This window comes from Actinomadura gamaensis (genome assembly GCF_042652125.1).
GTDB lineage: Bacteria > Actinomycetota > Actinomycetes > Streptosporangiales > Streptosporangiaceae > Spirillospora > Spirillospora gamaensis.
The window spans coordinates 113,867-166,366 of the sequence record NZ_JBHSIT010000016.1; the positions used below are offsets into that span (position 1 = coordinate 113,867).

The following is a 52,500-nucleotide window of genomic DNA, read 5'->3' on the forward strand; positions in this document are numbered from 1 at the left end:
CGCGCGCGTTCGGACTCGTCAGCGACGACCGGCTCGTCGTGGACGAGCTGCTCGCCATGGCCCGCCTCGTCCGCCGCGACGGCGAGATCCGGGAGACCGAGATCCAGGTCGGGCCGTCCCGGTCGCGCTCGCGCGCCGAGGGCCGCTGGTTCGCCGTCCGGGTCGCGCCGCTCGGCTCGCACGGCCTCGTCCTCGTCCTCGCCGAGGACCTCACCGAGATGCGCCGCGTCGAGGCCATCCGCCGCGACTTCGTCGCCAACGTGAGCCACGAGCTGAAGACCCCGGTCGGCGCGCTGTCGCTGCTCGCCGAGACCGTGGAGGGCGCCGCCGACGACCCCGAGGCCGTCCGCCGGTTCGCCGGGCGGATGCAGCACGAGTCGGTCCGGCTCACCAACCTCGTCCAGGATCTGATGACCCTGTCCCGCATCCAGGGCGAGGAGCCCCTGCCCGACCTGCACCCGGTCGAGCTCGACGAGGTGATCGACGAGTCGCTCGACCGCTCGCAGATCCGGGCGGGCTCCAAGAACATCGAGCTGATCGCGGGCGGACGGCACCGATTCCGCGTCCGCGGCGACGAGGAACTGCTGGTCACCGCGCTGCGGAACCTGATCGACAACGCCGTCGCCTACAGCCCCGACAACACCCGCGTGGTCGTCGCGACCCGGCAGGCCGACGACCAGCACGTCGAGATCACCGTCACCGACCAGGGCATCGGCATCCCCGAGGGCGACCTGGAACGGATCTTCGAGCGCTTCTACCGGGTGGACCCGGCGCGGTCCCGGCAGACCGGCGGCACCGGCCTCGGCCTGGCGATCGTCAAGCACGTCACCAGCAAGCACGGCGGAGAGGTCACCGTCTGGAGCAAGGAGGGTTCCGGCTCGACCTTCACCCTGCGGCTGCCGCTGCTGAACCCCGCCGCCACGCCGGCCGACGCCGGCGAACAGACCCCCGGTGACGTCCCCGGCGAACCCGGCGACGCGAACGGCGGGACGGGCGCGTCCCGCCCGTCCGCGCTGTCGGCCGCCCCAGGCCTCACACCATCCCACCCGACCCCCGAGGACCGGACGCGATGAGATCCGCGCGCCGGCCCAGAACCGCCCGGGAGGCAACACCGTGACCCGAGTGCTCGTCGTGGAAGACGAGGAGTCCTTCAGCGACGCGCTGTCGTACACCTTGCGCAAGGAGGGCTTCGAGGTCGCCGTCGCGGCCACCGGCCCGGACGCGCTGGACATCTTCGAGCGCAACGGCGCCGACCTCGTCCTGCTCGACCTGATGCTGCCGGGCCTGCCCGGCACCGAGGTGTGCCGCGAACTGCGCGCCAAGTCCAACGTCCCGGTCATCATGCTCACCGCCAAGGACAGCGAGGTCGACAAGGTCGTCGGCCTGGAACTGGGCGCGGACGACTACGTCACCAAGCCGTTCTCGACCCGCGAGCTGATCGCCCGGATGCGCGCCGTCCTGCGCCGCCAGGGCGACGCGGGCGAGGAGCTCGCCCCGGCCGTCCTGGAGGCGGGCCCGGTCCGGATGGACGTCGAGCGCCACGTCGTGAGCGTCAACAGCGACTCGGTGCAGCTTCCCCTCAAGGAGTTCGAGCTCCTGGAGGTCCTGCTCCGCAACGCCGGCCGCGTCCTCACCCGCATGCAACTTATCGACCGCGTGTGGGGCGCCGACTACGTGGGCGACACCAAGACCCTCGACGTCCACATCAAGCGCCTGCGCGCCAAGATCGAGGACGCCCCGTCCACGCCCCGGCACATCGTCACCGTGCGAGGCCTCGGCTACAAGTTCGAGCCGTAACCCGCCGCCTGCCCGAGGGAAACGGCCGCCGGCACCTGCCCGCGGCCGTTTCCGCATACCCGCATGTGGCGCGCTCGACCAGCTCCTCACTCCAGCGGCGAGGCGCGCTACCGGGCGCGAACGCTGCGGGGCGCCGGACACGCCGAGCGCGTCGGGTGTGGCGGACGCGCCGGACGCGCCGGACGCGCCGGACGCGCCGGACGCGCCGGACGCGCCGGACGCGCCGGACGCGTTGGGTGTGGCGGAAGCGCTGGGCTTGTGGATCGGGGACGGGCGGGTGGCGTAGTGGGCGGGATGGGGAAAGGCCCGCGCCGTCCTTGAGGACGGCGCGGGCCTTTTCGGTCGTGCGGTGGGGTCAGGCGGCGGGGGTCTGGGTTCCCTCGGGCTCGCCGGACCTGCCGGGGGTGGCGCTGCCGCTCGGCGTCGCCGGGCTGGTCGGCGTGGTCGAGCCGGTCGGCTCGCCGCTGCCGGACGGGCCGGTCGACGGCGTCGGGTTGAACGGCGTGCTCTGCGAGACCGCGACGTAGGTGCTGAACTCGTTCTGCTGCGGGATGACCGGAACGGTGAGCGTCACCGTGCCCGCCTTCTCGAACTGGAGCGTCACCTGGATCGCCTCGCCGCCGAGCAGCTGCTTGTTCGCCTGGGTCAGCACGACCAGCGGGGACTTGCCGCCGGGAGCCGGGGTCGCCTCGCCGGAGGTGGGCGCGGACGGCGACTCGCCGGCCGGAGTGGTCGGCGCGCCGGACGCCGGGGCGGTCGGCGAACCCGAGGCCGGAGCGGTCGGCGAGCCCGACGCCGGAGCGGTCGGGTTGCCGGAGGCGGGCGTGGTCGGGGCGCCGGTGGACGGCTTGGTGCCCGGCTTGCTCGGCTTCGTCCCGGTCGGCTTGCCGGACGGCGTGCCCGACGGGGTCACGTGGCCGGGCGTGGTGGGGTGGCCGGCCGCGCCCGTCCCGAGCAGGGAGACCGCGGAGCCCATGCCGCGCTCCTTCGCCGGAGGCAGCACCACGCCGTCGGAGGCGAGCTTGGCCTGGCCGAACTCGGGGGCGCTGACCGAGACGAGCCGGTCGGCGCGTCCGGGCACCTCGTTGATCAGCGTCCCGTACAGCGGGACCGACGATCCGGCGGGGAGCGCCTTGTCGGGCTCGGGGCCGAGCAGGAACATGTTGCGGATGCTGACCTGCGGCCTGGCCGGCTCGTTCTTGGGCACCCAGGCGTTGACGCCCTCGGTCAGCTGCGTCGGCGCCGCCGTCTGAGGCTCCTCGCCGGCTCCACAGCCGGAGAGCACCGGCGCCATGGCGACGGCGCCCGCGAAGGCGAGCGCGACCACTCGACGGCTGTTACGGATCACGGCGACGATCTCCTCGCGAAAGGGTTGCAAGCGGTTGAGGCTTCGGCGTGACGAACGCCGAAGGGCAGCCTAGCGAGAAGGTGGCCCCCGTTCGGATCCGGGGGGCGGGTTCGCCTCCGGCGTTTCGGACGTCCGATGCTCGGGAGGGCCCGGTTCGGCTCATCTGGGCGCGGCGGCCTTGAGCAGGTCCGTCAGTTCCGGTCCCGGGCGCGCCGAGGTGCGGATGTCGGAGACCACGCCGTCGTTCCCCACGAACACCGCGGTCAGGCCGGTGGCGGGGCGCCCGTTCGCGTCGTTGGCGTACGTCCGGGCGAGGATGCCGGACGCGTCGTCCAGGACGATGGGGTCGCCGTCGTGCGCGCTTCCGGCGAGGGCGCGCAGCGACTTGAGCGTCTCGGCGGCGGACTCGGTGGCGCCGCGCCGGTCGGCCGCGAGCCACAGGCTGAAGCGGAGTTCCTGCGTGCGCTTGGCGAGGTCGGCGACGACCGCCGAGCAGTCGCAGCGGGGCGAGGCGATCGCGATCACGCCGGGCCGCAGGTCGCTCAGGTGACGGACCTTCGCGGACGGCGGTGCGGTGACGTCCCCGGCCGGGAGGAATCCGCCTTTCTGTCCCGGGGGCGCGGTCGGGTGCGGGGCGAGCGCGGCGCGGGCCGGACGGGGTTCGGGGCGGGTGCCGAGCGCGGTCATCAGCACGCCGCTGACCAGCGCGATCAGCAGCGCCCCGGTGATGATCGGGATGGCGACGCCGAACCGCGCGAACGGCCCCGTGAGCCGTTCCATGCGGGCGCGCCGCCGCAGCCGGCGCAGCTCGCGGCGGTAGGCGATGACGTCGCGGTCCAGGTCGCGGGCGTCGTCGGGGACCACGACGTCGACGTGAGGGAGCCCGTAGTCGTCGTGCTCGGAGTCGCCGTCTGGCCTCACGCCGCACCTCTCCTGTCACCCGTGTCCCGCCGAGACGCTTCCGCCCGCTGCGCCCCTTTCGCTCTTTTTCGGACGCTTTGTACCCGCACCGCCCGGCATGTTCACCTCCCAGTATGGGTCGCGGTCGGCCATCTGACAGGGGGGAGCGGCAGAACGGCGCGAAGGGGACGCAAGAAAGGCCCCGCGGTCGCCCCGAGATCCTTTCGTGATCATGCTCGGACGTGCGGTGACAAGGGGTGATGCGGCCTGCGGCCGGGGCGCGGCGGAGTGCTCGACAGGGCCGGTAAACGTGCCCCCGATGCACTATCAAGGTGCTTTGTCAAGGTCCCAATTAGGGGGTTGACCTGCGGATTTGTCGCGAAGGCCGGTGCGGTCACCCCGAGGTCCGTGCTATCCTCGTTCTAGCGGAAGGGGTACTTGTCACATGACTTTCCAGGTCGGCGACACCGTCGTCTACCCCCACCATGGGGCTGCTCGGATCGAGGCCATCGAGACTCGCACCATCAAGGGTGAGGAAAGGACCTACCTGGTCCTGAAGGTCGACAAGGGCGACCTGACAGTTCAGGTTCCGGTCGAGAACGTCGAGGACGTGGGTGTCCGTGACGTCGTCGGCCAGGAGGGTCTGGAGAAGGTGTTCGAGGTGCTGCGCGCACCTTACACCGAGGAGCCCACCAACTGGTCGCGCCGCTACAAGGCCAACCTTGAGAAGCTCGCCTCCGGTGACGTGAACAAGGTCGCCGAGGTCGTCCGGGACCTGTGGCGCCGGGACAAGGAGCGCGGCCTGTCGGCCGGCGAGAAGCGCATGCTGGCCAAGGCGCGCCAGATCCTGGTCAGCGAGCTCGCGCTCGCCGAGAAGACCAACGAGGACAAGGCGGAGGCCCTCCTCGACGAGGTGCTGGCCAGCTGATCAGGTGAGTCGTCAGCTTCCACGGGTGGGCGTCGGTACCGACGTCCACCCGTTCGCTTCCCATGACCGTCCCCTCTGGGTGGCGGGCCTCGAATGGCCCGGCGAGGGCACCGGCCTCGACGGGCACTCCGACGGCGACGTCGCGGCGCACGCCATCTGCGACGCGCTGCTGTCGGCCTGCTCGCTGGGCGATCTCGGCAAGGTCTTCGGCACGTCCGACCCGCGGTGGTCGGGCGCGTCCGGGGTGACCCTGCTGCGCGAGACCGCCCGCCTGGTGGACGAGGCGGGCTGGCTGATCGGGAACGTCGCCGTCCAGGTGATCGGCAACCGCCCGAAGATCGGCAAGCGCCGCGACGAGGCCGCCAAGACCCTTTCGGAGGCCCTGAACGGCGCCTCCGTCAGCGTCTCGGCGACCACCACCGATGGCCTGGGCCTCACCGGACGGGGCGAAGGGCTGGCCGCGCTGGCCAACGCCCTGGTCTTCCCCAAGTCCTGACGCCTTTCCGGCGAGCGTGTCCGGCGGGTTCAGCGGTTCCGTCGTCGCGTCCGGGGCGGGGTTATCCACAACTCGTGGGTAACGATGCGGGGGCCCGTCCGGTCCCGCAGGCTCGAAGGCATGAGACCTTCAGCAGTGCGCCGGACGGATCGTGCCGGTCACCTCGCCCAGATCGATCGTCGCTCCGTTCGCTCCCGGCGCGGACGCCCGGATGGTGACGGTGTCACCGTCCTCCAGGAACGTGCGCTTCGTGCCGTCCGGGAGTTCGAGCGGCTCGGCGCCGTTCCACGTCAGCTCCAGCAGGCAGCCGCGCTCCTCGCGCGTGGGTCCCGAGACGGTCCCGGACGCGAACAGGTCGCCGGTGCGCAGCGACGCGCCGTTCACCGTCGCGTGCGCGAGCTGCTGCGGCGGCGTCCAGTACATGCCGTCGAACCCGGGCCGCGAGACGGGTTGCCCGTTGATCAGGATCTCCAGCCGCAGGTCCAGCCCCCACGGCTCGTCGGTGCGCAGGTAGGGCAGCGGCGCCGGGTCCTGGGCGGGCGAGGGCACCCGCGCGGCTTCGAGCGCCTCGATGGGCACCACCCACGGCGAGATCGACGTCGCGAACGACTTGCTGAGGAACGGCCCGAGCGGCTGCGCCTCCCACGCCTGGAGGTCCCGCGCGCTCCAGTCGTTGACCAGCACGAACCCGAACACGTGATCGCGGAACGCGCGCGGCGGCACGGGCCGCGCCGGCGACGAGGGCACCCCCGCGACGAACCCGACCTCGGCCTCGATGTCGAGCTTCAGGCACGGCCCGTACGACGGCGCGGCGTCGGACGGCGCGACCTTCCGCTGCCCGCACGGCCGCACGACCGGCGTCCCGGAGACCTGCACCGTCCCCGCCCGCCCGTGGTACCCGACGGGCAGGTGCTTCCAGTTCGGCATCAGCGGCTCGCCCTGCGGCCGGAAGATCCGTCCGACGTTCGTCGCGTGGTGCTCGGAGGAGTAGAAGTCCACGTAGTCGGCGACCTCGAAGGGGCGCAGCAGCTCGACGTCCGCGACCGGAACCAGGTGCGGCGCCACCGCGTCCCGGTGCCGCGCGTCCGTCAGCAGCTCCCGGATCCGCGCACGGTTGGCCTGCCAGGCCGTCCGCCCGGCCGCCATGAACCCGTTCAGCGCGTCCGCGGCGAACCATCCGCGATCCTCGACCAGCCCCGCCTCGCCGAGCCCGGCCAGGTCGAGCACCCGGTCCCCGATCGCGACCCCGACCCGCGCCGCCGCCCCGTCCCGCCGGAACACCCCGTACGGCAGGTTCTCGATGCCAAAGCCGCTGTCCTCGTCGACCTCAAGCCATGTCATGAGCCCCATCCTTCCCCGGCGATCCCGCTCGACCAACCCCCGATTTCTTCCGGCCCTCCCGGCTTCGGAAGGTCTAGTGGCCGGATAACGACGCGTCCTGGCGCGTCGGGAGCTGCGGTCGGATTCCGCGGTGTCGTCGGCGCGCGCGGGCGGCACGGCCGGAACACTTGGGCGTCTCTGTGGCCCAGGCAGGCCCGGTCGCCCTGCGGCACCACCTCAGAGCAGGTCGAGATCGGCCAGGTCCGAGCGAGGAGAGTCGATGTCGCAGGAGCCGAACGCGGTGAACAGGCGCCGGGCCGTCCGGCGCTCGTCCTCGGTCAGGGCGCGCACTTGTGCGGCGACCGCGACCGGATCGATCATCACGAGATCCTCGATGCTTCCACCGTGAGCCGCGGCCAGCAGGATGTTCACGAACCCGTGGTGGACGAACCCCGTCTCCGGATCCGTATGCCGCACCGCATGATGCAGGCCCGCCGTGCACTTGAACGGCACGTGCCGCTCCGCGCAGGCGGCCACGAACTCCGCGACCTCCTCCGGCGACGGAAACGCGTCGGCGGTGACCCCGCCCGTCCGCAGCTTGGCCCCGACCTGCGCCCCGGCCTCCCGGGCGGCGGCGATCCCGTCGACCACCATGTGCCAGCCGACCGCCCGCCGCACCTCCAGGAACGCGGTGACCTCCGTGGGCAGCGACGCGATGGTGACCGTCGCGGCCCGTGCCTGGTCCGCGTCCTCGGGCAGGGCGATCTCGATCCCGCGCAGCCGCACCCGGGGCTCGGACGCCACGTCCTCCAGCGCCTTCGGCAACCCGTCCACGCCGGTGTCGGCGATGACCACGAGATCGAGGAGGTCCTCGGCCAGCAGCTGGGTCCGCAGCTCGGCGACCCGCGAGGCGGGGCACAGGAACCGGCCGATCACCGCATCATCGACCGCGGCCCGATACGCGGGCAGCGCGGTCTCCAGCGACTCCCGCGCGGGCGGGAACAGCGCCGCGTCGTCCACGAGCCCAGCGAACAGTTGACCCATGCCGGAAGTCGTACCCGCGCGCCGCCGCCCCCATCCGACCACTTCCGGACCACCCGAGCCGCACCGACCACACCGGACCCGTCCCGAACGCCACCCTCATCCGAGGCAGCGAGGAGGTGTCAGTCAGCAGGGGGCGTGGGCGAGCTGCGGAGCGTGCTGGACGGAGGACTCCAGTCCCAGGAGAGCGACTCGTCCTGCTTGACGTCGTCCGGCACCGGGGCGGAGAGCGGCGTGTCCCTGGGCGGCAACGGCTTCGGAACGGCCGGAGCAGCGGACCGCCGGTAGGCGTGCCGTCCCCGGCTGGGCCTGGGGTCGTCGTCCCCGGCATCGGGGTCTTCCGCACGATCCACGACGGGCGGGTCGGTGTTGTCGTCCTCCGCCGCGTCCGGCAGAGCTGCGGAAGTTCCCGCCCAAGGCATGCCCGAACGCCCGGTCGCCTGCGGATGGGTCACGCCACCCGTCCGCGCCCGCTCGCGCCGCGCGGTCGCGCCCGAAGCAGTCGTCTCCGCCGTCTCAAGCGAAGCACTCTCAACGCGGTGCGCCCCTTCCGTCGCCAGCACCTCGACGACAGGCTCCTCCGCCGCGGCTTCGTCCGCAACGCCCCCGCCCGCAGCGGAAACGCGCGCACCAACGAGTCCATCCGCGCTCAGCTCGTCTGCGCTCGCCTCGTCCGTGCCCGCCTCCTCCGTGCGTGGGGCGTTCGTGCGCGCCTCGTGCGTGTGAGGCTCGTGCGTGTGAGGCTCGTGCGTGTGAGCGTCGTGCGTGTGCAGGACGTTCGTGCGTGGGTCGTCTGTGCGTGGGGCGTCCATATGTAGGGCGTCCGCGCCCGCGTCGTGCGCGCCCAGGTCGTTCGTGCGGGGGCCGACGGGGAGGGGCTCGAGCGGGCTTGGCTTGATCGTGCTGGGCTCGCTCGCCTGGAGTTCGACCGTGGCCAGGGGCACTTCGAGGGTCTTGGGAGTGCTCGGCCCGTCCCCAGGGTGCTCGTCTGCGTGCGGGGCGTTGACGGACGGCTCGTCGCTCGGGGGCTCGTCCACGACTGAGGGGCTCGTGCTCAGCGCGGGCATGGTCTTCAAAGATGAGGGTGCTGCGTCGAATGCCGAGGCTTCGGACGCCGAGGAGCTGAGCACCGGGGTTCCCAGGCGTGGAGTGTCCGCGTCATCGGAGTCGAAGACGGCCGCTGGCTCCGAGACGTCGGGGTCGGTGGCCTGCGGGGTGGGGTGGTCGGCGTCCGAAGGTGCTTCGTCGGTGGACGAGTCGGAGGCATCCCGGTGCGCTGCCGGTTCGTGTTCGTCGGGGGCGTCGGCCGGGTGCTCCTCGTCGGGGAAGAAGACGCGGAGAGGAGATTCGTGAAGAGCCTGTGCCGCCTCGGGGGCCGGCTCGGGCGTCGGCTCGGGATGAGGCGGCGGTTCGGGCTGCTCGGTTTCCGGGTGGTTCTCGGATTCGTGGTGGTCCGGGGGTTCCGGGCTTTCTGGGGCGGGGGCATGGCGTTGCCGTGCCTTCGTCGCCGACCGGCGGAGTATGCGGAGGGTGGTCAGCCACAGCCAGACGCCGATGAAGAGCATGACGTGCGGGGCTACGGCGACGGTGCCGCGCAAAGGCTTGGCGGGCAGGGATTCGTATCCCCAGACGGCGTGCTGGAAGGAGGCCCAGGAGAGGCCCGCCAGGAGGAGCAGCAGGAGGAGCCAGCGGAGGCCGCGCGTCCACCAGCGGGCGTGGCGGGCCGCCAGCAGCGACAGCAGCGTCAGGACGAGAAGGGAGTCGGCGGCGGCCGGGTAGACGGCCGACCAGCGGTGGTCGATCTTGCCGGCCTCGGCCAGGGCGCGCAGGACGTCCCAGGTCAGGGCGCATGCGGCCGCTGTCAGCAGGGTCACCAGGACGGCGGCGGAGAAGGTGAGGAGGCGGCGCGGCAGGGACGGGGGCGCTTCGGGCGACATCGCGGCTCGTGGTTCGAGGAGGGGGATCGGCGGCACCCACATTAACCAGGAGGGACACCGGGCGTGGGGATCCCGCGTGCTGCGGCCCGAACGTGTCGGGACGTACGGTGTTGATGACGATGGCGTCCCCTACTGGAGGCAGCGATGCCGTACTACCGGGTCGTGGGCGAGGTCCCACGCAAGCGTCACGTGCAGTTCCGCCGTCCGGACGGCGGTCTCTACGCCGAGGAGTTGATGGGCGAGGAGGGATTCTCGTCCGACTCCAGCCTGCTGTACCACCGGTACGCGCCCACGGCGATCATCAAGAGCGAGGGGCTGGACGAAGGGGCCGCGGCCGAGTCCCTCGTCCCCAACCATCCGCTCCAGCCGCGCGGATACCGCACCCAGGACCTCCCGGTCGGCGGTGACATGGTGCTCGGGCGGCAGATCCTGTTCGGCAACCAGGACGTCCGGATGTCGTTCGTGGCCGCGTCCGGCCCCAGCGAGCTGTACCGGAACTCGGTCGGCGCGGAGGTCGTCTACGTCCAGACGGGACGGGCGACGTTCGAGTCCACCTACGGCGCGCTGGAAGTCGGCGAGGGTGACTACGTGGTGATCCCGACCGGGACGATCCACCGGTGGGTGCCGCAGGACGGCGAGACCCTGCGCGCGCTCGTCATCGAGGCCAGCGGTCACGTGCGTCCGCCCAAGCGGTACCTCTCGCAGTTCGGGCAGTTCCTTGAGCACGCGCCGTACAGCGAGCGGGATCTGCGCGCGCCCACCGAGCCCTTGCAGGTGGACGGAGGCGAGGTCCCGGTCATCGTGCGCACGCGCGGCGGGCTGTCCAGGCTGACCTACCTGCACCACCCGTTCGACGTCGTCGGCTGGGACGGCTACCTGTACCCGTACGTGTTCAACATCCACGACTTCGAGCCCATCGTGAAGCGGACGCACGCGCCGCCGCCCGTCCACCAGACGTTCGAGGGCCCGAACTTCGTGATCTGCTCCTTCTGCCCGCGTCCGCTCGACTTCCACGAGGAGGCCGTGCCGATCCCGTACAACCACCACAATGTGGACTCCGACGAGATGATGTTCTACGTCGGCGGCGACTACACCGCCCGCAAGGGCTCGGGCATCAGCATCGGATCGATCTCCCTGCACCCGGCCGGCTTCACGCACGGACCACAGCCCGGCGCCGTGGAGGCCGTGATCGACGCCGTCAAGCAGGGCCACGACCGCGCGACCGAACTCGCCGTCATGATCGACACCTTCCGTCCCCTCGACCTGGGCCCCGCCGCCCGCCGCTGCGAGGACCCCGAATACGCCTGGACCTGGTCCCGCACCGCGACCTGACCCTCCCGTGGTGCGCGCCACCCCCACCGGCGCGCACCACCCACCCCACCTCGCCGCCGCTGGCATTCAGCCCCCAGGCGTCGGTCAGGCTGCGGTGCTTGCACGGCCGGGCTTGGTGAGGTTAGGGGGGTATGGCGGGGGGTGGGGAATTTCTTCCGGGGGCTCGGGGTAGGCGGTAGTTTGTGCCTTTTCCTCGTCCGGTGTTGGAGCGGGCTGCCGCACATGGGCTCGGCGTGCCGGTCCGGGTCTTCGACGGGCGGTCGGGGCGGCGGCGGGCGATCGGGTGGGTCGTGTTGCTCGTGCTCGCCGTCCTGGTGCTGGCGCCGGCGGCGGGGTTGTATCTCGCGGCGGGGCGGTTCTGGATCGGGGTGCTGGCTGCGGTCGTCGCCGTTCTCTATACGGCGGTCGCGGGGCGGATCGTGCTGCGGGCGGGGTTTCGGGAGCAGCGGCCCGTGGTTTATCTGTTCGACGGCGGGCTGGTTTATGCGGGGACGGGACGGACCGTCGCTTATCACTGGGATGACCTGTCCGCCGTGACCGTCGCGGGGGTCCGGGACGGGACGCGGGGCAGGACGCGGTGGCGCTTCGTCGTCACCGCCGAGGGTGGGCGTGACCTGCCCCTGGACGATCGGCTTCCGGACGTCCGGAGGCTGGGTGAGGTCGTGGTCGCGGAGGTGACGGCGCGGGTCGTGCCGCGGCTGGCGGCGATCGTTCGCGGGGGCGGAACGGTCCGGTTCGGGGCGTTCTCGGTTGATATGGAAGGGGTCGGCAAGGACGGTCAGGTGGTCCCGTGGGCCGCCGTCCGCGACGTGGGGCTGGTGAACGGGCTCGTGCGCGTGAGCACGGCCGGCGGGAGTCCCGAGCTGACCGCGCTCGCGGCGCACACGCCCAACGCGGTGGCGCTCGTCGAGCTCTGCGCGTGGACGCCGGCGGCGCGGGACCGGCGCGTCCGCTAGACCCCGCGCCGCGCAGGACTGACGCGTCCGCTAACGCCGCGCCGCGGGGGACCGGCGTCCGCTAACGCCGCGCCGCGCGGGACCGGCGCGTCCGCTAACGCCGCGCCGCGGGGATCGGCGCGTCCGCTGGCCTCGGCGCCGTGCGGGCATGCGAGGATGCCGGGAGTAGTTGATCTTCTGGAGGGGCGGTATGGCCGAGAAGGCGCTCAACGACAAGGCGCGCGAGCTGTTCGACGGCACGAACTTCGTCACCGCGGTGACGCTCAACCCGGACGGGTCGCCGCAGGCCAGCCCGGTCTGGGCGAGGGTGGACGGCGACCAGATCGTGTTCTCCACGACCAAGGGCCGCCGCAAGTACGCCAACCTCGTCCGCGACCCGCGCGTCAACCTGTCCACCTACGACCTGGCCAACCCCTACGACTACGCCGAGGTCCGCGGCACGGCCGCCATCGAGGACGACCCGGACGGCGCCCTCATCCAGGAGCTGGCCCACAAGTACACCGGCGGTCCGTGGAAGGAGTCCGGCCCGGTCGAGCGGGTGATCGTCCGGGTGACGCCGTCCTACGTCGTCGCCTGAACGGCCCGGGGAGGGACGCGCGGACCGGCTCCGGCGGCGGGAAAGGGCGTTTGAGGCCACCCGAGCCGGGGGCGATCCAATAACCTTGGGGCGTGAGCCTGCGCCTTTACGACACCAGCACCCGTACCGTCCGCGCGTTCGAGCCGCTCCGAGAGGGCCGCGTGGGGATGTACGTGTGTGGGGCGACGCCGCAGGCCGCGCCGCACATTGGGCACCTGCGCTCGGGCGTGATCTACGACGTGCTGCTGCGCTGGCTGCGGGCGTCGGGGTACGAGGTGACCTTCGTCCGGAACGTCACCGACATCGACGACAAGATCCTCAAGGTCGCCGCGGACACCGGGACGCCGTGGTTCGCGGTCGCGGAGGGCAACCAGCGGATCTTCGGACGCGGTTACGAGCAGCTCGGCTGCCTGCCGCCCACGATCGAGCCGCGCGCCACCGGGCACGTCCCGGAGATGATCAAGCTGATCCGGCGGCTGATCGAGAACGGGCACGCGTACGCGTCCGGAGGGGACGTGTACTTCGACGTGAACTCCTGGGCCGACCGGTACGGCGAGCTGTCCAACCAGCGGCTGGAGAACATGCGCTCGCCCGGGGACACCCCGAACGAGGACGCCAAGCGCGACCCGCGCGACTTCGCGCTCTGGAAGGGCGCGAAGCCGGGCGAGCCCGCCTGGGAGACGCCGTGGGGCGACGGCCGTCCGGGCTGGCACCTGGAGTGCTCGGCGATGGCGACGATGTACCTCGGCGAGACGTTCGACATCCACGGCGGCGGCGTCGACCTGATCTTCCCGCACCACGAGAACGAGATCGCGCAGTCCAAGGCGGCCGGTGACGGGTTCGCCCGCTACTGGATGCACAACGGGCTGCTCACCGTGGACGGCGAGAAGATGAGCAAGTCCGTCGGCAACGTCGTGCTGCTGCCCGACCTGCTCGAACGGGCCCGTCCGGTCGAGGTGCGGTACTTCCTGGCGTCCGCGCACTACCGGTCGCTGATGGACTACAGCAACACGGCGCTCGCCGAGGCGGTCGCGGCGTACCAGCGCATCGAGGGCTTCGTGAAGCGCGCCGCCGAGGTCGTCGGCGCCGGCGAACCGGGGCCGCTTCCGGACGCGTTCGTCCAGGCCATGGACGACGACCTGGGCGTTCCGCAGGCGCTCGCGGCGGTGCACGAGGCCGTCCGCGAGGGCAACAACGCGCTCGCCGCCGAGGACAAGGACGCCGTCCGGCGGCACCTGGCGTCCGTCCGGGCGATGACGGCCGTGCTCGGCCTCGACCCGCTGTCGGACGAGTGGGACGCCGCGGCCGGCGACGACCTCACCCCGGTGGTGGAGGCCCTGGTCAAGGTGGCGTTGGAGCAGCGGCAGGAGGCGCGCAAGCGCAAGGACTACGCCGCCGCTGACGCGATCCGCGACGGGCTCGCCGACGCCGGCGTCCTGGTCGAGGACACCCCGCACGGCCCCCGCTGGGACCTCAAGCGCGGCTGACCGCACCACCAATACTGTCCGGTTCCGTCCGTCCCGGAAGGTTCGGGACGGACGGGAGTCGGCGTACCTTCGAAAGGGTCCCCCCGGCATCCCGCCCGAGAGGTGGTCCCGTTGTTCGAACGGTTCTCCGACGACGCGCGGCAGGTGATCGTCCTCTCGCAGGACGAGGCCCGGCGGCTGCGGCACTCCGCGATCGGCACCGAGCACCTGCTGCTGGGGCTCGCCCGGGTGGACGAGCCGGGCGTCGGCTCGGTGCTGGCGCGGGCCGGGCTCGACCTGGACCGGCTGCGCGCCGAGATCGTCAAGCTGCGCCCGGCGGACGAGGGGGACCCGCCGGACCCCGTGCCGTTCACGCCCCGCGCCAAGAAGGTGATGGAGCTCGGGCTGCGGGAGGCGAACCGGCTCGGCTCGCAGGTGATCGTGCCCGGTCACCTGCTGCTCGGCGTGATCCGTGAGGGCGGCGGCCTGGCGGCCCGCGTGCTCGCCGACGCGACCGGCGACCTGAAGGTCGTCCGGCTGGAGCTCGAACGGTCGCTGCGGGGCCGCGCGCCGCGCCTGTCGCCGCTGACGTCCGTCCATCCCGGCCGCGTCGCGCTCGACGAGGACCGGCTCGACCGCCTCGAGGCCCGTCTCGCCGCGATCGAGGCGCACCTGGCCCGGCTCACCACCGACGAGGCGCATCTCGCCCGGCTCGCCGCGAACGAGACGTACCTGGCCCGCCTCACGGCGATCGAGGCGCACCTCGCGCGCCTCACGGGACGCCGCGACGACAAGGACGACCGTCCCGGCTCCTGACCATCCCGGCTCCTAGAGCCCGCCCGTAAAACCCGCTGGTCGAACGCGCCGGGCGGGCGCGCCGGTCGAGCCCGTCGGGCGGGCGCGCCGGTCGAGCCCGCCGGTCGGGGGCGCCCGGTTGAACCCGCTGGTCGGGGCGGCCGGAACTGCCTGCTGCGTCTGCGTCCGGGAGGGGGATGGTTCGGGCAGGTCGTGGAGGCGCCTAAAATTCGAGGTTTGAGGGTGTGCGAAGTCTTCGCGCCCGAGAATCCGAGCCGCCCGACGCCACGAGGGCGTGCACTCCGCAAGCCGCAAACGTCGCGAAGGGCGTAACGATCATGCCGAAGCGCAAGGGCAAGGGCCCGACCCCGAAGGCCGAGGACCGGCACTGGCACGGCAAGCGCCAGAAGGCGCGGGCCGTCAAGAACTCCCGCCGCACCGGGACCGACACGCTCGGCCCGGGCGCCGCCCGTGCCGCGCGCAAGGCCGCGGCCGACGCGGCCAAGGGGGCGGCCGGACGCCCGGCCGGGGCGCGCCGCGCCAACGGCGAGACGCCGGAGCTGGTCACCGGCCGCAACCCGGTCGTCGAGGCGCTGCGCGCCAAGGTCCCCGGCTCGGCGCTGTACGTGACCGACGCGCGGGACGAGCGGATCCGCGAGGCGATCCAGATCGCCGCGGACCGGGGCATCCCGCTGCTGGAGGCCGGGCGCACCGAGCTCGACCGGCTCACCGACGGGGCCGTCCACCAGGGCATCGCGCTCCAGGTCAAGCCGTACCGGTACGCCCACCCGGACGACCTGCTCCGCGGCACCCGCCCGCTGATCGTCGCGCTGGACGGGATCACCGACCCGCGCAACCTCGGCGCGATCGTGCGCAGCGCCGCCGCGTTCGGCGCGTCCGGCGTGGTGGTGCCGGAGCGGCGCGCGGCCGGGGTCACGGCGGGCGCGTGGAAGACCTCCGCCGGGACGCTCGCGACCGTCCCCGTGGCGCAGACCACCAACCTCGCCCGGCAGCTCAAGGCGTACCAGAAGGCGGGCTGCTTCGTCGCCGGGCTGGACGCCGAGGGCGGCACGGCGGTCGGTGACCTGGAGATCGCGGACGGCCCGTTCGTGCTGGTCGTGGGCTCGGAGGGCAAGGGCATCGGACGCCTGGTCGCGGAGACCTGCGACCTGCTCGTGACGATCCCGATGCCCGGCCGGGCCGAGTCGCTGAACGCGGGGGTCGCGGCCGGTGTCGCCCTGTACGAGGTGTCGCGGCGCCGTTCGTCCTGAGTAACGTCGGGTCCGGCACAACGTACGGATCCGGAGGATTCTTAATGGAAAAGCGCGATATCGGGGGGCTGTCGGTCGGCGCGGTCGGCCTCGGCTGCATGGGGATGACCCACGCCTACACCGTGGGCGAGCGCGACGAGTCGGAGTCGGCCCGGGTGATCCACCGGGCGATCGACCTCGGCGCGACGCTGATCGACACCTCCGACGTGTACGGGCCGTTCACCAACGAGGAACTCGTCGGCAGGGCGCTGAAGGGCCGCCGGGACGAGGTCGTCCTCGCCACCAAGGTGGGCCTGCGCATCCCGCCGGGCGAGGACCACCGCGCGATGTACCGGGACGGCCGTCCCGAGCACGTCCGGGCCGCCGTCCGGGAGTCGCTGCGCCGCCTCGACACCGACCGCATCGACCTCTACTACCTGCACCGCGTGGACGAGAACGTCCCGCTGGAGGAGACGTGGGGCGCGCTCGCCGAACTGGTCGAGCAGGGCCTGGTGCGGAAACTCGGAATCTCGGACGTCCGGCCCGAGCAGATCGCGAAGGCGCACGCGATCCACCCGGTGGCGGCCGTCCAGAACGAGCTGTCGCTGTGGACGCGGGACGACGAGACGGTCGCCTGGACCGCCGAGCACGGCATCGGGTTCGTCCCCTATTCGCCGCTCGGCCGCGGCTTCCTGACCGGTCAGTACACCTCGGCGGCGGATTTCGGCGCGGACGACTTCCGCTCCCGGCTGCCCCGGTTCAAGGACGAGGCGCTCCAGGCGAACCTCGCGATCGTGGACCGGGTCCGCGCCGTCGCCGACCGCCACGGCGCGACGCCCGGCCAGGTCGCCCTCGCCTGGACGCTGGCCCAGGGCGGCCACGTCGTGCCGATCCCCGGCACCAAGCGGATCTCCCGCCTGGAGGAGAACTGCGCCGCCGCCGATCTCGTCCTCACAGGCGCTGACCTGGCGGAACTCGCCGAGGTCCCGCCGCCGGTCGGCACCCGCTACTGACCGCCCGCCGTCCTCCGGCCGCGCTTTTCGGGCCGCGACCGGAGGACGCGCGGACCCGTCCGTTCGACTACGATGCGGACGTACTCGCCAGCGTGGCTCAATTGGCAGAGCATCGGTCTTGTAAACCGAGGGTTAGGGGTTCAAGTCCCCTCGCTGGCTCCCCATGGACAGGGCGTTCCCGGCAGCCGAGAACGCCCTGTTCCGCGTTCTGGTCCCTTTACGGTCCGCCTCTCGGGCACTCCCTCGGCACTTCCCTCGGGCACTTCCGCCGCGCGGCGCCGGAACGCGCGGGACGGCCGCGGCATCGAAGGCAATGACGGCCCGAGGCGAGCGACGGAATGAGGGAACCGACGGTGCGTGCCTGGCAGCCACTTCCCCAGTCCCTGCCGCCGGAGGTCCGGCACCTGACCGTCCGGCTCCGCGAGACCAAGGACGTCTCCGGGCTCAGCCTGGACGTCCTGGCGCGCAGGACCCCGGCCAGCAGATCGGCCTGGGGCCGCTACCTCAACGGCCAGGCGCTCCCGCCCCGCGAGGTCGTCGCGGCGTTCGCCGCCCTCGCGCGCGCCGACCACCACGCCCTGCTGGCCCTCTGGGACCTGGCCGACCACGCGCACCGCCACCGCGCCCTCTCATCGTCCGCCGCCAGAGCCGATCGCAACTCAACCCCCGCCGACCCAGGCCGCACCGCACAAGCCTTCACCGAAGACACGCCCACCGGCCGCAAGCCCGGCAAAGACACGCCCGGCGGGAACGCGACTAGCGAAGACGCGTTCATCAAGGACGCGCCTGACGAAGAGGCGTTCATCGAGGACGCGCCTGACGAGGACGCGTCCAGTGGGGACGCGCCTAATGGAGATGCGCGCGGCGGGGGCGCGTCTTACGGCGATGCGTCCGGCGGCGATGCGTCCGGGAGTGGCGCATTCCGCGGAGGGACGGGGCGCGGGGGATATCAGGGGGCCGAGGAGGTGCCGCGGGCGGCGTGGCGGCGCGTCCGGACGGTGCTGGTCGTCGGGGCGGGGGCGGTTGCGGTCGGAATGGGCATGGGCTTGTGGTGGGGGACGTCTCCGTCCAGATCGGACGCCTCGGCGCCGTCCGCGCGCGGTCCGGCGCACGTCGGATCGCCCTCGCCGAGCCGACGCCCTCCCGCGGTGTCCGCGGCCGCGGCCGACTGCCGGGACGCGGGCTGCGACCAGCAGTCGGCCGCCGCGCGGGGTTGCGAGCGCGACGCGGTCACCGCGACCACCGTCCGCGTCGATCACGCCTTGATGCGGCTGCGGTTCAGCCCGTCCTGCCGCGCGCTCTGGGGCGAGCTGGAACAGGGCCGCCGCTATGACCGGATCGAGGTGGACGCGGGCGGGCACAGCGCGAAGGCCAAGGTCCGTTCGTCGGCCGGAACCGCCACCACGCCGATGCTGGCGGCTTCCACGCCCGCTTCGGGAACGGTGTGCGCCAGCCTTGCCACCGGTGCCCGCGAGTGCGGGTCGGCTCGCCCGTGATCCGCCTGCCGGCCGCACGCCGACGAAACTGGGTCAGGGGCGCGGCCAGGGACGGCCGGAGAGCCGTTCGATGTCGGTGTTGAAGCGCTTGAGGAAGGCCGCGAAGGCGGCGACGTCCTCGGCGGACCAGTCGGCCATGACTTTGTCGAGGCCGCGGATGATCTCGTCGCGGCACTCGTCGAGCCGCCGCTCGCCCTCGGCGGTGAGGCGGAATTTGCGGGCGATGCCGCCGCCCGGGTCGGGATGCGGTCGAGCAGCCCGGCGCGGACGAGCGCGGAGGTCTGCCGGTTCAGGTGCGTGGTCCCGCTGGTCGCGGGGTCGGTGGTGTGCGCGCTGTCGTCCTCGGTCGTCCCGATGATCGTCGGACGCGGGGTCCAGGGCGTCGGCATGGGCCTGATCCCGCTCGGCATCAGCGCGCTGCGCGACGTGCTGCCACCGGAGAGGCTCGGCGGGTCGATCGCGCTGATCAGCTCGTCCATGGGGATCGGCGGCGCGGCCGGGCTCGGCTACGGCGTCTCGCTCGCGCTGCTCGGCTCGACCTGGGGCGTCCTCGTTGTCGCGCTGGTCATCAACGGCGGCGTCGGCCTGGCGTACGGCGCGATGCCAGCGCTGATCATGGGCGCGGTGCCGCGGTCCGAGACCGGCGCGGCGAACAGCTTCGACACGTTGATGCGCTCGCTCGGGACGTCCACCGGCGCGGCCCTGGTCGGGGTGATCCTCTCCCAGCTGACGGTCTCGGTCGCCGGGCACATCCTGCCGTCCGAGGACGGCTTCCACACCGCGATGCTGCTCGGTTGCGGCGTCGCCGTCGTCGCCGCGCTGGTCACGCTCACCCTGCCGAAGCGCAGCGCTCCGGCCACCGCGATGGACGCCGCGTCCGCCGAGCCCGCCGCACCGGCGCGTTCCTGAACCGGCCCGGACGTTTACACCGGGGTGTCTCGTCCAGAATCTGAGGGTGGACATCGACGAGCTGCTGAAGCGCTACCCCTACCCGGACCGGACGCCCTGGCTGCGGGCGAACATGATCGCGACACTGGACGGCGGCATCCAGTACAAGGGCGACACCGGCGCCATCGGCTACGCCGGGGACCACGCGCTCATGGCGGCCCTGCGCTCGCTGGCCGACATCGTGGTCATGGGCGCGGCGACCGTCCGGGAGTACGACTCCTGGCCGGACGAGGCGCCCCCGCTCGCCGTCGTCTCGCGCAGCCTCGACCTGGACTTCGACGGCGGCGTGTTCGACGGCGGCCGGACGATCGTGGTCACCTGCGCCGCCGCGCCCGAGGACCGGCTGAAGCGCGCGGCCGAGCGCGCGGACGTGCTGCTCACCGGCGAGACGTTCGCCGACATCGGCCCCGCGCTGGACGAGCTCGCCGGACGCGGCCACCAGCGCATGCTGTGCGAGGGCGGCCCGAGGCTGCTCGCGCAGGTCGCCGCCGCCGGATGGCTGCACGAGCTGTGCCTCACGCTCAGCCCGATGGTCACGGCCGGGGACGCCACGCGTGTCATGAACGGCCCCGTCCTGGAGACGCCGCAGCGGATGCGCCTGGTCCACGCGATCCCGGACGGCGACTACCTCTTCACCCGCTACGTCGTGGAGCCGTAGTCACTCGACGTTGCGTCGTGGAGCCGTAGTCACTCGACGTTGCGTCGTGGAGCCGTGGTCACTCGACGTTGTGCCTGGTGTAGGCCGGTGCGCGCCAGCCGAGGACGGCCTCGGTCATCCGCACGGCGTCCACGGCCTGGCGCACCTCGTGCACCCGGACGATCCGCGCGCCGAGCAGGATCGACGCGACGGTGACCGCGATCGTGCCCTCGACCCGCTCGCGCTGCGGCCGGTCCAGGGTCTCGCCGATGAAGTCCTTGTTGGAGATCGCGGCGAGCAGCGGGTAGCCGAGGTCGGCGATCTCCGGCAGCCGCCGGGTCAGCTCCAGCGAGTGCAGGGTGTTCTTGTTCAGGTCGTGGCCCGGGTCGATGATGATCCGGTCCGGCGCGACGCCGCGCTCCAGGGCGAGCTTGACCCGGTCGCGCAGAAAGTCGCCGACCTCCGCCGCGACGTCGGCGTAGACCGGCCGCGGGTAGCGGGTGCGGGGCTCGGCCAGGCTGTGCGTGATGATCAGGCTGGAGCCGGTCTCGGCGACCACGTCGGCGAGCCGCAGGTCGTGCAGGCCGGTGACGTTGTTCAGCACGTCGGCGCCGCCGGCGAACGCGGCGCGCGCGACCTCCGGATGGTAGGTCTCCACTGAGATCACCGCGTCGGTGCGGGCGCGGGCCGCCTCGATCACCGGCAGGACGCGGTCGATCTCCTCCTGCGGCGAGACCTCCGGGCCGGGCGCGAACGGGACGCCGCCGACGTCCAGCCAGTCCGCGCCCTCGTCCAGCGCCCTCTCGACCGCCGCGACGGCCTTGTCCAGGGCGAACGTGCTGCCCTTGTCGTGGAAGGAGTCCGGCGTCCGGTTGATGATCGCCATCACCGCGACCTGCCGGTCGAAGTCGAAGGAGCGGCGTCCGATCGTCCGCCGGGGGCTGACGAGCTGCGGCGCGTAGACCCGGTGCGGGACGGCTCCTGCCACGTGGACCTGCCTTCTGCGGTGCTGGCTGGACGGGCCGGCGGTGCGGCCCCGGTTCTGGTCGGCTCAGCCTATCCGCGCCGTCCGCGCGCGTTTCCCGGCCCGACGCCGCCACGACCGCGGCCGGGCCGGGAGGCCTGGCCCGGAACCCGGGCCCGGAGGCCTGGCCCGTAGCCCGGGCCCGTAGCCCGGGCCCCGGAGGTCGGGCCCGGAGGCCGAGTCCGGAGGCCGAGCGCTGGGCCGGACCCGGTCGGAGACACGCCGAACGTGAGCGTCCGTGCACGTTCGGATGCACACGCGTGCTCTGAATGCTTATGCGAGGTGCCGCATGAATGCATGAGAATTCCCGAGCGTCCGGCTTTGGTGGAGCGTGGCCGGACGACGACCGAGAATGCGGAGCAATTCCGTCAGACGGGCCTTGGAGAGCATCGAACGGGCCGTTACCCAGCGGAGACGGGGCTCTTCCGGATGCGCCAGCGGAATGTGCCGCCTCTTGGGACCTCTGGGGAAATAGGGGAAAGGGATGACGGGTGGGACTTGCTCTTGACCGCCCGCTGGCGCTTCTTCCAAGCATTCTCCGGAAATGGCTCGTGCGTCCCATGATTGTTTGATCTCATAGTGAAGTCACATCACTACATAGGGTCATGGTGAGTCAGGGGAGGGCCAGATGGTCTGGGACTCGGGACCGCCGGAGCGCAGGGGGAACGGCCGGGGGAGAGGGCAACCGGTCGTGCGCTACGCGGTCATGGCGCGTGACGAGAGGTTCCGCCTGCTGAGAAGGAGGTTCGCCCGGCTCGCGCTGGCGATCGCGGGCTCCTTCCTCGGCTGGTACTTCCTCTACGTCGCGCTCTCGGCGTTCGCGCGCGACTTCATGGCGCGCACGGTCGTCGGCAACGTCAACGTCGCCCTGGTCCTCGGGGTGCTGCAGTTCGCGTCCACCTTCGCGCTGGCCTGGTGCTACGCGCGGTACGCGAGCGAGTCGCTCGACCCGCTCGCGTCCGCCCTGCGCGACGAGGCGGACGCTCCGGCCGCGATCCGGGCGGGGCGGCAGCGTGCCGCCCTGCATCCGGGATTCGCGATGGACGATCCGGTGCCGGCCGCGCCGGCGAGGAACGCTCCGGCGTCCCCGCCGCCGTCCCCGCCGCCGTCCACGCCGATCCCGTCGCAGGTGGAGTACGGCGGGATTCCGGGCGGCCCGGAAAAGACGATCGACGCGATGCTGACCCAGCCGCTGTGGCCGGTGCTGCCGGCGGTGCCGCCGGTGCCGCCGCAGTCGGCCGGTCCGCCGCCGAGCCCGCTGCCCGCGGCGGCGCTGGACGACGAGGAGGAGCCCGAACGTCCGCAGCCGGAGCCAGGGGTGGGGCCGCTGCCGGGACGGCAGGACCGTCGAGCACACGTGCCGGGACCGCCGGGTCCCGCCGACGACCGGCCCGGGCAGGTCCCCGGCCGGACGCCGCACGAGGACGGCTCGGACGCCTGGTCCGGGACGGGAGTACGACCGGATCCGGGGTGGTTGAGTTGATCGGTCAAGTCCTCACCGCGGCGACGACGACGGCGGTGACGACGGCGACGACAGCGGTGACGACGGCGGCGGCAGCGGTGAAGACGGCGGCGGCAGCGGTGAAGACGGCGGCGGTGACGACGGCTGCGACCGTGGCGGCGGCCCCGGCGGACATCCCCGGCGTCGCCAGCGGCAACGGACGGGCCGTGACCTTCGGGCTGTTCGTGTTCCTCATCGTGGTCACGCTCGGGATCACGGTGTGGGCCCGGCTCAACACCAAGGGGGCGGTCGACTACTACGCGGGCGGGCACGCGTTCTCCGGACCGCAGAACGGGATCGCGCTCGCGGGCGACTACATGTCGGCGGCGTCCTTCCTCGGCATCGCCGGGATCATCGCGCTGTCCGGCTACGACGGGTTCCTGTACTCGATCGGGTTCCTCGTCGCGTGGCTGCTGACGCTGCTGCTCGTCGAGCTGATGCGCAACGCGGGCCGGTTCACGATGGCCGACGTCCTGACCTACCGGGTGCGCAACCAGCCGCCGGTGCGCACCGCGGCGGCCGTCTCGACCGTGACCGTGTCGGTGTTCTACCTGCTGGCGCAGATGGTCGGCGCGGGCGCGCTGGTGGCGCTGCTGCTCGGCGTCCACCCGGGCGAGACGTTCATGGGCATGTCGGCGGAGGCCGCCAAGACCTGGACGATCGTGGTGGTCGGCGCGCTGATGATCTTCTACGTGATGTTCGGCGGGATGAAGGCCACCACGTGGGTCCAGATCATCAAGGCCGTGCTGCTGATCGGCGGCGCGACCGTGCTGACCGTCCTGGTGCTGGCCCGGTTCGGGTTCAACCTGTCCGGTCTGCTGGGGTCGGCGGCCGAGTCGTCCGGCAAGGGGTCGGCGTTCCTGCAACCCGGCCTGAAGTACGGCAAGGACGTGCCGGGGGACGGCGTCAAGACGCTGCTGAACAAGATCGACTTCATCAGCCTGGCGCTCGCCCTCGTGCTCGGCACCGCGGGCCTGCCGCACATCGTCACCCGGTTCTTCACCGTCCCGGACGGCCGTGCCGCGCGCACCTCGGTGAACTGGGCGATCGGACTGGTCGGCGCGTTCTACCTGATGACGCTCGCGCTCGGGTTCGGCGCCGCGGCCCTGGTCGGACGCAAGGCCATCATCGCCCAGGACCCGGCGGGCAACACCGCCGCGCCGCAGCTCGCCAAGGCCGTCGGCGACCAGATCGGCGGCCCGGTCGGCGGGGACCTGATGCTGGCGTTCATCGGCGCGGTCGCGTTCGCCACCATTCTCGCCGTCGTGTCGGGGCTCGTGCTGGCGTCCTCGACGTCGCTCGCGCACGACTACTTCGGGCACGTGCTGATGTTCGGGCGTCCGCGCGAATCGCAGGAGGTCGGCGTCGCGCGGTTCGCGGCGTGCCTGATCGGGGTGCTCGCGATCGTGCTCGCGGTGATCGCGAAGAACATGAACGTGGCCTTCCTGGTCGCGCTCGCGTTCGCGATGGCGGCGGCGGCGAACCTGCCCGCGATCACGCTGTCGCTGTTCTGGAAGCGGTTCAACTCGGCCGGGGTCGTCGCGGGGATCTACGGCGGCCTGGTCAGCTCGCTGGTGCTGGTGTTCTTCTCCCCGGTCGTGTCCGGCAAGGTCGATCCCCTCACCGGCGAGAGCCTCTCGCTGTTCCCCAAGAACGTGGACTTCCACTTCTTCCCCCTGGAGAACCCCGGCATCGTCTCCATCCCGCTCGGCTTCCTGTGCGCGGTGGCCGGGACGTACCTGGGCCGGGGCGAGGCCGACACCCGCCGCTACGACGAGCTCTCGTTCCGCTCGCTGACGGGCGCCGGCTCGGCCTGACCCGATCACCCCCTGGACGGGCGGGACGTGCTCCGGCGCGTCCCGCCTGTCCGGGCGTCCGGCCTCCTTCGCGCCCGGGCTGTCCGCGTCGCGCCCATTTCGCGTCCGGTCTGTCCCGCGTCGCGCCCGTTTCGCGTCCGGCCTGTCCCGCGTCGCGCCCGTTTCGCGTCCGGCCTGTCCCGCGTCGCGCCCGTTTCGCGTCCGGCCTGTCCCGCGTCGCGCCCGTTTTCCGTCCGGGCCGTTTCGCGGCGCGCTCGTCCGGCGTCCGGGCCGTTTCGGGGCGTGCCCGTCTCGGGCCGCGGTCTGCGCGCCCGGCCGGCTCCGGCAGTGATCACTTTCGTGAGGGGACTAACACCGCCGGACGGCCTGGGGTTACCTGCCGGTACGGCAGGCTGGTGCGCATGAAGCCGAAGTCCACGCTCGCCCTCGCCTGCTCGACCGGAGGCACCGTGCTCGCCACGGCGCTCGCCACGGCCGGCGTGGCGGCGCTGCTCGCGGGCTGCGGCGGCGACGGCGGCGCGGCGACCGCGAAGTCCGCCCCCAGCGCTCGTGCCTACTCCGACACCGCCGAGCTCGGACGCGTCCTGCGCGCGGACGGCGCGACCGGGTGCAGCTCGGACGCCACCCGCGTCGAGTGCCGCTACCAGGGCCGCTACGTCGCCGCCACCGTCCTGTCGCCCGGCCTCGGGCTCACGATGGACACCGCGCTGCGCAGCTGGCGCAGCGGCGTCGGGCAGAGCGCGATCGGCGAGAACGGCGCGTTCGCGATCCTCCAGGGCCCGAACTGGCTGCTCACCGGCCCCGGCGAGCTGGTCGACAAGGCGCGCGCCGACCTGGGCGGACACGCCCACCACTGCGACCACCCCTTCGGCACCTGCTCCTGAACCCGTCCTCCGCGGGGCCGTTCGGCGGCGCCGCTGTCGTGAAGATGGGTTTCTGAGACGCCTGTCGCCGCGCGTGTCCCGAAGTGCCGGAGTGCCGGGGTCGCCTCGGAGCGTCATGGCAGAATGAGGGCGCCCGACCGGTCGGCCGCCCGCCGTCCGGGCGGATCGGAACCCGGGAACGCGGCCGACGGCCGGGAGGAGGTGCGGTGCCGTGCGCTCTGACGGCCACCGCTCCGCTCGCGTCCAGCTCCCCGCTCGCGTCCAGCGCTTTGCTCGCGTCCAGCGCTTTGCTCGCGGTGCCGGCCCGCGCCGCGGGACGTCCCGCCCGCCCGTCCGCACCGCCGCCGCGCTCACCGCGCTGACGCTCGCCTCGGCCGTCGCCGTCCCGATCGCGTTCGCGCCGCCCTCGGCGTTGAACCTGCGCGGCGCGAAGTCCAGCGCGGCCACCTCGAAGACCTCGCGCGCCGCGGCGTCCGGTGGCCGCGCGGCCGCGGGACGCAACGCCGCCGCGCCGCTGCCCTTCCCCGAGGCGCCGAACGGGCCGGTCGACATGATCCGGTCGCGGGAGTGGCACCTGTCGGCGCTGCGCGTGCCGAAGGCGTGGAAGCAGTCGCGCGGCGCGGGCGTCGTCGTCGCCGTCCTCGACACCGGCGTGGACAAGCACCACCCGGACCTGACCGGACGCGTCATCACCGGCCCCGACCTCACCGGCGGGACGCGGCGCCCGGGCAGCAAGTACTGGGGCCTGCACGGCACGTCGATGGCCAGCATCATCGCCGGGCACGGGCACGGACCCGGCGGCGCGCAGGGCGTGATGGGCGTCGCGCCCGCCAGCCGCGTGCTGTCGCTCCGCGTGACGTGGGAGAACGACGACCCCATGCGCAAGGACGACGCGCAGGTCAGCCACGCGCGCGACGCCATCGCCGAGGGCATCCGGTACGCGGTCGACCACGGCGCGACCGTCATCAACATGTCGCTCGGCGGCGGCAAGCAGTACTACGACGGCGACTCCTCCGAGGAGGACGCCATCAAGTACGCGCAGAGCAAGGGCGTCGTGCTCATCGCGTCCGCCGGGAACGACGGCGCCGGCGCGAACCGCAAGAACTTCCCGGCCGCCTACCCCGGCGTGATCGCCGTCGGGGCGCTCGACCACGACATGCGCGAGTGGAAGGACAGCAACCGCCACCCGTACGTCGCGGTCTGCGCGCCGGGCGTGGACATCGTCAGCGCGGACGCCGACGACGGCTACGTCGTCGGCACCGGCACCAGCCCGTCCTCGGCGATCGTCGCCGGGATCGTCGCGCTGCTGCGCTCGCGCTACCCGTCCCTGAACCCCGACCAGGTGCGCCAGGCGCTGGTCGAGGGATCCAGGGGCAAGGGGTCGAGCCCGTCCGGCAACTGTCCGGGCGCGCTGGACGCGGCGCGCGCGATGTCCGCCGCCGCCCGCATCAGCAAGGAGCCGCCGAAGCCGTCCGCCCCCGCCGCCCGGACGCAGGACGCGCCCGCCGCGAGCGCCGGGAGCGGCGACTCCGACCGGCTCTACCTGGCGATTCTCGGAGGCGGCGGCGCCCTGCTGCTCGTCGGCCTCTTCCTGGGCTGGCGCCAGCGCCGCCGTCCCGGCGACGAGGACGATCACGACCCGGCTCCGGTCCCGATGCCTCCGCCGCGCGCGGCCGGGCCGGCCGCCGAGGCCCCGCCCGTGGTCTCCTTCCAGCCCGCCCCGCCACGTCCCGCGCCGCCGCCTCCCGCGCCGCCGCCCTCGGCCGCCCAACGCCTGCCTGCCGAACACTTTCCTGCTGAACCTCTGCCCGCTGAGCCCCTGCGTGCTGAACCTCTGCCCGCCGAGCCTCTGGCGGCGCCGACCTTCTCGGGCGAGCCGTCCGACTGGAACCCCGGACGCCGTTCCGAGCCCCCGCAGTTCCCCTCCTCGCCACCGCCTCGTCCCGAGCCGTGGACGACAACGGAACACGCGCAGGCCCCTGACCCGGCGCACGCGCAGGGCGCTGACGCGGCGCGCGCGCAGGCCGCCGACCCGGCGCACGCGCAGGCCGCCGACCCGGCGCACGCGCAGGCTGCCGACCCGGCGCACGCGCAGGGCGCCGACCCGGCGCGCGCGCAGGCTGCTGACGCGGCGCGCGCGCAGGGCGCCGACGCGGCGTACGCGCAGGGCGCTGACGCGGCGCGCGCGGAAGACGGCGGGGCGGATGTGCGATCGACGTTCGATCCGCTGGGGGACCCGTTGCAGGGGCCGGGGTCGGTGCAGGGAGCCGGGCCGCTCAGCGAGCAGGAGCCGCGTCCCGTCGAGGACGAGCCCGGCCTCAGCGACGAGGAGTGGGAACGGTTCCGGCGCGGGGTGCTCGGCGAGCCCGAGCGGCCCGTCCCGCCGCCGATGCCGCCGCTGGAGGACCTCCAGACCGGCGCCGTGCCGGACGCGCCGCCGCCCGGCCTCGCGGACGCCAACGGGCACGGGCCGATGCCCACGACGCCGGACGACGCGGCCGGGCACCGTCCGCGCCGCCGCCGTCGTCCCGTGGTCGCGGACGACGACGACTACCGTCCGCCCTGGTGGTGACCGCGGTACCCCGCCGGGCGTAGCGGCGAAGCCGCCGCTCGTACGACGACACGGCCCGGACCGTCCACGGAGCATCGGATCATCCGAACCGGAGGAGGAGTCCGATGCACTCGCTGATGATCACCGCCGCGCACCCCGGCTGGCACGACCACTCGGGTCCCGGCTGGTGGGTGATCTTCCCGATCACCTTCGGGCTGCTGTGGCTGACCGCGCTCGGCTTCGTCGGCTTCCAGCTGGCCAAGCGCCGGCGGCGGGGCGGATGGCGGTTCCCGCAGGCCGCGAACCCGCAGCCGGGGGCGGGCAAGCAGCGTCCCGAAGACCTCCTCGCCGAGCGGTTCGCGCGCGGCGAGGTGGACGAGGACGAGTTCCACTCCCGGATGTCCGCGCTCCGCGCCGAGCGCGAGTGATCCCGCGCTCCGCGCCGAAGCGCGAGTGATCGCTCCGCGCTCCGGGCCGGGCGTGAGTGATCTCGCGCTTCGCGCTCCGGGCCGGGCGTGAGTGATCTCGCGCTCCGCGCTCCGGGCCGGGCGTGAGTGATCTCGCGCTTCGCGCTCCGGGCCGAGCGCGGGTGATCTCGCGCTTCGCGCTTTGGGCCGGGGGTGAGTGATCTTGCGCTTCGGGCCGGGCGCGGGTGATGCTGCGTCCGTTCGGTCGGGTGTCAGTCGGCTCCGGCCTCGCGGAAGATGCGCTCGACGCCTTCGGGGTCCATCATCGCGGGCGACTGGGCGGCGGCCTCGGCGAAGCGGGTGAGCAGGCGGGCGAAGTCGGCCTTCTCGCGGTCGGTCCAGCCGCTCATCAGCTCGTCGAAGTAGGCGCGCCGGAACCGCTCGGCGACCTGCCGGACCCGGTCGCCCGCGTCGGTGAGGCCGAGGTTGGCGCGGCGCGCGTCCACCGGGGACGGGCGCCGCGACACCAGGCCGGCGTCGATGGCGTGCCCGACCAGGCGGCTCGCGGTGGACGGGTCGATCTCCAGCCGCTCGGCGACCGCGCCGACCGTGACCTCCGGGCCGTCCTCGCAGGCGGCGAGGGCGGCGACGGCGTGCACGACCATCAGGTTCGACAGCTGGATCGGCCGCCCGCCCGGCCCGGACGACGTCTGCGCCCGGATCTTCTTCATCAGGTCCGGACGCGCCCAGACGCGGCGCAGGTGGAACAGCGCCAGCGCGATGTCGGAGAGTGGCGCGTCCGGCTCGGGGACCGGGGCGGAGGGCTTCTCCGTCGGCATGCTCGTCCTCCGTTCGCGTGGTGGCGCGGCGTCCGGCCCGGCGGCACGGATGCACAATGCATATATTAACGCCCGCAACCTGCGAGTTTCCCGAACGCGGGGTGGGATTCCGCCGAATCCGTCCCTCCCGTCGCGCGGTCAAGGGGGCGCGGCGGGGCGGGCGGCCGTTCCGCGCGAACGGCCGGAGAATGTCCGCCGGGACGCGTAGAGTGGCCTCGGCCGAACCCGGACGACCCGGGATCAGTGACCACCAAAGGGGGACTCCATGCCGGCGGCGAACGGCCCCGGCGACGGTCCCCAACAGGACGGCAGCATGAACGATGGCTCACCCCTGCCCCCGATGAACCCGGGCCGGGAAGACGACGACGCAGCCTTCCCGGCCGACCTCCTGTCCGAGCGCGACCGCCAGATCCTCGCCTTCGAGCGGCAGTGGTGGAAGTACGCCGGCGCCAAGGAGCAGGCCATCCGCGAGACGTTCGACATGTCCGCGACGCGGTACTACCAGCTCCTGAACATCCTGATCGACCGACCCGAAGCGCTGGTGCACGACCCGATGCTGGTCAAGCGCCTGCGCCGGATGCGCACGCAGCGGCAACGGCAACGCGCCGCGCGGCGGCTCGGCATCCGCCCCTGACGTGGCCGACACTGGTCACGTGCAGCCTTCCTCCCGTATCACCCCGGAGGGCGAGGACGCCCTCGCCGCTCTCCGCTCGCATCCCGGCGGGGCCGTCCTCGGCTTCGACTTCGACGGCACGCTGGCGCCGATCGTGGACGATCCGGCGGCGGCCCGGGCGCATCCCGGCGCCGCCGCCGCGCTCGCCGCCCTCGCCCCGCGCGTCCGGGCGCTGGTCGTGGTGACCGGCCGCCCGGCGAAGGTCGCCGTCGAGTACGGCGGCTTCGAGGGCATCGACGGGCTGGTCGTGCTCGGGCAGTACGGCGCGGAGCGCTGGGAGTCCGGCACGCTCTCCGCGCCCGAGCCGCCGCCCGGCGTCGCCGAGGTGCGCGCCAAGCTGCCGCGCGTGCTGGAGGCGTCCGGCGCGCCCCCCGAGACCTACGTCGAGGACAAGGGACGCGCCCTCGTCGTCCACACCCGGCGCTGCGCGGAACCGCAGGTCGCGCTCGACCGTCTGCGCAGCGTCATGGACGCGCTCGCCGAGCGGCACGGCCTGGTCGTCGAGCCGGGACGGTTCGTCCTGGAGCTCCGCCCGCCCGGCATGGACAAGGGCGTCGCGCTGCGCGCCTTCCTCGACGAGACCGGACGTCCGTCCGCGCTGGTGTTCGCCGGTGACGACCTCGGCGACCTCGCCGCCTTCGACGCCGTGGACGCGCTGCGCGAGGACGGCGTCCCCGGCCTGAAGCTGTGCAGCGGCTCGGCCGAGGTCACCGAGGTCGCCGAACACGCCGACCTGGTCGTGGACGGCCCGGACGGCGTCGTCGCCTTCCTCGAGACCCTGCTGCCGCCGGCGTCCTGACCGACTCCCGACCGGTCTGACCGAGTTCTGACCGGTCCGGCGGCCGGTTCCGGACGGTCCGGCGCGCGCCGCCGGGGCCCGTTGGTCAAGGATGCCGCTGGCCTGCGCATTCGTCGGACCGGGACGCCCGCTACCGCCGATGATGGTGGGGCAGGTGTGAGCCAGGCGAACAATTACGCAAAAATAAGGTAATTTCGCTGCGCCCGGCGGACGCGGCGGGCCTCGGCCGGACGAGACAAGGTGGGGAGTGCTGACGTGGACACAGAACCCGGATTCCCGCGGCGGTCCGGCGGACCGCGCGACACGTCCCGCGACCCGCTGCAAGCCCCGGTCGCCGGCGTCCCGCTCCAGCAGCCGCCGGGGTCGTCGTCGCCGACGTCGTCCGGGGGTTATCCGACGGAGCCGTTCACGTCCGGCGGCTACCCGACGGTCGGCTCGCCGACCAGCACCGGAGGGCATCCCTTCGTGCCGGAAGCCCCCGTCCAGCAGGGCTACCCGCAACAGCCCCCGCTAGCGCAGCAACCACTCGTCCAACCGCCGCCGACTCGGCAACCGACCGTCCAGGCACCGCCGGCTCAGCCGCCGCTGATGCAGCAGCCCCCGGTTCAGCCGGCGCCTGCGCAGCAAGCCGTCCAGCCGCCGGTCGCGCAGCAGACGCCGGTCCAGCCGTCGGTTCAGCCGCTGGTCGCGCAGCAGGCGCCGGTGCAGCCGCCGTTGGCGCAGCAGCCGGAGGCGTTCGCGCCGGAGCCGTCCTTCCCGGCTCGCGGGTCGGACGAGCTGGGCGTGCGGGAGACCAGCGGCGTCGATGTGCGGATCGCGTCGTCGCGAAGCGAGCGGCACCGGATCCGGCGCGAGCAGCGCGGACGTTCGGGACGCCGCAAAGGGCTCCTCATCGGCGCAGGCGCGCTCGTCGCGGCCGCGGCCGCGGCAGGCGCGCTCCTGCTGATCCCCGGCTCGGACGGCAAGGAGGGCGGCGCCGACATCTCGTCCGCCGGCGGCGACCAGGCGCCCTCGGCGCAGTCGGGCACGATGCCCAGGACCGGGACGCCCGTGACGGTCGGCACGACGGACGGCTCCAAGTACCAGCTCGCCGCCGTGGACTCGGGCGCGGGCGACGGCGCGTCCACGCAGCAGACGACCGCGCCGTCCGGATACGGGTTCGGCTACATCGAGTACGTCCTGTCGAACCCGACCGACAAGAAGGTGCTGCTCGACTTCCCCGGCGACGTGTTCGTCAAGCGCGCTCTCGTGGAGAGCTCGGCGCGCGGACGCTGCATGCCGCAGGCCGGGACGCCCGAGGACATGTGCACGCCCCCGACGCACAGCGACGTCGTGCGGTCCCTGCGGGGCGGCCGGCTCGTCGCGGGCGACGGCGACGACAAGTACATGCCGCCCGGTTCGGCGTACCTCGTGCGCGCGACGGTGGACGTCCCGATCCAGAAGGAGCTGAAGGCGGGCGACCTGCGCCTGTTCATCTGGAAGCAGCTCTACATGAACGACCAGACCGCCAAGGAAGCCCCCCTCCCGCGCTGACCGGCGTCCCGCGCCGACCCGCCTTCCGCGCTGATCGAAGTCCCGGGCTGGCCCGGCTTCCGCGCTGATCGAAGTCCCGGGCTGGCCCGGCTTCCGCGCTGATCGGACCCCGGCCTGGTCCGGCTTCCGCGCTGATCGGACCCCGGGCTGGGTCCGGCTTCCCGCGCTGACCGCCTTCCGCGCTGGTCTGACTTCTGCGCCGGTCCGGCTTCCGCGCTGCTCGGTGCCCCGCGCTGATCCGCATTCCGTGCCGGTGGCGGCTTCCGCGGTGACCGGCGTCCCGCGCTGGGCTGGCTTTCGTGCAGGCAGGCGAAGGGCCGCCGCTGACCGGGGAACGGTCGCGACGGCCCTTCGTCTTTTCGGTCGTGCCGGGCGGGGTCCCTGATCCGAGGCTCGCTCAGGTGCCCTGATCCGGGTGCCCGGCCGGGACGGCCGTTTCGGCGGCTACTCCTCCGCGCCGGGGTCGTCGGCGAGGATGCCGTAGAGGCGGCGGCGGGCGTCGTTCACGACGTCCAGCGCGCGGGCCTGCTGCGACGGGCTGCCGACGGCCAGGACCTGGTGGAGCGCGCCCATGAGCTGGCGGATCGCCTCCCGCGAGTGCAGGACGCTCTCCCCGGCCGCCTCGGTGACCTCGTCCCAGGGGGCGGCGGTCTGCGCGGACGCCTCCTCGCGCCCGGCGTCGGTGAGGGAGAACAGCCGCTTGCCGCCCTGCTCCTCGCTGCTGACCCGGCCCTCGTCCTCGAGCATCTGGAGCGTCGGGTAGACCGAGCCGGGGCTCGGCCGCCAGACGCCGCCGGTGCGCTCGTCGAGTTCCTGGATCATCTCGTAGCCGTGCATCGGCCGCTCGGCGAGCAGGGCGAGCAGCGCCGCCCTGACGTTGCCGCGCCGGGTGCGGCGTCCGCCGCCCCGGCCCCGGCCGCGTCCGCGCCCGCCGGGGGCGCCCGGTCCGAAACCCGGACCGCCGGGGCCGAAACCGCCCCAGCCGAACGGGTCGTCGCGGCGCATGCGCGCCTCGGGGCCGCCGTGGACGTGCGGACCGCGCCCACGCCGGCCGTGCTCGTGGTTCCTCGTGTACTCGCGCATCGTCATCATCTCCTAGTCGTTGTTCGATCGCGATGCATTAACGATATATCGGTGAACGCTCGCTGGCAAGCCCCGCCTCGCTTGACAGGAACTCATCACGCGTTGAATATCGAGGGAAGGGGGTGGTGTCCATGACCGGACGCACCGACGTGACCGTCTGCGTGGCGGGCGGAGGACCCGCCGGGACCGTGCTCGGCCTGCTGCTCGCCCGCTCCGGGATCGGCGTGGCCGTCCTGGAGAAGCACGGGGACTTCCTGCGCGACTTCCGCGGCGACACGATCCACCCGTCCACGCTGGACGTGCTGGACGAGATCGGCCTCGGCGAGCGCTTCGAACGGCTCGACCACCGCAAGGTCACCGGGCTGGACGTGGTGACCGGCGACGGCGAGTTCTCCGTCGCCGACCTGGGCGCGCTGCGCGAGCGGCACCCGTACATCGCGATGGTCCCGCAGTGGGACTTCCTCACCATGATCACCGAGGCGGCGGCGGAGCTGCCCGGCTTCCGGCTGCTGATGAACGCCGAGGCCACCGGCCTGATCGAGGACGGCGGGCGCGTCGCGGGCGTCCGCTACCGGGACGCGGACGGCGCCGAGCGCGAGATCCGCGCCGACCTGACCGTCGCCGCCGACGGACGGCACTCGACGCTGCGCCGCGCCGCCCGACTGCCCGTCCGGAATCTGGGCGCGCCGATGGACGTCGCGTGGTTCCGCCTGCCGCGCGAGCCCGGCGACCGGGAGAACGCGTTCCTGCGGCCGGCCGACGGACGGCTGATGGCGCTGCTCGACCGCGGGACGTACTGGCAGATCGCCTACGTCGTGCCGAAGGGCGGCTGGTCGCGGGTGCGCGCGCGGGGCGCGGCCGCGCTGCGCGCCGACGTCGCCGAGCTGGTGCCCTTCCTGGCCGGACGGGCCGGCGACCTCGAACTGGACGGGATCAGCGTCCTGGACGTCCGGGTGGACCGGCTGCGCCGCTGGTACCGGCCGGGACTGCTCTGCATCGGGGACGCCGCGCACGCCATGTCGCCGATCGGCGGCGTCGGGATCAACCTCGCGATCCAGGACGCTGTAGCGACCGCGAACCGGATCGTCCCGGCGCTGCGCCGCACGGGCACGGTCGCGGTCTCCGACCTCGCCGCCGTGCAGCGCCGCCGCGTGCCGCCGACGATGGCGGTCCAGGCGTTCCAGCTCGCGGTGCAGCGGTTCGTGGTGCGGCGCGCGCTGGAGGGGCGTCCGCCCGCGATCGGCAAGGCCGCGGACCGCGCCCGGCTCGTCCCGTCCGTCCAGCGGCTGCTGGCGCGCCTGATGGGCTACGGACCGCTGCCCGAGCACGTCCGCACTCCCGCGCTGGCCGCACTTCCGGAACGCGTCGGTTCTCCCGCGATGTCCTCTTGAACGGCCGAAGGGGACGGACGCCGTTTCAAGGCGCGTCCGTCCCCTTCAGGCGATGGATCAGGGAGCCTGAAGCTTCAGGTTGTCGAGGATGGACTTCACGATGTCGGCGTTGTCCATCTGCCGGATGCGCACCCACGCGCCGAACTTCCCGTCCGCCGAGTGCAGCGCAACCTCGGTGACCAGCGGCGTGCCGGTCTTGCAGCCCGTGAACCGCAGGATCGTTCCGTTGAGCTGCTTGTCCGGCGACGTGTAGTTCTCCGGCGCGCCCTTCGTGCAGGACGGGTGCGTGGACACGCCGAGCGGCAGGGGCTGCGTCTTCGGCATCGCGGTCGTCAGGCCGACGAACAGGCCGGGCGCCGTGCCGCTGCCCCGGAACTTCGCCACCTCCGGGGTCGCCCGCAGCACCGGACGGGCCGTCGCGTCACCCGCGAAGCCCACCCCGCTCGGCAGCCAGGTCTTGTCCGGGCCGGCCTTCGGCCACGCCTTCGGCACGGCCGCCCTGATCTTGCCGGAGTCGTCCGCGACCTGGGCGAAGTCGGCGGGCACGGCCGTCTTCTTGCCGCCGCCCCCGTCGCCGTTCTTCTTGCCGCCCTTGGAGAAGATCGAGCCGAGCGCCAGCCCGGCGATCAGCGCGACGGTCAGCACGGCGGCCGTGATCAGCAGCGGCGTCAGGTAACCGCGCCGGCCGCCGCCACCGCCGCTGCCCCCGCCGCCTCCGCCGCCGGGGCCGAACGGCCCGCCGGACCCGCCGCCGGAGCCGCCGGCGTCCTTCTTGCGCCGTCCGAAGGGCGAACCCTTCCCGGACGACCCGGACGACCCGGACGGCGGCTGCTGGCCTCCCTGCGGCTGGTAGGGCGGCGGCGGGTAGCCGTGCGGCGACGGGCTCTGCGAGGGATCGGGGACCGGCTGGTACGGCTGCCCGCCGGGACCGGGGCTGTGACCGGGACCGGGACCCGGACCGGGGCCGTAGGGCTGGCCGCCCGCCGGGAACACCGAGGTCTTCGCGTCGCCGCCGGGAGGGGGCGGCGCGTCGCCGTAGCGTCCGCCGGGCTGGTCCATCACGGTCGCCTCGCCGCCGTCCGCGGCGGCGGTGTAGCCGGGACCGGCCGGACCGCCGGGGCCGCCCTGCCCCGCGCCCGGATGCGGCGGGAGCGGCATCTCGGTCGTGCGGGAGTCGTCGGGCCCGCCGTCCGGTGGAAGGGTCTCCGAGCCGGGCGGACGGCCCCCGTAGGGCTGCTGTCGGGGATCGCGCACGGTCGCCTCCGGTACCTCGTCTCGGTCACCGGGGTATGACGCCGGACGCGGGGTACCGAGTTCGCCGGATTTGTCGGATTGTTGCGAGGACGGCACGTCGACGACCGTGGACGGCCCGTCCCCCGGGACGTCCCCCCGACCGTCTCCCCGACCGTCTCCCGGACCGCCTCCCGGGGCGTCCGCCGGGCCGTCCGCGCGAAGCTCCGGCCGCACGCCGGGCAGCGGCTCGGCGATCGTCACCGGGGCGGCACCGGGCGTCCCGCCGGCGGGCTCGGCCGGCGTCCCGGAGGCGGGACCGGCCGGCGACTCGACCGCCGCCTTCGCGCGCAGCTCGGCCAGCGCCTCGGCGAACGCCTCCGCCGTCGGCCAGCGCTTCTCCCGCTCGACCTCCAGGGCGCGCATGACCACCTCGTCGGTGCCGGCGGGCAGGCCCTCGCGCAGCTCGCTCGGCGGGACCCGGATCGGCGCCTGCGTCGGCGGCCGTCCGGTCAGCATGTGGAAGGTCAGCGCGCCGAGCCCGTACACGTCCGCGCGCACGTCCAGGCCGCCGCCGAACCGGGCCTGCTCGGGCGACATGTAGCCGGGCGTCCCGACCGGGAGGGTGAACGCGCCGGACGCGTGCGCCAGCGCCTTGGCCAGCCCGAGGTCGGCGATGAGCAGCTTCTCGCCGCCGTCCGGGGTGGACTGGAACAGCACGTTCGACGGCTTCAGGTCGCGGTGGATCACCCCGAGGGTGTTGATCACCTCGACGCCGTAGGCGGTGTTCTCGGCGAGCGCGAGCGCCTCGGCGACCGGAAGCGGACGTCGTTTCATCCGGTCCGCGAGCGTTCCCCGGTCGGCGTAGGACATGACGAAGTAGGGACGGCCGTCCGGGAGCTCCCCGATGTCGTGCACGCGGACCAGCCGTTCGGAGTCGGCGCGGCGCAGGATGCGCGCTTCCTCCAGGAACCGGTTGCGCACGTCGAGGTCGTCCAGCAGGCTGCCGTTGAGGACTTTGATCGCGACCAGCGAGTCGAGGGCGTCGTCGTGCCCGAGCCACACTGAGGCGAACGCCCCGGACCCGAGAGCGCGGTCGATTCGGTAACGGCCGACAGTAGAGGGGAAGGACACTCCCGTATCATGCCCAACAAACGGGGTGTGTGTGCGAGCGAGGTCGAGGCACGGCGATGGCATTCGATGAGAGAACCGAGGAGCTGGCGCTGAAGGCCGCCCAGGGAGACCAGGGCGCGCTGGAGGACCTGCTTCGCAAGATCGAGCCCGACGTGCTGCGGCACGCGTCTCGGTTCCTGCCCAACCGGCAGGACGCCGAGGAGGCTTGCCAGGACGCGTTGTTGCAGGTCGCGCGCAACATCCACCGGTTCGAGGGGCGGTCCCGCTTCTCCACCTGGCTGCACGTGGTGGTGGCGAACTCGTCCCGCTCGACCTACCGCTCGCTGAAGCGCCGGTCGATGGAGCAGGCGGGCGAGCTGCCCCAGCAGCGGCCCGACCCGCGCCGCACCAGCGTGATCGCCGGGTCCCGGGTGGACATCCTGGACGCCATGGAGGACCTGGAGTCCCGCAAGCCCGACCTGGTCCAGGCCCTGGTCCTGCGCGACGTCTCCCAGCTGGAGTACGCCGAGATCGCCGAGCAGCTCAAGCTGCCGCTCGGCACGGTCAAGTCGCGCATCCACGAGGCCCGCAAGCAGGTCCGCCAGACCCTCGGCGAGTCCTACACCTGACGGCCGGCGCGCTGCGGGCCGGCGACGGCCGGTGCGGGCGGTTCTGCTCGGATGACCGGCGTCGCGGGGCGGATCTCGCGCGGATGACCGGCGTCGCAGGGCGGATTTCCGCAGGTGGTGGCCGGTGCGTCCCGCGCGTGTCGGGACGGGCCCAAAGGTCGGCAACGGGTGGGCCAAGGGGGCGGGAAGCCGCACCGGCCGGGCCGTCCGGTGGGTCACCATGCCCCCATGGCCACTGGTACCGCCCCGTCCGCCCGGCCGGTCTTCGTGTTCGGCTGCCCCCGTTCCGGGACGACCCTGCTCCAGCTGATGCTGCACTCGCACCCGCGCCTCGCCGTCCCCGCCGAGACCCGGTTCGTCCTGTCCGCCTACACCGGAAGGTGCGACTTCGGTGACCTCTCCGACAGGGAGAACAGGCGCCGGCTCGCCGAGTGGATCACCGGACGGCCCGCGGCGAGGTTCGGCGATCTCGGTCTGGACGCGCGGGCGGTGTCCGAGCGGATCATCGAGGGGCCGCCGACGCTCGGCTCGGCGCTCGGCGCCGTGTTCCGCGCCTACGCCGACCGGTTCGGCCGGCGGCGCTGGGGCGACAAGCGGCCGAGCTACTCCAAGAACATCCCGGCGCTGCTGCGGATGTTCCCGGACGCCCAGTTCGTCCACCTGATCCGGGACGGCCGCGACTGCGTGGCGTCGCTCTGCGAGATGCCCTGGTACAAGCTGGACGTGCACCACGCGATCGCGTCCTGGCGGGAGGCGATCGACATCGGCCGCCGGGCCGCCGTGCGGCTCGGGCCGGACTCCTACTACGAGCTCCAGTACGAACGGCTCGTCGCCGACCCGCAGGACGAGCTGTGCCGCCTCTGCGCGTTCCTCGGCGAGGAGTTCCACCCGGAGATGACCCAGCCGCAGCGGATCGCGGAGCTGACCGTCCCGCCGCAGAAGAAGTGGCACGACCGCACCCACTCGGCGGTGTCGTCCGGACGGGTCGGATCGTGGCGCGACCGCCTCGAACCGTGGGAGGCCGGGCTCGCCGAGGCCGCCTTCGGCGACCGGCTCACCGACTACGGCTACGAGCCGTCCGGAATGCCGAGGCCGAGTCCCGCGCTGCTCGCGAAGTTCGCCGCGACCGCCGCGCACCGGCGCATGGCGCACCGCAAGGCCGACGTCCGCGACCGCTGGCGCCGCCGCCACGAGCCCAACCCCGTGACCTGCCTGCTCCCCGCCGAGACCGCGCCGACCCTCCTCTGACCTCGCCCGCGTGCCTCAGCCGAGGCCGCCGAGCTGGTCGGCCCTCAGCTGAGGACGTCTAGCTGATCGGCCCTCAGCTGAGGGCGTCTAGCTGGTCGGCCCTCAGTCGAGGGCGTCGAGCTGGCCGGGCGTCAGCCGAGAGCCTGTCGGTCGAGGGCTTCGAGCTGGTCGGCGAACCAGCGGGCGGGCGGGAGCGCGGTTGCGGCGGCGGCCAGGCGGCGGGTGCGCTCGGCGCGTTCGCCGGGGGGCATGAGCAGCGCGCGGTGCAGCGCCCCGGCGGTCTGCGTCACGTCGTAGGGGTTCACCATGAGCGCGTCGTCGGAGAGCTCCGCGGCGGCGCCGGCCTCCCGCGACAGGACGAGCGCGCAGCCGTCCGCCGACAGCACGGGGCCTTCCTTGGCGACCAGGTTCATGCCGTCCCGGATGGGGTTCACCAGCAGGACGTCCGCCAGCGAGTAGGCCGCGAGCGAGCGGGGGTAGTCGTCGTTGACCTGCACGATCAGGGGATCCCAGGTGGGCGTGGCGAACTCCTCGGAGATCGCCCGCGCGGTCTCGTGGACGGCCTCGGTGTACGCGCGGTACTCGGCGAGGTCCGTCCGCGACGGGTACGCGAACGCCAGGTGGACGACCCGTCCGTGCCATTCGGGATGCGTCGCCAGCAGCTCGCGGTAGGCCGCGAGCCCCCGGACGATGTTCTTCGACAGTTCCGTCCGGTCCACGCGGACGATCAGTTTCCGGTCGCCCACCTGCGCGCGTAGCGATTCCTGGCGTTCGGCGACGTCGGACTGCGCGGCTCGTGCGCGCAGGGACTCACCGTCAACGCCGAGCCCGTGGACGCCGATCCGGGTCGTCCGGCCCGCGTAGGTGACGCAGCTACCGCTCACGCGGGCGCCGGGGAGCAGTTCGGCGCAGCAGGCGAGGAACGCGTCCGCCCACCGCCGCGTGAGGAAGCCCGCGTGGTCCGCGCCGAGGATGCCGCCGAGGACGGCCACGGCGACGTCGTCCGGAAGCATCCGGAAGTACTCCGGCGGCGCCCACGGCGTGTGCGAGAAGTGCGCGATGCGCAGGTCGGGACGCCGGTCGCGGAGCATGCGCGGCGCGAGCGACAGGTGGTAGTCCTGCACGACCGCCTTCGCGTCCGGCTGCGACGACTGGGCCACCGCGTCCGCGAACGCCGCGTTGTACGCCTCGTAGGACTGCCAGTCGCGGCGGAACCGCGCGTCGAAGTGCGGCGCGCGCGGCGTCTCGTACAGCAGGTGGTGGACGAACCACAGCGTCGAGTTCGCGACCGAGTTGTACGCGCGCTGGAACGTCGCGGCGGGGATGTCCAGCATCCGGACGTCCGCGCCGCCGGTGTCGTGCCCGGCGCGGTCGAGCCGTCCGTCCGGGGCCTCGCGCGCGGCCTCCCGGTCGGGGTCGCCGAGCGCCGCGCACACCCACAGGACGTCGGTGCTGGCGGCGACTCCCGCGAGCCCCGACACGAGGCCGCCGCCCCCGCGCCGCGCGGCCAGCCCGCCGCCGTCGCTCCGGGTGAACGACACCGGACCACGGTTGGACGCCACCACGATCTGACTCATGGAAGCAGCGTCTCAGCCGGGACGCCCGGACATCAAAGGGACCCGCGTGAAAGCCGGTCCCACAGCTGTCTTCGCGCCCGCCCGCAAGTCCCCCGAGTGCTACAGCACCACCGCCGGATGCGTCACAGAACGCTCTCGCGTGACCAAGACCACGGCCGGGTAACGTCTCAATGAGCGAGACGGCGCTGTCCGAGAACCGGTCAGATCATGTAATCTCGCCTCACGCGGTCCGAAAGGACCCGACTTACACAACTTCATAACGCTCATCCAGAGGGGTGGAGGGACCGGCCCTGTGAAGCCCCGGCAACCACCCGGTTAGGACGCGCTCGCGAACCCGCGAGGCCGACCGGGAAGTGGTGCCAACTCCGGCCTGCGACCAAGGCGGCGCAGGGAAGATGGGGAGAAGGGCCTCGCTTCATGGCGCTCACGTCTGCGACGAATCTCGGACCTGCCACCGCGCTCACCTGCCGCGAATGCGGCCACACCCGCGAACTCGGCCCGCACTACGCGTGCGAGGAGTGTTTCGGGCCACTGGAGATCTCCTACGACTTCGGCGACGTCACGCGCGAGTCGATCGAGGCGGGACCGCGCAACATCTGGCGGTACAAGGGGCTGCTGCCCGTCCCGTCCCACGTCGAGGAGACGCCGAACACCGAGCCCGGCCTGACCCGGCTCGTCCGCGCCGACCACCTCGCCGAGACGCTCGGGCTGTCGGCGCTCTGGGTGAAGGACGACAGCGGCAACCCGACCCACTCGTTCAAGGACCGCGTGGTCGCGGTGGCGCTCGCCGCCGCCCGCGAGCTCGGGTTCAAGGTGCTGGCCTGCCCGTCCACCGGGAACCTGGCCAACGCCGTGGCGGCCGCGGCGGCCCGCGCGGGCATCCGCAGCGCGGTGTTCGTGCCGTCCAACCTGGAGTCCCAGAAGATCATCACGACGGCCGTGTACGGCGGCACGTTCGTGACCGTGGACGGCAACTACGACGACGTCAACCGCCTCGCCTCGGAGATCGCCGGCGAGCAGGACGACTGGGCGTTCGTCAACGTCAACGTCCGGCCGTACTACGCCGAGGGCTCCAAGACGCTCGGGTACGAGATCGCCGAGCAGCTCGGCTGGCGGCTGCCGGACCAGATCGTCGTCCCGGTCGCGTCGGGTTCCCAGCTCACCAAGATCGACAAGGCCTTCCAGGAGCTGATCAAGCTCGGCCTGGTCGAGGACAAGCCCTACAAGGTGTTCGGCGCGCAGGCGGCGGGCTGCGACCCGGTCGCCAACGCGTTCAAGCAGGGCTGGGACGTGTTCCGCCCGGTCAAGCCCGACACCATCGCCAAGTCCCTCGCGATCGGCAACCCGGCGGACGGCACCTACGTGCTCGACGTCGCCCGCCGCACCGGCGGCGCCGTCGAGGACGTCACCGACGAGCAGGTCGTCGAGGGCATCCGGCTGCTCGCCGCCACCGAGGGCATCTTCGGCGAGACCGCGGGCGGCGTCACCGTCGGCGTGCTGAAGAAGCTCACCGAGTCCGGCGCGCTCGACCCGGCCGCCGAGACCGTGATCATCAACTCCGGGGACGGCCTGAAGACCCTGGACGCCGTCGCCCCGGTCGTCGCCCCGACCGCGAACATCGCCCCCACCCTGGACGCGTTCCGCGCCGCCGGAATCGCCTGAGAGGAGCCACCATGAGCACCGTGTCCGTCCGCATCCCGACCATCCTGCGGACCTACACCGGCGGCGAGTCCGAGGTGAGCGCCGAGGGCGGCACCCTGCGCGCCGTCGTCGCCGACCTGGAGTCGTCCTACGCCGGCATCTCCGCCCGCATCCTGGACGACAACGGCAAGATCCGCCGCTTCGTCAACGTCTACGTCGGCGACGAGGACGTCCGCTTCGCCGAGGGCCTCGACACCCCGACGCCGTCGGGCTCGCAGATCTCCATCATCCCCGCCGTCGCCGGCGGCTGCTGATGCTGACCACTTGACGCAGAAGTTGTCAAAAGCCCCCTTTCTTTTTGAGAGGGGGCTTTTGTGCTGCTCGGGAGGGTAAAGGCATGGTCATGGGGATAGCGGAGGATGTCGCCGGAGTGCTGCGCGCCCATCCGGCCGTGCGGGGAGTCGAGCTCGTCGGGTCCCGGGCGCGGGGGACGGCCGCGCTCAGTTCGGACTGGGACTTCGCCGTGACCGTGGACGACTTCGGGCAGGTGGCCGCCGACCTGCCGGGGCTCGTCGCCGCGTTCGACCCGTTGGCGGCGCAGTGGGACCCGCTGGGGGAGTGCGCGAGCTACCTGCTGGTCTTCGCGGGGCCGGTGAAGGTGGACCTGCTGTTCCGGGACGTCCCGCGCCGTCCGGCCGGGCCGTGGCGGATCGGGCCGGACACCCTGCGGGCGGTCGACGTCCACTTCTGGGACTGGATCCTGTGGCTGGTGAGCAAGCGCCAGCGTGGGATGGGCGACCGCGTGCGCGGCGAGCTGCTGACCATGAGCGGGCAGCTGCTGCGCCCGCTCGGCGTGCAGGCCGTCCCGACGTCGCTGGAGGAGGCCGTGACCCGGTACGTCCGCGCGCGGGACCGGCTGGAGACCCGGTACGGGCAGCGCGTCCCGAGGCGGCTGGAGGCGGAGGTCCTTCCCCTCGTGCACGCGCGCGAGGGTGACCATTACCGGCCGTCCCGTCTTGGCTCGTGAGGGCTGACGTCCGGATCCGGCCGCCTATAAGGTCGGTGCCGATCACGCCGGGTCGACCCCGCCGCGGTCCGTCCCCGCGCGGGCCCTGGAGACACGGGTGGTGGTCGGCGGGTCCCGCGGTAGCAGGGGCGGGGCCCGGAACGCACCGCGGCCGAACGGCCGCGGACGAACCGGCAGGTTGGTATGGCGCAGGGCACAGTCAAGTGGTTCAACGCGGACAAGGGCTACGGCTTCATCGCGGTGGACGGCGGCCGGGACGTGTTCGTCCACTACTCGGCCATCCAGATGGACGGCTACCGCAGCCTGGAGCAGGGGCAGCGCGTCGAGTTCGAGATCACCCAGAGCGACCGGGGCCCGCAGGCGGACGCCGTCCGCGCCATCTGACCGCGAACGCGGTCACCCCAGCTCCCTCTCAGGCTTCCCCGGACGCGGCCCGGACGCGACGTGCGCGGCCAGCAGCCGGTCGGCGCGTCGCAGCCGGGCGGCGAGGCTGCGCGCCATCGCCCAGTGCAGCGCCTCCACGGCCTGCGGGCGGTCCCGCTCCAGCCGCTTCAGCGCGGCGTCGGTGAGGACCTGGCACACCGTGGGCTCCGCCGCGACGACGCGGTAGGCCCGCGGGTCGTCGCGGCGCACCGTGAGCTCGGTGACGGCCGTGCCCGGACCCATGGACGCGACCTGCACCGGCACGGCCGGGTCGCCCTCCATGACCTGCGCGACCAGGCCGCCGGAGACGACGAAGTACAGCGACTCGTCCGGTTCGTCGCGCGGGGAGAACAGCACCTCGCCGGACGCGAGGCGGCGCTCCTCGAACAGCGGCGCGAGCGCCTCCAGCACGCCGGCGGGCAGGTCGCGCAGGACGTCCTGCTCGGGCAGCGGGACGACCTCGGGGCGGTCGGCCTCCTGCGGCGGGCCGGTCTCGGCGACGAGCGCGTCCTCGCACCATTCGAGCGCCTCGTCCAGCGAGGCGAACGCGGCCTCGGCGGACGCCAGCGGCGACCGGGCCGCCTCGGCCGCGACGACCGTGGTGACGCCGTGCTCGCGCAGCTCGCGGACGAGCGTGTCCAGCAGGTTCACCGCGACCGGCTCGGCGCGCGCGACGCGGTGCAGGTCGAGGATCAGCCACCGGACGTTCTCGTGGTCGCCGGTGATCGCGCGCACCGCGACGTCGGTGGACGCGAACCCGAGGTCGCCCTGGAGCTCGCACAGCGCGATGGCCCGCCCGCGCGTCCGCAGGATCTCCCGCTCGGCGAACCGGCGGCTGCGCTGCGACGACACCGCGTCCCCGCGCAGGTACCGGTGGATCGCGGACGTCGTCCCCGTCACCGGACGCATCAGGTGCAGCCCGAAACGCGACGAGAGCTCCTGGCACGCCGCGATCGCCCGGACGCTCGTCCCGCGCGCGTCCAGCGGCGGGCTGTACACGCCGATCCCGAGCTGCGACGGCAGCACGGCGGCCAGGCCGCCCGCGACGCCGCTCTTGGCGGGCAGCCCCGACCGCAGCAGCCACTCGCCCGCGAAGTCGTAGGTGCCGGACGTCGCCATCACGGCCATGACGTGCTCGGTCGTGTCCGTCCCGACGACCCGGCGGCCGGTCAGCGGGTTCACCCCGCCGGACGACAGCGTCATCGCCATGACCGCCAGGTCACGCGCCGTCACCAGCGTCGAGCAGGCCATGAAGTACACCGACAGCGCCTCGTCCACGTCGCCGTCGAGCGTTCCGGCGTTGCGCAGCAGGTACCCGAGCGCGCGGTTGTGGTCGCCGGTCCGCTCCTCCGAGGCGAGCACCTCGTGGTCGATGCTGAGGTCGCGCCCGGCGAACGCGGACAGGCCGTCGAGGATGCGCTGGAACCGCTGGCCCCAGTCGTCGCCGTCCACCATCGACGCCGTGACGATCGCGCCCGCGTTCACCATCGGGTTCAGCGGACGCCCCGTCCCCGCCTCCAGCCGGATGGCGTCGAAGCCCTCGCCGGTCGGCTCCACGCCCACCTTCCGCAGCACCGCGTTGAGCCCGCGGTCGTGCAGCGCGAGCGCGTACACGAACGGCTTGGAAACCGACTGGATGGTGAACGGGACGCCGGTGTCGCCCGACTCGTAAACGTGCCCGTCGCGCGTCGCGAGCGCCAGCCCGAACAGCTTCGGATCGGCTTTCCCGAGCGCCGGGATATACGTCGCGACGCTTCCGTCGGTGATTTCCCCGATGCGCTCGTGAACCTCGTCGAGAAGCTCCTGGACGGGGCTCGCGATCTCCCCAGCGTCGGCCAACCTCACACCCCCGAAACGCCCGCGCCGAACACGTCCTGTGCCCTGTCTACCCCATGGACGCACAGCTCAGTGGTGCCGGCCGGGGAACCGCGGACGTCAGCCGAAGAAATTGTCGAAGTAGCCGCCGTGCCCATACGGGCGGTTGGAACCGTACATCGCGACGTCGAACGCGATCGGGCAGCTCAGCACGAGCGTGCGCAGCGGCTCGGGCAGTTGGTAGTGCATCGTGAGCGTGTGCCGGTCGCCCCGTGACGTCCCTTGGGCGAGTTCCCGGAAATAGCCGCCGCTACGGTCCTTCAGGCTCACCGCGACCTCGGTCCCCTGCCAGTCGAGGACGCGCGCGTAGTCGTAGTTCCCGAGCTGACGTTCGGCCGGGTCGAAAAGGGCGAAGCCTTTCGCGTGCCGGTCGAGATGGCCGATCGGGGCGCCGTCCGGCGCGACGACGAGGGTCCGTCCGGCGATCGTGGTCGGGCCGTCCACGTGCAGCCGGTCCACCCAGAAGTACGGGGCGCCGTTCGGCGCGGCGACCAGGAGCGTGTGCCGGGTGCTCTCGCCCGAACCCCAGTGCCGGCGGTGGCCGCGCTGCTCCTCGCTGATCCGCTCGGTCACCGTCGCGAGCAGCGCGCCCTGCTCGTCCAGGATGCTCAGCCCCATCGTGACCGAGCGTCCCAGCGGCGGCATGTCGTACACCAGCACGGGCGCGGTGAACAGGTCGCTCACGGCGGCCTCCCTCCGATCAGGCGTAACCGTTCTCCGGGACGCCGTCGTCCGGCCGCAGCCCGTCGCCGGCCGCCTCGCCGAGCGGCTTGCTGACGTCCTGCGGGAGGCCGGTCTTGTTGACCCACCCGGCCGGGCTCCCCGGCAGCTCGGTGGACTGGTAGCCGACCTTCGGCAGCGACATCCCCTCCGGCTTCTCGCCCGCCTCCTTCGCGTGCGACCGGCCCTCCAGCAGCCCCTCGACGGTCTCGGGCGCGGCCGTGATCTCCGCCTGGACGAGGTCGCCCGCCACGTCCCGGTCGCCCTCGGACGCCTGGAACCCCGCGTCCACGAACATCCCCGCGCCGAAGACCGCCGCGCCGCCGGTCATCGCGCCCATCAGCACGGTGTTCGCCGTCTCCATGATCCCGACGCAGGACGCGCCGAACGTCGCGCCCTCCGCCTCGCCCTCGGGCGCGCCGATGATCGTGGCGTCCGCCGCCGCGACGACCGCCGCGTCCGCGACCACCGCCGCCGCCATCCCGACGCAGAACGTTGCGTAGACCTCCATCGCCCCCGCGAGCACGCCCAGCGTCACCGCGGCCGTCTCGCAGGCGATCACGTTCGTTTCGAGCTGCCGTCCGAACTGCTCGATCTCCTTCTCGAACGCCGTCCGGTCCTTGCCCGACCAGGAGTCCTCGGAGACGCCGCGGACGAGCCCCTCCAGCTTCTCCTTGGCCTCCTTGTACTTGTCCGACGCCTCGTGCCACTTACCCGCGCCGTCGATCAGCTTCCCGTCGCAGCCCGCGCCCTTGCTCATCAGCCCCGCGATCACGGGACCCTCCGGGATGAACGGCGTGCACGCGATGCACGCGATCTCGGACGCCTCGATCGCGATCCGCCCGTAGTTCTCGGTCATCCCCGGCCCCTGACGGTGCTCTTCTCCTCGGCCTTCTCCCAATGCTCGGCCGTCCTGTCGAGCTTCTGGGCGATCTTCCCGAGATGCTTCTCCTTGCTCTCCCCGTCGGTCACGCCGTACTCGTGCGCGCCCGGATAGGCGATGCCCATCGGAAAGCCCTGGTCGCTGAAGTCCTCGGGCCCGATCTCGGCCTCCTTGATCGCCGCCGCGGCCTCCTTGACCAGCTTCGCGACGTCGTCCTCGACCTGTTTGCCGAGACGCTTGATGTCCTCCGGAACGTGTTTGACCTCGCCGTCCGCGCCCCCGGTGTCGCCGGGACGTCCGCCGTCCATGGGCGACAGCGGCGCGCGCGGCGTGTCGGCGGGCGGCGTCGAGGTGTTGAGGATGTCCGAAATCCGGCTCATGCGGGGCCCTCCGTGGTCAGGCGCTGCGCATCCGGGCCCGGGCCAGGGCCAGCTGCTCCTTGACGTGCTCCATCTTCTGCTCGAAGTCCCGCTGAGCGGCGAGCACCTCGTCCTGCAACGCGCGCGGATCGGCCAGCTCGCCCAGCTCCTCGCGCATCAGCTCCGCGGTCTGCCGCCGCAGGTCCGCCGTCGCCTCCCGGACGAGCCGCACCACCGTCTCGGCGAGCTCCTGCGACCCGAGCTTCATCGCCCGCGGATCGATGACCAGCCCGGTGAGCCCCTGCCCCCCGGCGCACTCCACCGCGACGGCGCCGTCCTCGCTCCGCGCGCGCCCGACGACGTCCCGGAGCCGCTCCTGGACGGCCAGCACCCGCTCCATCCGCCGCCCGGCCCGCGCCCTGGCGTCCTCAACCTCCGCGGCGGCGAACCGCGCGTAGTCGCTCATCTCGCTCCACTCCGGCGATCCACCCCCGACGGCCCGAAGACCCTCACACACCCCCGGTTAGAGCCCGGCAAACCCCCCTAAAGATCGTTCGAACCGACCCTCACCCCGCGCGAACGGCGCTCAGCCCGTGACAGACGGATGCGCGCGGGAGTGCCCTCCGGGTCCAGGAGGGGCCTGGACGGGGTTCCCAGCAGCGCACGCGCAACCGATCCGGTCGTCGGCCGTGCACCGGTACGAGGGCTGCGGTCAGTCGCTGTAGGTCAGCAACCGGAGGTGGGCAGAGTGCGTCAGAGTGTCGCTACGCCGCAACCGGACTTCTACCCTGAGGCAGGGTCCGCAACGACTGTTGGAGCATGGATGACCGCACCCGAGAAGCGCATTCCTGGGCAGAGCAACGCCGAGTACGAACGACGCCAGGCCCCCAACGCGAGCTTCACCGGAACACAGTCGCTGCACGGTGGCGGAGACGCCTCGTTCGCGATCAGAGCCTCTCGCGCCTTCTTCGCTTGGCTCAACCGCCGTAGGGGGAGCAAGACAAGTTAGGTGCGCTGGCGGCGGCGAACAGACCACCCCCAACCCCCACTTCCCTAGTGCTCGTGTTCCGCGATCGTTCCGGGACTACCGACAGACGGTGGGGCATCGCGGGTCGCGGTCGCACCCGTCGCGGACCAGCGGGAACGGTGCTTCCGCTGATGAGGGCCCGGGTCCGGAGGTCACGGGCGACGACTTCCGGGAGGGGTTCGGACGCTTGCACTCGGCAGGGTAGAGTGCTAAACAAACGTTGGCACTCTGCTGTGGAGAGTGACAACTCCACAGACTGGGTCGGGGCGATGAGGCTCCGTGACCGGCGGCGGAATGGCAGTCGTCGGCAGGGGTCGTCCGTCGCGGGCATCGGCTCGATCCGTATATGGCCACCCTGTTCCGGGAGGACTTGGAGCCTATGGCTGCAAAGATGATCGCGTTCGACGAGGAGGCCCGGCGCGGCCTCGAGCGCGGCATGAACCAGCTCGCTGATGCCGTGAAGGTGACCCTTGGTCCCAAGGGCCGCAACGTCGTGCTGGAGAAGAAGTGGGGCGCCCCCACGATCACCAACGACGGTGTGTCCATCGCCAAGGAGATCGAGCTCGAGGACGCCTGGGAGAAGATCGGCGCCGAGCTCGTCAAGGAAGTAGCCAAGAAGACCGACGACGTCGCGGGCGACGGCACCACGACGGCGACCGTGCTGGCCCAGGCGCTGGTGCGCGAGGGTCTGCGCAACGTCGCCGCGGGCGCCAACCCGATGTCCCTCAAGCGGGGCATCGAGGCGGCCGTGGAGCGGGTCAGCGAGGAGCTCTCCAAGCTGGCCAAGGACGTCGAGACCAAGGAGCAGATCGCCTCCACCGCGTCCATCTCCGCGGGTGACACCCAGATCGGCGAGATGATCGCCGAGGCGATGGACAAGGTCGGCAAGGAAGGCGTCATCACCGTCGAGGAGAGCAACACCTTCGGGCTCGAGCTCGAGCTCACCGAGGGCATGCGCTTCGACAAGGGCTACATCTCGCCCTACTTCGTCACCGACCCCGAGCGGATGGAAGCGGTCCTCGACGACCCGTACATCCTGATCGTCCAGGGCAAGGCGTCGGCCAACAAGGACCTGCTGCCCGTCCTCGAGGGCGTCATGCAGTCCGGCAAGCCGCTGCTGATCATCGCCGAGGACGTCGAGGGCGAGGCGCTGGCGACCCTGGTCGTCAACAAGATCCGCGGCATCTTCAAGTCCGTCGCCGTCAAGGCGCCGGGCTTCGGCGACCGCCGCAAGGCGATGCTCGGCGACATCGCCATCCTGACCGGCGGCCAGGTGATCTCCGAGGACGTGGGCCTCAAGCTGGAGAACACCACCCTCGACATGCTGGGCCGCGCCCGCAAGGTCGTGGTGGCCAAGGACGAGACCACGATCGTGGACGGCGCCGGTGACGCCAACGAGATCGCGGGCCGGGTCAACGAGATCCGCACCGAGATCGAGCGCACCGACTCCGACTACGACCGCGAGAAGCTCCAGGAGCGCCTCGCCAAGCTGGCCGGCGGCGTCGCCGTCATCAAGGCCGGCGCGGCGACCGAGGTCGAGCTGAAGGAGCGCAAGCACCGCATCGAGGACGCCGTCCGCAACGCGAAGGCGGCCGTCGAGGAGGGCATCGTCCCCGGCGGTGGCGTCGCGCTGCTGCAGGCCGGCACCAAGGCGTTCGACAAGCTCGAGCTGCCCGGCGACGAGGCCACCGGCGCGAACATCGTGCGCCGCGCGCTGGAGGAGCCGATCAAGCAGATCGCCGTCAACGCCGGCCTCGAGGGCGGCGTCGTGGTGGAGAAGGTCCGCAACCTGACCCCGGGTGAGGGCCTCAACGCCGCGACCGGCGAGTACGTCAACATGTTCGACGCCGGCATCCTCGACCCGGCCAAGGTGACGCGTTCCGCCCTGCAGAACGCGGCGTCCATCGCGGCGCTGTTCCTCACCACCGAGGCCGTCATCGCCGAGAAGCCGGAGAAGACGCCCGCCCCGGCCATGCCGGGCGGCGACGGCGGCATGGACTTCTGATCCACGGATCGGCGGTTCGCGCCACTGACGCCTGAAAGGGGCGGTCCCGATCGCGGGACCGCCCCTTTTGGCATGTCCGTACGTATGGCGCTTTCGGTCGTGGTGACGCCGCCGCGCATGTTCGGCGTGGCTGCGGGGCTCTGCCTCCGTGTCGTCCGGGGTAGCGGTGACTGACGTCGCCCTCCGGACGACCGGAACGTCCGGTGACCTGGCTGAGCTGCGAGAACGGTCCCGGAAATCCGGATCCTCGCCGCCGCGCGACCCCGTGCGCCCTTTCGTGGACGGCTCCGGACTTGACAGGATCGCGGCGTGACCGATCTCTTCAACCTCCCCAGCATGCGGGTCGAGCAGCCGCGCAAGGTCGTCCAGACCCAGACGCGGTACGACGTCGTGGACGACCGGGGCACGCTCCTCGCCGCCGTCGCCGACCAGCAGGTCCGCAGCCGCCGCGAGGCGGTCCGCGCGGCGCTCCCGCAGAGCGTCCGCAGTTCCCACGCCACGCTCGTCCTGCGCGACGCCGACGGCGTCCCCCGCTACGTCATCGACAAGGTGGACGCGTGGCGCACGCACGTCCAGCACGCCGTCCTCGGTGAGGAGGGCGAGGACGTGGTGCGCGGCGACCGCATCGGCACCGTCCGCGCCAACTCGACCCGCCGCCAGTACTTCCTGCTCGACGCCGCCGAGAACGAGCTCGCGCAGGCCGTGGGCGACCTCCGGCTTCGCAGCTTCCCCGTCACCGACAACGACCGCCGCCGCTTCGCCCGCATCGAGAAGAAGTGGGCCGGACTGCGCGCGGAGCTGTTCACCACCGCCGACCGGTACGCCGTCGAGTTCACCGAGGAGGTCTCGGAGAGCCTTCGCGTCCTGGTCGTCGTCACGGCGATCGTGCTGGACATGATGGCGTACGAATCCAAGGAACTCGTCTGACCCCGAACTGACGTCCGGCGTCGAGGAGCGGGCGGCACAACCTCCTGAGGACGGGCGAGGTACCGCCTGAGTCCGGCGAGGCAGCCGTCTGAGGACGGGCGCGGCAACCGCCTGAGGACGAGTCCCGGACGGTGTGGCCGGAGCCCGCCCGCACGGGGTTCCCTCCGGGCGCGGCAGCGGGGTACGTTCCGCATGTGCAGGTCATGCCAGGACGGGCGAACGGCCAGTGGATATCACCGGCCATACCGACGATCGCCAACTGCATCCTGGCCGCGCTCTGGGGGTTCTCCGCGTTCGGCGGGTGGAGCGACGACGCGTTCTGTGGCCAGGCCGGCGCGCACGACGCCGACTGCGGGGACGCGGTGACCCGGTACGTCTGGCTGTCGGCCCCCGCCGCGTTCGTCGGAGCCGCGATCAGCCTGATGTCGTGGCTGCTCCCGGGCGTCCGGCACCGTCCGGACGTCCTGGACCGCAACCTGACCATCGCCGTCGGGTTCTGGGTGTTCGCCGAAGCGGTCATGTTCATCGGCGGATACCTGGCGAAGCCGTGACGTCCCGCCCGCAGCGGATGCGGGCGGGGTGGTGCGCGCCACACTTCAGGACCAGTCCGGCGTCGCGGAATAAGCCGGTGCATAGGCGCCGTTGAAGACCTCGCAGGCGGGGATGCCCGCCACACTGACCACAAAAGCCCAGCTAGAAGACGTCGGCGCCGCCGGCGGACGACCCTCCGGGCAACACGCCGGAAAAAGTTCCGCCGTTCGGTTTGACGCGGACGCGCGCTGGGCATACTGTTCACTTCGCCCCACGGGGTTGCGGGACGCTGAACGGCGGCCGGCCCGAGGGGAAACCATCCAACGAACAAGCGGAAGCGGCTTCGTCGTGCCCGCCGGCGGATGGTGCACTGGAAAGGGTCCGATTTTGCGAATCGGATCGGATCTGGTGGAATAGCGGGGCCGCAGGGAACGGCCGCGAAAGCGGGCGGGAACTGCGGAATCGGAATCGGCCGGAAATTGACAAGCCGGGCGGGACTGATAAAGTAGGCGAGTCGCCACGGAGCGAAGCCGCGGAGGAAGTCCG

48 protein-coding genes, 1 tRNA gene, 1 pseudogene and 1 riboswitch (1 of these 51 running past the window's edge) are annotated in these 52,500 nt (G+C 72.6%); of the genes and pseudogenes, 34 read left to right on the plus strand and 16 right to left on the minus strand.

Translation table 11 applies throughout. From position 1 onward, the window contains the following. From ACFPCY_RS38975 to ACFPCY_RS38985, 3 genes are all read left to right on the plus strand, one after another. A protein-coding gene (locus tag ACFPCY_RS38975) for a sensor histidine kinase (RefSeq protein WP_378264157.1) crosses the window boundary here: on the plus strand, positions 1 to 1,073 show its 3' portion. The gene continues 223 nt to the left of window position 1, outside the view; the window shows 1,073 of its 1,296 coding nt (coding positions 224-1,296); its start codon lies off the left edge, out of view; the stop codon is at positions 1,071 to 1,073. Positions 1,074 to 1,113: 40 nt separating this feature from the next. Further along, a complete protein-coding gene (locus tag ACFPCY_RS38980) occupies positions 1,114 to 1,797 on the plus strand; it encodes a response regulator (RefSeq protein WP_378264159.1) in 684 nt (227 codons plus the stop codon). Between the two features lie 157 nt (positions 1,798 to 1,954). Then, a complete protein-coding gene (locus ACFPCY_RS38985; RefSeq protein ID WP_378264161.1) occupies positions 1,955 to 2,083 on the plus strand; it encodes a hypothetical protein in 129 nt (42 codons plus the stop codon). A gap of 69 nt (positions 2,084 to 2,152) precedes the next feature. Here ACFPCY_RS38985 and ACFPCY_RS38990 read toward each other — a convergent pair whose 3' ends face one another. Then, entirely contained in the window at positions 2,153 to 3,145 is a 993-nt protein-coding gene (locus tag ACFPCY_RS38990; protein ID WP_378264163.1) for a hypothetical protein, read from the minus strand. Positions 3,146 to 3,304: 159 nt separating this feature from the next. Then, positions 3,305 to 4,066: a hypothetical protein gene (locus tag ACFPCY_RS38995; RefSeq protein ID WP_378264165.1), complete on the minus strand. Its 762-nt coding sequence runs from the start codon at positions 4,064 to 4,066 to the stop codon at positions 3,305 to 3,307. A gap of 424 nt (positions 4,067 to 4,490) precedes the next feature. Between ACFPCY_RS38995 and ACFPCY_RS39000 the strand changes: the two genes are divergently transcribed. After that, positions 4,491 to 4,973: a CarD family transcriptional regulator gene (locus tag ACFPCY_RS39000; protein WP_026414839.1), complete on the plus strand. Its 483-nt coding sequence runs from the start codon at positions 4,491 to 4,493 to the stop codon at positions 4,971 to 4,973. Between the two features lie 25 nt (positions 4,974 to 4,998). Then, positions 4,999 to 5,469, plus strand: a complete 471-nt coding sequence (ispF, locus tag ACFPCY_RS39005; protein WP_378264167.1) for a 2-C-methyl-D-erythritol 2,4-cyclodiphosphate synthase — start codon at positions 4,999 to 5,001, stop codon at positions 5,467 to 5,469. A 129-nt stretch (positions 5,470 to 5,598) separates the two neighbouring features. Here the strand turns inward: ispF and fahA are convergent, their stop codons facing one another. The 3 genes from fahA to ACFPCY_RS39020 form a co-directional block, all read right to left on the minus strand. Continuing rightward, a complete protein-coding gene (fahA, locus tag ACFPCY_RS39010) occupies positions 5,599 to 6,810 on the minus strand; it encodes a fumarylacetoacetase (protein WP_378264169.1) in 1,212 nt (403 codons plus the stop codon). A gap of 216 nt (positions 6,811 to 7,026) precedes the next feature. Continuing rightward, positions 7,027 to 7,833 (minus strand): hypothetical protein, encoded by an 807-nt coding sequence (locus tag ACFPCY_RS39015; RefSeq protein WP_378264171.1) that lies wholly within the window; start codon positions 7,831 to 7,833, stop codon positions 7,027 to 7,029. A gap of 119 nt (positions 7,834 to 7,952) precedes the next feature. Continuing rightward, positions 7,953 to 9,767: a hypothetical protein gene (locus tag ACFPCY_RS39020; protein ID WP_378264173.1), complete on the minus strand. Its 1,815-nt coding sequence runs from the start codon at positions 9,765 to 9,767 to the stop codon at positions 7,953 to 7,955. Between the two features lie 144 nt (positions 9,768 to 9,911). Here ACFPCY_RS39020 and ACFPCY_RS39025 point away from each other — a divergent pair, with 144 nt between their 5' ends. The 11 genes and pseudogenes from ACFPCY_RS39025 to ACFPCY_RS39075 all read left to right on the plus strand — a co-directional run bounded on the left by ACFPCY_RS39025 (position 9,912) and on the right by ACFPCY_RS39075 (position 20,258). Further along, positions 9,912 to 11,099 carry a homogentisate 1,2-dioxygenase gene (locus ACFPCY_RS39025; protein WP_378264175.1) on the plus strand — a complete coding sequence of 396 codons (1,188 nt, stop codon included), beginning with the start codon at positions 9,912 to 9,914 and terminating at the stop codon, positions 11,097 to 11,099. 200 nt (positions 11,100 to 11,299) lie between these two features. After that, positions 11,300 to 12,055: a DUF6585 family protein gene (locus ACFPCY_RS39030; protein ID WP_378264177.1), complete on the plus strand. Its 756-nt coding sequence runs from the start codon at positions 11,300 to 11,302 to the stop codon at positions 12,053 to 12,055. A 190-nt stretch (positions 12,056 to 12,245) separates the two neighbouring features. After that, positions 12,246 to 12,632, plus strand: a complete 387-nt coding sequence (locus tag ACFPCY_RS39035; protein ID WP_378264179.1) for a PPOX class F420-dependent oxidoreductase — start codon at positions 12,246 to 12,248, stop codon at positions 12,630 to 12,632. Between the two features lie 92 nt (positions 12,633 to 12,724). Beyond that, a complete protein-coding gene (cysS, locus tag ACFPCY_RS39040) occupies positions 12,725 to 14,119 on the plus strand; it encodes a cysteine--tRNA ligase (protein ID WP_378264181.1) in 1,395 nt (464 codons plus the stop codon). A 111-nt stretch (positions 14,120 to 14,230) separates the two neighbouring features. Next, positions 14,231 to 14,603 (plus strand): annotated as a pseudogene (locus ACFPCY_RS43150) (Clp protease N-terminal domain-containing protein); the annotation flags it as partial. Between the two features lie 628 nt (positions 14,604 to 15,231). Then, the gene (gene rlmB, locus ACFPCY_RS39050) at positions 15,232 to 16,164 is read left to right on the plus strand and encodes a 23S rRNA (guanosine(2251)-2'-O)-methyltransferase RlmB (RefSeq protein WP_378264185.1); all 933 of its coding nucleotides are present in this window, start codon (positions 15,232 to 15,234) and stop codon (positions 16,162 to 16,164) included. A gap of 44 nt (positions 16,165 to 16,208) precedes the next feature. Then, a complete protein-coding gene (locus ACFPCY_RS39055; RefSeq protein WP_378264187.1) occupies positions 16,209 to 17,156 on the plus strand; it encodes an aldo/keto reductase in 948 nt (315 codons plus the stop codon). 86 nt (positions 17,157 to 17,242) lie between these two features. After that, positions 17,243 to 17,315, plus strand: a tRNA-Thr gene (locus ACFPCY_RS39060). Between the two features lie 194 nt (positions 17,316 to 17,509). Then, complete coding sequence (locus ACFPCY_RS39065; RefSeq protein WP_378264189.1) at positions 17,510 to 18,652, plus strand: DUF2690 domain-containing protein; 1,143 nt, start codon at positions 17,510 to 17,512, stop codon at positions 18,650 to 18,652. Positions 18,653 to 18,949: 297 nt separating this feature from the next. Beyond that, positions 18,950 to 19,561, plus strand: a complete 612-nt coding sequence (locus ACFPCY_RS39070) for an MFS transporter (protein WP_378264191.1) — start codon at positions 18,950 to 18,952, stop codon at positions 19,559 to 19,561. A gap of 46 nt (positions 19,562 to 19,607) precedes the next feature. After that, positions 19,608 to 20,258: a dihydrofolate reductase family protein gene (locus ACFPCY_RS39075; RefSeq protein ID WP_378264193.1), complete on the plus strand. Its 651-nt coding sequence runs from the start codon at positions 19,608 to 19,610 to the stop codon at positions 20,256 to 20,258. A 58-nt stretch (positions 20,259 to 20,316) separates the two neighbouring features. On the opposite strand, the gene folP is transcribed toward ACFPCY_RS39075, so the two are convergent. Beyond that, positions 20,317 to 21,225, minus strand: a complete 909-nt coding sequence (gene folP, locus ACFPCY_RS39080) for a dihydropteroate synthase (protein WP_378264196.1) — start codon at positions 21,223 to 21,225, stop codon at positions 20,317 to 20,319. A gap of 742 nt (positions 21,226 to 21,967) precedes the next feature. Here folP and ACFPCY_RS39085 point away from each other — a divergent pair. Then, on the plus strand, positions 21,968 to 22,744 hold the full coding sequence (locus ACFPCY_RS39085) for a DUF485 domain-containing protein (protein ID WP_378264198.1): 777 nt from the start codon (positions 21,968 to 21,970) through the stop codon (positions 22,742 to 22,744). A gap of 4 nt (positions 22,745 to 22,748) precedes the next feature. On the opposite strand, the gene ACFPCY_RS39090 is transcribed toward ACFPCY_RS39085, so the two are convergent. Continuing rightward, on the minus strand, positions 22,749 to 22,958 hold the full coding sequence (locus ACFPCY_RS39090; RefSeq protein ID WP_378264258.1) for a hypothetical protein: 210 nt from the start codon (positions 22,956 to 22,958) through the stop codon (positions 22,749 to 22,751). Here ACFPCY_RS39090 and ACFPCY_RS39095 point away from each other — a divergent pair. From ACFPCY_RS39095 to ACFPCY_RS39110, 4 genes are all read left to right on the plus strand, one after another. Then, positions 22,876 to 24,579 (plus strand): solute symporter family protein, encoded by a 1,704-nt coding sequence (locus ACFPCY_RS39095; protein ID WP_378264254.1) that lies wholly within the window; start codon positions 22,876 to 22,878, stop codon positions 24,577 to 24,579. The genes ACFPCY_RS39090 and ACFPCY_RS39095 overlap by 83 nt on opposite strands. A gap of 401 nt (positions 24,580 to 24,980) precedes the next feature. Beyond that, positions 24,981 to 25,463, plus strand: coding sequence for a hypothetical protein (locus ACFPCY_RS39100; RefSeq protein WP_378264200.1), 483 nt, complete (start codon positions 24,981 to 24,983; stop codon positions 25,461 to 25,463). Positions 25,464 to 25,674: 211 nt separating this feature from the next. Further along, positions 25,675 to 28,035, plus strand: coding sequence for a S8 family peptidase (locus ACFPCY_RS39105; RefSeq protein ID WP_378264202.1), 2,361 nt, complete (start codon positions 25,675 to 25,677; stop codon positions 28,033 to 28,035). A 104-nt stretch (positions 28,036 to 28,139) separates the two neighbouring features. Then, on the plus strand, positions 28,140 to 28,442 hold the full coding sequence (locus tag ACFPCY_RS39110) for an SHOCT domain-containing protein (protein WP_378264204.1): 303 nt from the start codon (positions 28,140 to 28,142) through the stop codon (positions 28,440 to 28,442). A 251-nt stretch (positions 28,443 to 28,693) separates the two neighbouring features. Here the strand turns inward: ACFPCY_RS39110 and ACFPCY_RS39115 are convergent, their stop codons facing one another. Further along, positions 28,694 to 29,260 (minus strand): MarR family winged helix-turn-helix transcriptional regulator, encoded by a 567-nt coding sequence (locus ACFPCY_RS39115; protein ID WP_378264206.1) that lies wholly within the window; start codon positions 29,258 to 29,260, stop codon positions 28,694 to 28,696. 340 nt (positions 29,261 to 29,600) lie between these two features. On the opposite strand from ACFPCY_RS39115, the gene ACFPCY_RS39120 reads away from it, so the two are divergent. The 3 genes from ACFPCY_RS39120 (at position 29,601) to ACFPCY_RS39130 (ending at position 32,265) form a co-directional block, all read left to right on the plus strand. After that, a complete protein-coding gene (locus tag ACFPCY_RS39120) occupies positions 29,601 to 29,894 on the plus strand; it encodes a DUF3263 domain-containing protein (protein WP_378264256.1) in 294 nt (97 codons plus the stop codon). 19 nt (positions 29,895 to 29,913) lie between these two features. Next, positions 29,914 to 30,732 carry a trehalose-phosphatase gene (gene otsB / locus ACFPCY_RS39125; protein WP_378264208.1) on the plus strand — a complete coding sequence of 273 codons (819 nt, stop codon included), beginning with the start codon at positions 29,914 to 29,916 and terminating at the stop codon, positions 30,730 to 30,732. Between the two features lie 255 nt (positions 30,733 to 30,987). Beyond that, positions 30,988 to 32,265, plus strand: coding sequence for a hypothetical protein (locus tag ACFPCY_RS39130; protein WP_378264210.1), 1,278 nt, complete (start codon positions 30,988 to 30,990; stop codon positions 32,263 to 32,265). Positions 32,266 to 32,709: 444 nt separating this feature from the next. Here the strand turns inward: ACFPCY_RS39130 and ACFPCY_RS39135 are convergent, their stop codons facing one another. Further along, positions 32,710 to 33,348, minus strand: a complete 639-nt coding sequence (locus tag ACFPCY_RS39135) for a PadR family transcriptional regulator (RefSeq protein ID WP_378264212.1) — start codon at positions 33,346 to 33,348, stop codon at positions 32,710 to 32,712. A 131-nt stretch (positions 33,349 to 33,479) separates the two neighbouring features. On the opposite strand from ACFPCY_RS39135, the gene ACFPCY_RS39140 reads away from it, so the two are divergent. Further along, positions 33,480 to 34,739, plus strand: a complete 1,260-nt coding sequence (locus tag ACFPCY_RS39140; RefSeq protein WP_378264214.1) for an FAD-dependent oxidoreductase — start codon at positions 33,480 to 33,482, stop codon at positions 34,737 to 34,739. Positions 34,740 to 34,796: 57 nt separating this feature from the next. Here ACFPCY_RS39140 and ACFPCY_RS39145 read toward each other — a convergent pair whose 3' ends face one another. Next, positions 34,797 to 37,103 (minus strand): serine/threonine-protein kinase, encoded by a 2,307-nt coding sequence (locus tag ACFPCY_RS39145; RefSeq protein WP_378264216.1) that lies wholly within the window; start codon positions 37,101 to 37,103, stop codon positions 34,797 to 34,799. A 56-nt stretch (positions 37,104 to 37,159) separates the two neighbouring features. On the opposite strand from ACFPCY_RS39145, the gene ACFPCY_RS39150 reads away from it, so the two are divergent. Continuing rightward, a complete protein-coding gene (locus ACFPCY_RS39150; protein WP_378264218.1) occupies positions 37,160 to 37,711 on the plus strand; it encodes an RNA polymerase sigma factor in 552 nt (183 codons plus the stop codon). A 228-nt stretch (positions 37,712 to 37,939) separates the two neighbouring features. Then, positions 37,940 to 38,959 (plus strand): sulfotransferase family protein, encoded by a 1,020-nt coding sequence (locus tag ACFPCY_RS39155; protein WP_378264220.1) that lies wholly within the window; start codon positions 37,940 to 37,942, stop codon positions 38,957 to 38,959. Positions 38,960 to 39,090: 131 nt separating this feature from the next. Here the strand turns inward: ACFPCY_RS39155 and ACFPCY_RS39160 are convergent, their stop codons facing one another. Continuing rightward, positions 39,091 to 40,536, minus strand: coding sequence for an alpha,alpha-trehalose-phosphate synthase (UDP-forming) (locus tag ACFPCY_RS39160; RefSeq protein WP_378264222.1), 1,446 nt, complete (start codon positions 40,534 to 40,536; stop codon positions 39,091 to 39,093). Between the two features lie 260 nt (positions 40,537 to 40,796). Further along, a riboswitch (SAM riboswitch) is annotated at positions 40,797 to 40,938 on the plus strand. 15 nt (positions 40,939 to 40,953) lie between these two features. On the opposite strand from ACFPCY_RS39160, the gene thrC reads away from it, so the two are divergent. From thrC to ACFPCY_RS39180, 4 genes are all read left to right on the plus strand, one after another. Beyond that, positions 40,954 to 42,198, plus strand: a complete 1,245-nt coding sequence (gene thrC, locus ACFPCY_RS39165) for a threonine synthase (protein WP_378264224.1) — start codon at positions 40,954 to 40,956, stop codon at positions 42,196 to 42,198. An 11-nt stretch (positions 42,199 to 42,209) separates the two neighbouring features. After that, positions 42,210 to 42,491: a MoaD/ThiS family protein gene (locus ACFPCY_RS39170; protein WP_378264226.1), complete on the plus strand. Its 282-nt coding sequence runs from the start codon at positions 42,210 to 42,212 to the stop codon at positions 42,489 to 42,491. 89 nt (positions 42,492 to 42,580) lie between these two features. Further along, a complete protein-coding gene (locus ACFPCY_RS39175; protein WP_378264228.1) occupies positions 42,581 to 43,204 on the plus strand; it encodes a nucleotidyltransferase domain-containing protein in 624 nt (207 codons plus the stop codon). A 183-nt stretch (positions 43,205 to 43,387) separates the two neighbouring features. Beyond that, complete coding sequence (locus ACFPCY_RS39180) at positions 43,388 to 43,588, plus strand: cold-shock protein (protein ID WP_151561745.1); 201 nt, start codon at positions 43,388 to 43,390, stop codon at positions 43,586 to 43,588. A gap of 12 nt (positions 43,589 to 43,600) precedes the next feature. Here the strand turns inward: ACFPCY_RS39180 and glsA are convergent, their stop codons facing one another. The 5 genes from glsA to ACFPCY_RS39205 all read right to left on the minus strand — a co-directional run bounded on the left by glsA (position 43,601) and on the right by ACFPCY_RS39205 (position 47,930). Beyond that, positions 43,601 to 45,466 carry a glutaminase A gene (gene glsA, locus ACFPCY_RS39185; RefSeq protein WP_378264231.1) on the minus strand — a complete coding sequence of 622 codons (1,866 nt, stop codon included), beginning with the start codon at positions 45,464 to 45,466 and terminating at the stop codon, positions 43,601 to 43,603. 96 nt (positions 45,467 to 45,562) lie between these two features. After that, positions 45,563 to 46,186 (minus strand): hypothetical protein, encoded by a 624-nt coding sequence (locus ACFPCY_RS39190; RefSeq protein ID WP_378264233.1) that lies wholly within the window; start codon positions 46,184 to 46,186, stop codon positions 45,563 to 45,565. A gap of 16 nt (positions 46,187 to 46,202) precedes the next feature. Continuing rightward, positions 46,203 to 47,081 carry a PPE domain-containing protein gene (locus ACFPCY_RS39195; protein WP_378264235.1) on the minus strand — a complete coding sequence of 293 codons (879 nt, stop codon included), beginning with the start codon at positions 47,079 to 47,081 and terminating at the stop codon, positions 46,203 to 46,205. Then, entirely contained in the window at positions 47,078 to 47,485 is a 408-nt protein-coding gene (locus ACFPCY_RS39200; RefSeq protein ID WP_378264236.1) for a hypothetical protein, read from the minus strand. The genes ACFPCY_RS39195 and ACFPCY_RS39200 overlap by 4 nt, the downstream gene beginning before the upstream one ends. A 16-nt stretch (positions 47,486 to 47,501) precedes the next feature. Continuing rightward, a complete protein-coding gene (locus ACFPCY_RS39205; protein WP_378264238.1) occupies positions 47,502 to 47,930 on the minus strand; it encodes a YbaB/EbfC family nucleoid-associated protein in 429 nt (142 codons plus the stop codon). 940 nt (positions 47,931 to 48,870) lie between these two features. Between ACFPCY_RS39205 and groL the strand changes: the two genes are divergently transcribed. From groL to ACFPCY_RS39220, 3 genes are all read left to right on the plus strand, one after another. Then, positions 48,871 to 50,496 (plus strand): chaperonin GroEL, encoded by a 1,626-nt coding sequence (gene groL, locus ACFPCY_RS39210; RefSeq protein ID WP_378264240.1) that lies wholly within the window; start codon positions 48,871 to 48,873, stop codon positions 50,494 to 50,496. Between the two features lie 309 nt (positions 50,497 to 50,805). Then, entirely contained in the window at positions 50,806 to 51,423 is a 618-nt protein-coding gene (locus ACFPCY_RS39215) for an LURP-one-related family protein (RefSeq protein ID WP_378264242.1), read from the plus strand. 194 nt (positions 51,424 to 51,617) lie between these two features. Further along, positions 51,618 to 51,974 (plus strand): hypothetical protein, encoded by a 357-nt coding sequence (locus tag ACFPCY_RS39220; protein ID WP_378264244.1) that lies wholly within the window; start codon positions 51,618 to 51,620, stop codon positions 51,972 to 51,974. Positions 51,975 to 52,500: the final 526 nt, after the last annotated feature.

Bases quoted from the DNA above. Each gene is read 5' to 3' on its own strand.
- ACFPCY_RS39000 (WP_026414839.1), top strand. From the start codon at position 4,491: ATGACTTTCCAGGTCGGCGACACCGTCGTCTACCCCCACCATGGGGCT.
- fahA (WP_378264169.1), bottom strand. From the start codon at position 6,810: ATGACATGGCTTGAGGTCGACGAGGACAGCGGCTTTGGCATCGAGAAC.
- ACFPCY_RS39015 (WP_378264171.1), bottom strand. From the start codon at position 7,833: ATGGGTCAACTGTTCGCTGGGCTCGTGGACGACGCGGCGCTGTTCCCG.
- ACFPCY_RS39020 (WP_378264173.1), bottom strand. From the start codon at position 9,767: ATGTCGCCCGAAGCGCCCCCGTCCCTGCCGCGCCGCCTCCTCACCTTC.
- ACFPCY_RS39025 (WP_378264175.1), top strand. From the start codon at position 9,912: ATGCCGTACTACCGGGTCGTGGGCGAGGTCCCACGCAAGCGTCACGTG.
- ACFPCY_RS39035 (WP_378264179.1), top strand. From the start codon at position 12,246: ATGGCCGAGAAGGCGCTCAACGACAAGGCGCGCGAGCTGTTCGACGGC.
- rlmB (WP_378264185.1), top strand. From the start codon at position 15,232: ATGCCGAAGCGCAAGGGCAAGGGCCCGACCCCGAAGGCCGAGGACCGG.
- ACFPCY_RS39055 (WP_378264187.1), top strand. From the start codon at position 16,209: ATGGAAAAGCGCGATATCGGGGGGCTGTCGGTCGGCGCGGTCGGCCTC.
- ACFPCY_RS39085 (WP_378264198.1), top strand. From the start codon at position 21,968: ATGGCGCGTGACGAGAGGTTCCGCCTGCTGAGAAGGAGGTTCGCCCGG.
- ACFPCY_RS39090 (WP_378264258.1), bottom strand. From the start codon at position 22,958: ATGAGGAACACGAACAGCCCGAAGGTCACGGCCCGTCCGTTGCCGCTG.
- ACFPCY_RS39100 (WP_378264200.1), top strand. From the start codon at position 24,981: ATGAAGCCGAAGTCCACGCTCGCCCTCGCCTGCTCGACCGGAGGCACC.
- ACFPCY_RS39110 (WP_378264204.1), top strand. From the start codon at position 28,140: ATGCACTCGCTGATGATCACCGCCGCGCACCCCGGCTGGCACGACCAC.
- ACFPCY_RS39115 (WP_378264206.1), bottom strand. From the start codon at position 29,260: ATGCCGACGGAGAAGCCCTCCGCCCCGGTCCCCGAGCCGGACGCGCCA.
- ACFPCY_RS39120 (WP_378264256.1), top strand. From the start codon at position 29,601: ATGAACCCGGGCCGGGAAGACGACGACGCAGCCTTCCCGGCCGACCTC.
- ACFPCY_RS39135 (WP_378264212.1), bottom strand. From the start codon at position 33,348: ATGCGCGAGTACACGAGGAACCACGAGCACGGCCGGCGTGGGCGCGGT.
- ACFPCY_RS39140 (WP_378264214.1), top strand. From the start codon at position 33,480: ATGACCGGACGCACCGACGTGACCGTCTGCGTGGCGGGCGGAGGACCC.
- ACFPCY_RS39150 (WP_378264218.1), top strand. From the start codon at position 37,160: ATGGCATTCGATGAGAGAACCGAGGAGCTGGCGCTGAAGGCCGCCCAG.
- ACFPCY_RS39155 (WP_378264220.1), top strand. From the start codon at position 37,940: ATGGCCACTGGTACCGCCCCGTCCGCCCGGCCGGTCTTCGTGTTCGGC.
- ACFPCY_RS39160 (WP_378264222.1), bottom strand. From the start codon at position 40,536: ATGAGTCAGATCGTGGTGGCGTCCAACCGTGGTCCGGTGTCGTTCACC.
- thrC (WP_378264224.1), top strand. From the start codon at position 40,954: ATGGCGCTCACGTCTGCGACGAATCTCGGACCTGCCACCGCGCTCACC.
- ACFPCY_RS39170 (WP_378264226.1), top strand. From the start codon at position 42,210: ATGAGCACCGTGTCCGTCCGCATCCCGACCATCCTGCGGACCTACACC.
- ACFPCY_RS39175 (WP_378264228.1), top strand. From the start codon at position 42,581: ATGGGGATAGCGGAGGATGTCGCCGGAGTGCTGCGCGCCCATCCGGCC.
- ACFPCY_RS39180 (WP_151561745.1), top strand. From the start codon at position 43,388: ATGGCGCAGGGCACAGTCAAGTGGTTCAACGCGGACAAGGGCTACGGC.
- ACFPCY_RS39195 (WP_378264235.1), bottom strand. From the start codon at position 47,081: ATGACCGAGAACTACGGGCGGATCGCGATCGAGGCGTCCGAGATCGCG.
- ACFPCY_RS39200 (WP_378264236.1), bottom strand. From the start codon at position 47,485: ATGAGCCGGATTTCGGACATCCTCAACACCTCGACGCCGCCCGCCGAC.
- ACFPCY_RS39205 (WP_378264238.1), bottom strand. From the start codon at position 47,930: ATGAGCGACTACGCGCGGTTCGCCGCCGCGGAGGTTGAGGACGCCAGG.
- groL (WP_378264240.1), top strand. From the start codon at position 48,871: ATGGCTGCAAAGATGATCGCGTTCGACGAGGAGGCCCGGCGCGGCCTC.